The sequence below is a fragment of the Achromobacter sp. ES-001 genome (assembly GCF_019448355.1).
GTDB classification, from domain to species: Bacteria; Pseudomonadota; Gammaproteobacteria; order Burkholderiales; family Burkholderiaceae_B; genus Achromobacter; species Achromobacter spanius_B.
Window position 1 is genome coordinate 2911851 of sequence record NZ_CP079940.1, and the last position, 56934, is coordinate 2968784.

Annotated in this window: 53 protein-coding genes (2 of these 53 running past the window's edge); 31 read left to right on the forward strand and 22 right to left on the reverse strand. The window is 64.2% G+C overall.

The window, feature by feature from the left end; all coding sequences use genetic code 11:
* From KYT87_RS13235 to rlmD, 8 genes are all read left to right on the forward strand, one after another.
* Positions 1 to 150: the final stretch of a peptidoglycan DD-metalloendopeptidase family protein gene (locus KYT87_RS13235; RefSeq protein WP_046804988.1), read on the forward strand. The gene continues 711 nt to the left of window position 1, outside the view; only the last 150 of its 861 coding nucleotides appear in the window; its start codon lies off the left edge, out of view; it ends in the stop codon at positions 148 to 150.
* Entirely contained in the window at positions 147 to 926 is a 780-nt protein-coding gene (locus tag KYT87_RS13240) for a 3'-5' exonuclease (protein WP_046804987.1), read from the forward strand. The genes KYT87_RS13235 and KYT87_RS13240 overlap by 4 nt, the downstream gene beginning before the upstream one ends.
* 189 nt (positions 927 to 1115) lie before the next feature.
* A complete protein-coding gene (locus KYT87_RS13245) occupies positions 1116 to 1748 on the forward strand; it encodes a hypothetical protein (protein WP_046804986.1) in 633 nt (210 codons plus the stop codon).
* Positions 1749 to 2201: 453 nt separating this feature from the next.
* Positions 2202 to 2954 (forward strand): TorF family putative porin, encoded by a 753-nt coding sequence (locus tag KYT87_RS13250; RefSeq protein ID WP_104143884.1) that lies wholly within the window; start codon positions 2202 to 2204, stop codon positions 2952 to 2954.
* Positions 2955 to 3258: 304 nt separating this feature from the next.
* Complete coding sequence (locus KYT87_RS13255) at positions 3259 to 3606, forward strand: Imm51 family immunity protein (protein WP_240434101.1); 348 nt, start codon at positions 3259 to 3261, stop codon at positions 3604 to 3606.
* 57 nt (positions 3607 to 3663) lie between these two features.
* A complete protein-coding gene (locus KYT87_RS13260; RefSeq protein WP_219992427.1) occupies positions 3664 to 4578 on the forward strand; it encodes a LysR substrate-binding domain-containing protein in 915 nt (304 codons plus the stop codon).
* A gap of 105 nt (positions 4579 to 4683) precedes the next feature.
* Positions 4684 to 5976 (forward strand): MFS transporter, encoded by a 1293-nt coding sequence (locus KYT87_RS13265; RefSeq protein ID WP_219992428.1) that lies wholly within the window; start codon positions 4684 to 4686, stop codon positions 5974 to 5976.
* Between the two features lie 121 nt (positions 5977 to 6097).
* Complete coding sequence (rlmD, locus tag KYT87_RS13270; protein ID WP_046804982.1) at positions 6098 to 7672, forward strand: 23S rRNA (uracil(1939)-C(5))-methyltransferase RlmD; 1575 nt, start codon at positions 6098 to 6100, stop codon at positions 7670 to 7672.
* 30 nt (positions 7673 to 7702) lie between these two features.
* Here the strand turns inward: rlmD and cueR are convergent, their stop codons facing one another.
* Positions 7703 to 8095: a Cu(I)-responsive transcriptional regulator gene (gene cueR / locus KYT87_RS13275; protein ID WP_046804981.1), complete on the reverse strand. Its 393-nt coding sequence runs from the start codon at positions 8093 to 8095 to the stop codon at positions 7703 to 7705.
* A gap of 16 nt (positions 8096 to 8111) precedes the next feature.
* The gene (locus tag KYT87_RS13280; protein WP_219992429.1) at positions 8112 to 10391 is read right to left on the reverse strand and encodes a heavy metal translocating P-type ATPase; all 2280 of its coding nucleotides are present in this window, start codon (positions 10389 to 10391) and stop codon (positions 8112 to 8114) included.
* A 163-nt stretch (positions 10392 to 10554) separates the two neighbouring features.
* On the opposite strand from KYT87_RS13280, the gene KYT87_RS13285 reads away from it, so the two are divergent.
* From KYT87_RS13285 to KYT87_RS13295, 3 genes are all read left to right on the forward strand, one after another.
* Complete coding sequence (locus tag KYT87_RS13285; RefSeq protein WP_219992430.1) at positions 10555 to 10755, forward strand: heavy-metal-associated domain-containing protein; 201 nt, start codon at positions 10555 to 10557, stop codon at positions 10753 to 10755.
* Between the two features lie 180 nt (positions 10756 to 10935).
* Positions 10936 to 11664: a glutathione peroxidase gene (locus KYT87_RS13290; RefSeq protein WP_219992431.1), complete on the forward strand. Its 729-nt coding sequence runs from the start codon at positions 10936 to 10938 to the stop codon at positions 11662 to 11664.
* A gap of 246 nt (positions 11665 to 11910) precedes the next feature.
* Positions 11911 to 13347, forward strand: coding sequence for a dihydrolipoyl dehydrogenase (locus KYT87_RS13295; protein ID WP_046804977.1), 1437 nt, complete (start codon positions 11911 to 11913; stop codon positions 13345 to 13347).
* A gap of 126 nt (positions 13348 to 13473) precedes the next feature.
* On the opposite strand, the gene KYT87_RS13300 is transcribed toward KYT87_RS13295, so the two are convergent.
* The 3 genes from KYT87_RS13300 to KYT87_RS13310 form a co-directional block, all read right to left on the reverse strand.
* Positions 13474 to 14364 carry a 23S rRNA (adenine(2030)-N(6))-methyltransferase RlmJ gene (locus KYT87_RS13300; protein ID WP_046804976.1) on the reverse strand — a complete coding sequence of 297 codons (891 nt, stop codon included), beginning with the start codon at positions 14362 to 14364 and terminating at the stop codon, positions 13474 to 13476.
* 13 nt (positions 14365 to 14377) lie between these two features.
* A complete protein-coding gene (gene ugpQ / locus KYT87_RS13305; RefSeq protein ID WP_046804975.1) occupies positions 14378 to 15127 on the reverse strand; it encodes a glycerophosphodiester phosphodiesterase in 750 nt (249 codons plus the stop codon).
* Positions 15128 to 15247: 120 nt separating this feature from the next.
* Positions 15248 to 16540, reverse strand: a complete 1293-nt coding sequence (locus KYT87_RS13310; RefSeq protein WP_219992432.1) for a M20/M25/M40 family metallo-hydrolase — start codon at positions 16538 to 16540, stop codon at positions 15248 to 15250.
* Between the two features lie 366 nt (positions 16541 to 16906).
* On the opposite strand from KYT87_RS13310, the gene KYT87_RS13315 reads away from it, so the two are divergent.
* Positions 16907 to 18871, forward strand: coding sequence for a SurA N-terminal domain-containing protein (locus KYT87_RS13315; protein WP_219992433.1), 1965 nt, complete (start codon positions 16907 to 16909; stop codon positions 18869 to 18871).
* A 48-nt stretch (positions 18872 to 18919) separates the two neighbouring features.
* Here KYT87_RS13315 and KYT87_RS13320 read toward each other — a convergent pair whose 3' ends face one another.
* Complete coding sequence (locus tag KYT87_RS13320) at positions 18920 to 19570, reverse strand: arylesterase (protein WP_304505154.1); 651 nt, start codon at positions 19568 to 19570, stop codon at positions 18920 to 18922.
* On the opposite strand from KYT87_RS13320, the gene KYT87_RS13325 reads away from it, so the two are divergent.
* On the forward strand, positions 19569 to 20246 hold the full coding sequence (locus KYT87_RS13325) for an ABC transporter ATP-binding protein (RefSeq protein WP_046804971.1): 678 nt from the start codon (positions 19569 to 19571) through the stop codon (positions 20244 to 20246). The two genes, KYT87_RS13320 and KYT87_RS13325, sit on opposite strands and share 2 nt — an antisense overlap.
* A gap of 32 nt (positions 20247 to 20278) precedes the next feature.
* Here the strand turns inward: KYT87_RS13325 and KYT87_RS13330 are convergent, their stop codons facing one another.
* From KYT87_RS13330 to KYT87_RS13340, 3 genes are read right to left on the reverse strand one after another with little or no spacing between them, the layout of a single operon-like run.
* Positions 20279 to 21262 (reverse strand): ABC transporter substrate-binding protein, encoded by a 984-nt coding sequence (locus KYT87_RS13330; protein WP_120155411.1) that lies wholly within the window; start codon positions 21260 to 21262, stop codon positions 20279 to 20281.
* A 25-nt stretch (positions 21263 to 21287) separates the two neighbouring features.
* Complete coding sequence (locus KYT87_RS13335; RefSeq protein ID WP_120155413.1) at positions 21288 to 22934, reverse strand: iron ABC transporter permease; 1647 nt, start codon at positions 22932 to 22934, stop codon at positions 21288 to 21290.
* Positions 22935 to 22947: 13 nt separating this feature from the next.
* On the reverse strand, positions 22948 to 24024 hold the full coding sequence (locus KYT87_RS13340) for an ABC transporter ATP-binding protein (RefSeq protein WP_219992435.1): 1077 nt from the start codon (positions 24022 to 24024) through the stop codon (positions 22948 to 22950).
* Positions 24025 to 24269: 245 nt separating this feature from the next.
* Here KYT87_RS13340 and KYT87_RS13345 point away from each other — a divergent pair, with 245 nt between their 5' ends.
* The 3 genes from KYT87_RS13345 to KYT87_RS13355 all read left to right on the forward strand — a co-directional run bounded on the left by KYT87_RS13345 (position 24270) and on the right by KYT87_RS13355 (position 26415).
* On the forward strand, positions 24270 to 25178 hold the full coding sequence (locus KYT87_RS13345; RefSeq protein ID WP_219992436.1) for a LysR substrate-binding domain-containing protein: 909 nt from the start codon (positions 24270 to 24272) through the stop codon (positions 25176 to 25178).
* Between the two features lie 12 nt (positions 25179 to 25190).
* Positions 25191 to 25913: a phosphoserine phosphatase SerB gene (serB, locus tag KYT87_RS13350; RefSeq protein ID WP_219992437.1), complete on the forward strand. Its 723-nt coding sequence runs from the start codon at positions 25191 to 25193 to the stop codon at positions 25911 to 25913.
* Positions 25914 to 26109: 196 nt separating this feature from the next.
* The gene (locus KYT87_RS13355; RefSeq protein ID WP_219992438.1) at positions 26110 to 26415 is read left to right on the forward strand and encodes a hypothetical protein; all 306 of its coding nucleotides are present in this window, start codon (positions 26110 to 26112) and stop codon (positions 26413 to 26415) included.
* 51 nt (positions 26416 to 26466) lie between these two features.
* Here the strand turns inward: KYT87_RS13355 and fabV are convergent, their stop codons facing one another.
* Positions 26467 to 27657: an enoyl-ACP reductase FabV gene (gene fabV, locus KYT87_RS13360; RefSeq protein WP_219992439.1), complete on the reverse strand. Its 1191-nt coding sequence runs from the start codon at positions 27655 to 27657 to the stop codon at positions 26467 to 26469.
* 132 nt (positions 27658 to 27789) lie between these two features.
* Positions 27790 to 28749 (reverse strand): DMT family transporter, encoded by a 960-nt coding sequence (locus KYT87_RS13365; protein WP_219992440.1) that lies wholly within the window; start codon positions 28747 to 28749, stop codon positions 27790 to 27792.
* A gap of 67 nt (positions 28750 to 28816) precedes the next feature.
* Here KYT87_RS13365 and KYT87_RS13370 point away from each other — a divergent pair, with 67 nt between their 5' ends.
* From KYT87_RS13370 to KYT87_RS13400, 7 genes are all read left to right on the forward strand, one after another.
* Positions 28817 to 29722 carry a LysR family transcriptional regulator gene (locus KYT87_RS13370; RefSeq protein WP_046804968.1) on the forward strand — a complete coding sequence of 302 codons (906 nt, stop codon included), beginning with the start codon at positions 28817 to 28819 and terminating at the stop codon, positions 29720 to 29722.
* A gap of 412 nt (positions 29723 to 30134) precedes the next feature.
* Complete coding sequence (locus KYT87_RS13375; protein WP_046804967.1) at positions 30135 to 31181, forward strand: TRAP transporter substrate-binding protein; 1047 nt, start codon at positions 30135 to 30137, stop codon at positions 31179 to 31181.
* Positions 31182 to 31263: 82 nt separating this feature from the next.
* Complete coding sequence (locus tag KYT87_RS13380) at positions 31264 to 31884, forward strand: TRAP transporter small permease subunit (RefSeq protein ID WP_046804966.1); 621 nt, start codon at positions 31264 to 31266, stop codon at positions 31882 to 31884.
* The gene (locus KYT87_RS13385; protein ID WP_219992441.1) at positions 31881 to 33164 is read left to right on the forward strand and encodes a TRAP transporter large permease; all 1284 of its coding nucleotides are present in this window, start codon (positions 31881 to 31883) and stop codon (positions 33162 to 33164) included. Before KYT87_RS13380 ends, KYT87_RS13385 begins: the two co-directional genes overlap by 4 nt.
* A 124-nt stretch (positions 33165 to 33288) precedes the next feature.
* Positions 33289 to 33972, forward strand: coding sequence for a DUF2848 domain-containing protein (locus tag KYT87_RS13390; RefSeq protein WP_219992442.1), 684 nt, complete (start codon positions 33289 to 33291; stop codon positions 33970 to 33972).
* 91 nt (positions 33973 to 34063) lie between these two features.
* Positions 34064 to 35413, forward strand: coding sequence for an amidase (locus KYT87_RS13395; protein ID WP_219992661.1), 1350 nt, complete (start codon positions 34064 to 34066; stop codon positions 35411 to 35413).
* A 38-nt stretch (positions 35414 to 35451) separates the two neighbouring features.
* Positions 35452 to 36258 carry a putative hydro-lyase gene (locus KYT87_RS13400; protein WP_104143903.1) on the forward strand — a complete coding sequence of 269 codons (807 nt, stop codon included), beginning with the start codon at positions 35452 to 35454 and terminating at the stop codon, positions 36256 to 36258.
* 100 nt (positions 36259 to 36358) lie between these two features.
* Here the strand turns inward: KYT87_RS13400 and KYT87_RS13405 are convergent, their stop codons facing one another.
* The 4 genes from KYT87_RS13405 to KYT87_RS13420 form a co-directional block, all read right to left on the reverse strand.
* Positions 36359 to 37429: a porin gene (locus KYT87_RS13405; RefSeq protein WP_104143904.1), complete on the reverse strand. Its 1071-nt coding sequence runs from the start codon at positions 37427 to 37429 to the stop codon at positions 36359 to 36361.
* 390 nt (positions 37430 to 37819) lie between these two features.
* Positions 37820 to 39121, reverse strand: coding sequence for a TRAP transporter large permease (locus KYT87_RS13410; RefSeq protein ID WP_046804961.1), 1302 nt, complete (start codon positions 39119 to 39121; stop codon positions 37820 to 37822).
* Complete coding sequence (locus tag KYT87_RS13415; RefSeq protein ID WP_046804960.1) at positions 39114 to 39614, reverse strand: TRAP transporter small permease; 501 nt, start codon at positions 39612 to 39614, stop codon at positions 39114 to 39116. Before KYT87_RS13415 ends, KYT87_RS13410 begins: the two co-directional genes overlap by 8 nt.
* Positions 39615 to 39621: 7 nt before the next feature.
* Positions 39622 to 40596 (reverse strand): TRAP transporter substrate-binding protein, encoded by a 975-nt coding sequence (locus KYT87_RS13420; protein WP_046804959.1) that lies wholly within the window; start codon positions 40594 to 40596, stop codon positions 39622 to 39624.
* 278 nt (positions 40597 to 40874) lie between these two features.
* Between KYT87_RS13420 and nudC the strand changes: the two genes are divergently transcribed.
* The 3 genes from nudC (at position 40875) to KYT87_RS13435 (ending at position 46086) form a co-directional block, all read left to right on the forward strand.
* Positions 40875 to 41645 (forward strand): NAD(+) diphosphatase, encoded by a 771-nt coding sequence (gene nudC / locus KYT87_RS13425; protein WP_046804958.1) that lies wholly within the window; start codon positions 40875 to 40877, stop codon positions 41643 to 41645.
* Between the two features lie 224 nt (positions 41646 to 41869).
* Positions 41870 to 42379: a winged helix DNA-binding protein gene (locus tag KYT87_RS13430; protein WP_046804957.1), complete on the forward strand. Its 510-nt coding sequence runs from the start codon at positions 41870 to 41872 to the stop codon at positions 42377 to 42379.
* Between the two features lie 80 nt (positions 42380 to 42459).
* Entirely contained in the window at positions 42460 to 46086 is a 3627-nt protein-coding gene (locus KYT87_RS13435) for a hydantoinase B/oxoprolinase family protein (protein ID WP_219992443.1), read from the forward strand.
* 37 nt (positions 46087 to 46123) lie between these two features.
* Here the strand turns inward: KYT87_RS13435 and KYT87_RS13440 are convergent, their stop codons facing one another.
* Entirely contained in the window at positions 46124 to 47158 is a 1035-nt protein-coding gene (locus tag KYT87_RS13440) for a C45 family peptidase (protein ID WP_219992444.1), read from the reverse strand.
* A 167-nt stretch (positions 47159 to 47325) separates the two neighbouring features.
* Between KYT87_RS13440 and glnH the strand changes: the two genes are divergently transcribed.
* The 3 genes from glnH to glnQ all read left to right on the forward strand — a co-directional run bounded on the left by glnH (position 47326) and on the right by glnQ (position 49551).
* On the forward strand, positions 47326 to 48078 hold the full coding sequence (gene glnH / locus KYT87_RS13445) for a glutamine ABC transporter substrate-binding protein GlnH (RefSeq protein WP_046804954.1): 753 nt from the start codon (positions 47326 to 47328) through the stop codon (positions 48076 to 48078).
* 91 nt (positions 48079 to 48169) lie between these two features.
* The gene (gene glnP, locus KYT87_RS13450; RefSeq protein ID WP_046804953.1) at positions 48170 to 48826 is read left to right on the forward strand and encodes a glutamine ABC transporter permease GlnP; all 657 of its coding nucleotides are present in this window, start codon (positions 48170 to 48172) and stop codon (positions 48824 to 48826) included.
* A complete protein-coding gene (gene glnQ, locus KYT87_RS13455) occupies positions 48823 to 49551 on the forward strand; it encodes a glutamine ABC transporter ATP-binding protein GlnQ (RefSeq protein ID WP_219992445.1) in 729 nt (242 codons plus the stop codon). Before glnP ends, glnQ begins: the two co-directional genes overlap by 4 nt.
* Before the next feature lie 183 nt (positions 49552 to 49734).
* On the opposite strand, the gene KYT87_RS13460 is transcribed toward glnQ, so the two are convergent.
* The 5 genes from KYT87_RS13460 to KYT87_RS13480 form a co-directional block, all read right to left on the reverse strand.
* Entirely contained in the window at positions 49735 to 52029 is a 2295-nt protein-coding gene (locus KYT87_RS13460; RefSeq protein ID WP_046804951.1) for a bifunctional (p)ppGpp synthetase/guanosine-3',5'-bis(diphosphate) 3'-pyrophosphohydrolase, read from the reverse strand.
* A gap of 21 nt (positions 52030 to 52050) precedes the next feature.
* Complete coding sequence (gene rpoZ, locus KYT87_RS13465) at positions 52051 to 52254, reverse strand: DNA-directed RNA polymerase subunit omega (RefSeq protein ID WP_006219679.1); 204 nt, start codon at positions 52252 to 52254, stop codon at positions 52051 to 52053.
* Positions 52255 to 52298: 44 nt separating this feature from the next.
* On the reverse strand, positions 52299 to 52931 hold the full coding sequence (gene gmk / locus KYT87_RS13470; protein ID WP_082134487.1) for a guanylate kinase: 633 nt from the start codon (positions 52929 to 52931) through the stop codon (positions 52299 to 52301).
* 115 nt (positions 52932 to 53046) lie between these two features.
* Positions 53047 to 54066: a c-type cytochrome gene (locus KYT87_RS13475; protein WP_370638763.1), complete on the reverse strand. Its 1020-nt coding sequence runs from the start codon at positions 54064 to 54066 to the stop codon at positions 53047 to 53049.
* Positions 54063 to 54773, reverse strand: a complete 711-nt coding sequence (locus tag KYT87_RS13480) for a c-type cytochrome (protein ID WP_104143910.1) — start codon at positions 54771 to 54773, stop codon at positions 54063 to 54065. The genes KYT87_RS13475 and KYT87_RS13480 overlap by 4 nt, the downstream gene beginning before the upstream one ends.
* Before the next feature lie 227 nt (positions 54774 to 55000).
* Here KYT87_RS13480 and KYT87_RS13485 point away from each other — a divergent pair, with 227 nt between their 5' ends.
* Entirely contained in the window at positions 55001 to 55771 is a 771-nt protein-coding gene (locus KYT87_RS13485) for an SDR family oxidoreductase (RefSeq protein ID WP_046804948.1), read from the forward strand.
* Positions 55772 to 55873: 102 nt separating this feature from the next.
* Here KYT87_RS13485 and KYT87_RS13490 read toward each other — a convergent pair whose 3' ends face one another.
* Entirely contained in the window at positions 55874 to 56470 is a 597-nt protein-coding gene (locus tag KYT87_RS13490) for a C40 family peptidase (RefSeq protein ID WP_219992446.1), read from the reverse strand.
* A 371-nt stretch (positions 56471 to 56841) separates the two neighbouring features.
* Between KYT87_RS13490 and KYT87_RS13495 the strand changes: the two genes are divergently transcribed.
* On the forward strand, positions 56842 to 56934 hold the 5' end (the start) of the coding sequence (locus tag KYT87_RS13495; protein ID WP_370512749.1) for an AMP nucleosidase. 1470 nt of this gene lie beyond the right edge of the window; 93 of the gene's 1563 nt are visible here — the first part of the coding sequence; the start codon lies at positions 56842 to 56844; the stop codon falls past the right edge of the window.

Here is a 56934-nt window from a genome sequence, read left to right on the forward strand (position 1 = left end):
GCGCTGCTCGTGAAGACGGGCCAGAACGTCAAGCGCGGCGCCAAGATCGCCGAACTTGGCCAAAGCGACACCACATCGCCGCGCCTGCACTTTGAAATCCGTCGCCAGGGCACGCCGGTCGACCCGATGCAGTACCTGCCCACGCGATGACGCCCACCCTGGTATTCGACCTTGAAACCATCCCCGATGCCGATGGGCTGCGCAAGCTCAACGGCTGGGGCCAAGAGGTCTCGGACCTGGAAGTGGTGGAACGCGCGCTGGCCGCGCGCCGCGAAGCCGTCGGGCACGATTTCCTGCCGCTGCATCTGCACAAGGTTGCGGTGGTGGGCTGTGTGTTCCGCGACGACCAAGGCTTTCGCGTCAAGACGCTGGGCCAGGCGGACGACCCTGAAGCCGCCTTGCTGGCCGGCTTCTTCAAGACGATCGAACGCTATACGCCCAAGCTCATCAGCTGGAATGGCTCGGGTTTCGACCTGCCCGTGCTGCACTACCGCAGCCTGATCCTGGGCGTGCCCGCGCCCCGCTATTGGGACATGGGCGAAGAAGACCGTGATTTCAAGTTCAACAACTACATTGCCCGTTATCACACGCGGCATCTGGATTTGATGGACGTGCTGGCCAAGTACAACGGCCGCGCCAACGCGCCGCTGGACGACCTGGCCAAGCTGTGCGGCTTTCCCGGCAAGCTGGGCATGGACGGCAGCAAGGTCTGGGAAGCATGGCATACCGGCCGCGCCGACGAGGTCCGCGCCTATTGCGAAACCGACGTCGTCAATACCTGGCTGGTGTACTGCCGCTTTCGCTTCCTGCGCGGCGAACTGGACCGCACGGCGTATGACGCCGAGATCGCCCTGGTGCGCGATACGCTGTCCGCCAGCGACGCACCGCACTGGAAGGAATACATGGCGGCGTGGGACGCTACCTGACGCCACCCCGCGCCGCCCCGAGGCGAGCTTCGGCGTGGTGGATCAGGATCAGAACGGGGCCTTCCAAGGCTCCGTTTTCACGTCTGGCACGCACGCAATCGACTGAAACATGGAACGCGACCGCGAAACCCGGTTGAAACCGGGCCGACAGCACAATGGCCTCGCTTTCTTCACTTTCAGGAGACACACATGTCCCGATTCGCTATTCGCTCCAATTTGGCCGCTCTTGCTTTTGTCGCCGCGACGGGCGGTTTGGTGGCTGGCTCCGCCATGGCTGCACCCCCGGCTCCGGCCGACGGTGGCCCGGCCGCCATGCATCACCAAGGCCCGCGTGGTGGCGAGTTCCACAAGGGCATGCGCGACGGATTGTTCATTCCGGGCCTGGGTCCGGTTTCCAAGGCGCAGGTCGACCAGCTGAAGTTGGACGACAAGCAACAAGCGCTGTTCAAGACCGCGCAGGACGGCCAGCGCAGCCTGCACGAGGCGATGCGCGCCGCCGGCGCCAAGCGCCACGATCTGCTGAAGTCGCAACTGGACAGCGGCAAGCTGGACCCGCGCGCGCTGGCGGCGCAGTCCGAGCAGTCGCACGACGCGTTCGGCCCGCAAGCCAAGCAGGTTCGTGACCAATGGCTGGCCGTGTGGGACAGCCTGAACGACACGCAGCGCGGCCAGGTGACCAAGATGGTCAAGGACCGCGAAGCCAAGATGCAGGAACGTCACGCCAAGATGGAAGGGCGCCACGGCAAGGGCAAGCCGGGTATGCCGCCGCCTCCTGCGGCCGGTGCGGATGCACCTCCGCCGCCCGCGCCCTCGGCTAACTAAGCCAGTCCCGTCCGCCGCCTTTGTGGGGTGGACGCGGCAAGACCAACCCCGACACGCCACGCGGCGTGCCGGGGTTTTTTATTGGGCTTGGATTCGACTCTGCCAGGATCGGCTCTGCTTAATTTCGACGCTGCTTGATTTCGACGCTGCTTGATTTCGACGCTACGTCCCGCGCCCCAACTTGATGCATGGCGCGCCGTTGGCATGTCGGCGCTTGCCCGCTTGTAGTGCACGCAGCGCGCCATCTTGAACCATGACGGGCGGTGCAGGACGCCCCGGGCGGGCGCACCAGCCTGTCTATCAGCTTGCAGCCAGCGGTTTGTCACCCGAATGAAACCTGGCATGGACATTGCTTGAAGGGAATAGAGCCGGCACCTACCGCAGCAAAGCCGGCCAGACGGATGCGCCAACGGCCGTCCTCCTCCTCGTTAAATCCGATCAGGACTCCGCACCATGAAGAAGACGTTGCTAGCCTTGCCTTTTGCGCTTGCCGCTTGTTTCGCCTCGACGGCCCAGGCCGAACCCACCGATCTTGGAGGCGGTTTTTCTCTTAGCGGTAACGCCACCATCGCCAGCGACTATCGCTTCCGCGGCTATTCCCAGACCGACTTTCGGCCCGCCGTGCAAGTTGGCATCGACCTGACCCATAGTTCGGGCTTCTACCTGGGCAACTGGAACTCCAACGTCTCCGACTTCGTGTTTACCGACGGCAACCTGGAAATGGATTTCTACGGCGGCTGGAAGGGCGACGTGGGCGGCGGCTTCACGCTGGACGCCGGCGTGCTGCATTACTACTACCCCGGTTCCAGCTCGCCCAAGGGCGGCAACTACAACAACACCGACCTCTACCTGGGCGCGTCTTACGGCAACTACTCGCTGAAGTATTCCTACACGCCCAGCGACTTTTTCAGCACGCCCGACAGCAAGGGTACGTGGTACCTGGACGGCACCGCCACGTTCGACCTGGGCGATGGTTGGGGCCTGCTGGGACACCTGGGCTATCAAAAGCTGAAGAACCAAACAAACATGGACGGCGATTCCATCGGCCACTACGTGGACTACAAGCTGGGCGTCACCAAGGACATCAAGGGTTGGGTGTTGGGGCTGGCGGCCGTGGGCGCCACCAAGGACAACTGGCTGCCCACCAAGTACGGCCACCCGTCCGGCCGACTGGGTGCGGTGTTCTCGGTGGCACGTACGTTCTGATCGGTAATCCGTGGCGGCGCTTTGATGGGCGCCGGCGTTTGGGGGGATTGATGGAGACTGCCTGATGGGGCAGTCCCCTTCAATTCCCCCTTTTTTTATCGTTGGCCCGCGCGCTTTTGAGCGGTTGCAGCGGGGCTGTCAGACGGGTCGGCACGCGCGCCCCAGGCCGGGGCAAAAATCGCGCGCGTTGCACACATCGCAATAATTGCCTCTAATGGGCGCGCACAAGATGCGGCGGGCACGTTCCGCGCATCAGCCCGGCCGCTATTGTTGGCGGCCGGCGATTCAAGGAGCTTTGAGCGCAGTGACTATCGATTTCGAAGAAGCAATCAAGCCTTTTTCCTGGATGGAATACGAAGGCAACTTCTCGGTAAGCCTGAATGTCGGGGAATACAAGGAAGAAGTTTTCCGCCGCAGACGGGTAGAGGGTTTCCTGGGGACGGGCTACGACTGGACCTCGCTGGCGGTCGTTTTTCTGACCGAGAAACAGCCGGACCTGGATGAGTCGATCGATTTCGATCCGGAAGCCGATACGTTCTGCGCTTATTCGTCCGATAGCGAAGCGCTTAAGGCCTTCGCCCTGGCGTTCAAGGCTGCGTGCGAAGACAAAAAGCTGATTCAAGATCTGTTTTCTCGCGCCGAGCTGGACTGATCCGCGCCCAGGATAAAAATATACTCACGGCGTCAGAACAATATCCTGGGCGTCTCGATGATCGAAACCCGTTTGTTGCGGCAATTTGTCGCCGTGGCGGAAACCCTGCACTTCAATCGCGCGGCGCAGCGCCTGCACATGGCGCAGCCGCCGCTCAGTCAGGCTATCCGCCGGCTGGAAGCGGAGATCGGCGCGGCGCTGTTTGTACGTACCAATCGCAGCGTGGCGCTGACCCCGGCCGGCGCGGCGTTCCTGCAATCGGCACGTAGCATTCTGGACGCGCTGGACGACGGCGTCGCCCACACGCGGCGCGTCGCCCAAGGCATGGACGGCCACCTGACGCTGACGTTCATCAACATTGCGCCGTATCCCACGTTATTGCGCGCGTTGCGGGACTTCCGTGGCGCGCATCCCGCCGTGGCCTTCACGCTGCAAGAGGCCACCACGCAAGAGCAGGTGCTGGCGCTTGAGGCCGGCCACGCCGATATCGGCTTCATGCGGCCGCCCGGTACCACGACGCCCAGCCTGCGATTTGAATCGCTGCTGCAAGAACCCATCCAAGTGGCCTTGCCCGCCGGGCATCCCCTGCAAGCGCGCGCGGTGGTCGAGCTGGCTGCATTGAAAGACGAGGACTTTGTGGCGTCGCCCCGACGGCTGGGCCAAGGATTTCACGATCAGTTGATCCAGCTTTGCCAGACGGCCGGCTTTGTTCCCCGGGTGGCGCAGGAAGCGCGCCAGTTGCAGACTGTGGCGGCGCTGGTCGCGGCGGGCTTCGGGGTGGCGTTGCTGCCCACATCGGTGGCTCAGGCGGGGCGCGCCGACGTGGTGTTCCGGCCACTGGCGACCGATGCGCCGGCTGCCTTGTTGCAGGTAGAACTGTTGATGGCGTGGAATCCCGCGCGGGATTCTCCGGTGCGGGATCGCCTGCTGGACGTTGTCCGTTCAGTGACGCAAGACGCGCAGCGCGAGTAAATCGGTAAGACGTACACAGTCTTATTCGTGCATGAATAAGATATTTTACGAATAGCGGGCGGCGCCCTAAGCTCGGCAACTGTCATTGTCGAGCCCGGAAGCCTCATGCCCATCGCCGTCTATCTCTTCTCTGTTTGCACCTTCGCTTTTGGCCTGTCGGAGTTTGTTGTCGCGGGCCTGGTGTCTGCGATGGCCGATAGCCTGCACGCCCGCATTGAAGCGGTGGGCACGGCGATCGCGGCCTACGCTTTTGGCGCTGCTATCGGCGCACCCCTCCTGACGGCGTGGGTGGCGCACTGGCGAGACCGCCGCATTCTGGCCTGCGCGATGGCGACATTGGCAGTGGGCAGCGGCTTGATGAGCGTGTCAGCGACGCTGCCCGTCTTGCTGGGCGTGCGTTTCGCCGTCGGCTTGGCGCATGGCGTCTTCATGGCCGTGGCGTCCGACGCGGCGACGCGGCTGGTGGAGCCGGCACGCGCGGGCCGCGCCGTCGCCGTCGTGTGGATCGGCCTGACCGTGGCGCTGGCGCTTGGCGTGCCGTTGGGCACGTTCCTGGGCAGCGTGTGGTCCTGGCGCGTGGTGTTCCTGGCGATTGGTGTGTTGGCCTTGGTTGGGCTGGGCGGGCTGCTGTGTTGCATGCCGGGTCGGTCGACTCCGCCGCAGCCGGATGCACAGTCGGGCTCACAGCCGGGCTCACAGCCGGGCTCAAAGTCGGGCTCACAGGCGGGGCAATTGGCAGGCCAGGGGCCAAGCCGACGGGGCAGCGTCCCGCCGCGACCCCAAACCGGCTCCGGCATGGCCGCAGGCTTGCGCGCCATTGCGCACCCGCGCATGTTGATGACGGCCGGCGTCGGTGCGCTGGTCAGCGTGGCGACGTTCTGCTTTTTCACCTACGTGTCGCCCTACCTGTTGCAGGTCACCGGGGCCGGCGTGCGGCAACTTAGCACGGCCATGCTGCTGTTCGGCCTGTTTTCCATCGGCGGCAATCTGCTGGGCGGGTATCTCGCGGACCGCATGGACCCCGACCGCGCCGCCATGCTGGCATTGGCGGCCCTGGTGGCAACCATGCTGGCCCTGTTCCAGTTCCGCGCGTCGTCTTGGGCCGTGCTGGCGCTGGCGGGGGTGCTGGGCTTGGTGTTCTTTTGCATCGTGACCGTGCTGACGCTGCGACTGCTCAAACAGGCCCAGCATTACGTGCCGGCGTTCACGGCGGTGGCTGCGGGTTTGAACATCGCCTCTTTCAACCTGGGCACCGCTGTGGGCGGCGGGCTGGGCAGCCTGACCATCGCCTGGGCAGGACTGCCCGTGTTGCCGCTGGCGGGAGCCGCGGCAGCATTGGCCGCCATGACGGCGTTGTGGTGGCAATCGACTTGCGCCGACATCACGCGGACGGCTTGACGGCGCACCTTGGCGCACCGGGCCGTCCGCCCCGGCCTTCCGGCCCCGTCAAAGACCATTTCCGGGAATGGGCGCAGTCCTTCTACAATCATGGGTTGCGTGTAATTCTGGACTGCGTGAGATGTCAGACGTTTTGAGTATTGAGTCCCTGGATCTGGAAGCCAGGGGAATCGCCCGCCGCGACGGCAAGGTCGTGTTCGTGGAAGGCGCGCTGCCGGGTGAACGGGTCACCACCGTAACGCTGCGCCGCAAGCCATCCTACGAAATCGCCCGCGTGGACGAGGTCATGCGCCCGTCGTCGCAACGCGTCCAGCCGCGCTGCCCGCACTTCGGGGTCTGTGGCGGCTGCGCCATGCAGCATCTGGAACCCAGCACGCAAGTGGCCATCAAGCAACGGTCGCTGGAAGATACCTTCTGGCACGTCGGCAAGCTCCGCCCCGCGCTCATCCTGCCGCCGCTGCAAGGCCCCACCTGGGGCTATCGCTACCGCGCGCGCCTGTCGGTGCGCGTCGTGCCCAAGAAGGGCGGGGTGCTGGTGGGCTTTCACGAACGTAAAAGCAGCTATGTGGCCGACATGCGCGAATGCCATGTGCTGCCGCGCCACGTCAGCGACCTGCTGTTGCCGCTGCGCGAGATGATCGGCTCAATGTCGGCGCCCGACCGCATGCCGCAAATCGAGGTGTCGTTGGGTGAAGGCGTGACGGCCCTGGTGCTGCGCCATCTGCTGCCCCTGACCGACGGCGATATCGCCATCCTGCGCGCCTTTGCCGCCAAGCACGACGTGCAGTGGTGGTTGCAGGCCAAGGGCCCGGAAACGGTGCACCCGCTAGAGCGCGAGCATGCCGACACGCTGTCGTACACCATGCCCGAATTCGGCCTGCGCATGCCGTATCGGCCCACCGATTTCACGCAGGTCAACCACGCCATCAACCGCGCGATGGTCTCGCGTGCGCTCAAGCTGCTGGACGTGCAGCCCACCGACCGCGTCGCAGACCTGTTCTGTGGCCTGGGCAACTTCACCTTGCCGCTGGCAACCCAGGGCCGCGAAGCCGTGGGCGTGGAAGGCAGCAAGGCGCTGACGGATCGTGCATTTGACGCGGCGGCGCGCCATGGCCTGGCCGAACGCACCAGCTTTGCCACCTTGAACCTGTTCGAGGTCGACGCGCATTGGCTGCGCAGCCTGGGCTATTTCGACCGCATGCTGATCGACCCGCCGCGCGAAGGCGCGCACGCGGTGTCGCAGGCGCTGGCGGAATTGTCCGTGCAAGAGCGCCCGCGCCGCATCGTCTACGTGTCCTGTAACCCGGCCACGTTGGCGCGCGACGCGGCCATTCTGGTGCACGAAGGGGGCTATGAATTGAAGAGCGCCGGCGTCATCAACATGTTCCCGCACACGGGCCATGTGGAATCGATTGCGGTGTTCGAATCGTTGGACGCCGAGGGCGTGGCCGAAGTCAAGGAACGCGCACGCCAGCGCGCCATCCAGGCCGAAGCCGACGCCATCGCGGCAGAAGAGGCCAAGGCGCTTGCCGCCGCTGAAAAAGCGGCCGCCAAGCAAGCGGCAACCGATGCCTACCACGCGCGCGTTGCCGCCGAGGCTGCCGAAGCGGGCGTTGTCGGCCAAGCCTCCGAAGCCGACGTTGCGCAAGCCGACGCCGACACCGTCGCGGAACCCGTCGCGCCAGTAAAAGACTGATAGGCGCCAGTGCGGGCAGGGGCGGCGCTGCTAGTGCGAGCGCCCCAGCGTTTCCAGGATGGGGCAATCGGGCCGGTCGTCTCCGTGGCAGTTCTGCGCCAGATGCTTGAGCGTGGCGGCCATGTCGTGCAGGGCTTCGGCCTTGCGCTCAAGCTCCTGCACATGCTCCAGCGCAATGCGCTTGACGTCCGCGCTGGCGCGGCTGCGGTCCTTCCATAGCGCCAGCAACTCGTTCATTTGCTCAACAGAGAAGCCAAGGTCACGCGCGCGGCGCACAAAGCGCAGCGTGTGCAGGTCGTGGTCGCTGTAGACCCGGTAGCCGGAATCCGTGCGCACCGCCGGCCCGATCAACCCGATGCTTTCGTAGTACCGGATCATCTTGGCCGAGATGCCCGAGCTTTTTGCGGCTTCGCCGATATTCATGGTCAGGCTCCTGGTATCAAACGTGAGCGGTGCGCGGCCGGAACGCTTTCAAGCGCAACGCGTTGCCCAGCACGAAGACGCTGGACAGGGCCATGGCACCGGCGGCAAAGATGGGCGACAGCGACAGGCCGAAGGCGGGGTACAAGGCGCCGGCAGCCAGCGGAATCAGCGCGGCGTTGTACGCAAACGCCCAGAACAGGTTCTGCCGGATATTGGCCAGCGTGGCGCGGCTGAGCGCGATGGCGTTGGGCACGCCGTGCAGGTCGTCGGCCATCAACACGACCGAGGCCGCCTCGATGGCCACGTCCGTGCCCGTGCCGATGGCAATGCCGGTATCGGCGGCGGCAAGGGCCGGTGCGTCGTTGATGCCGTCGCCCACGAAGGCGACCTTGCGGCCGCCTTCGCGCAGCGTTTCAATGGCCTGCACCTTGCCGTCCGGCAGCACTTCGGCGCGCACCTCATCAATGCCCAATTGACGCGCAACGGCGGCCGCGGTGTAGCGGTTGTCGCCGGTGATCATCGCGGTCTTCAAGCCCTGCGCATGCAGCGCGGCAATGGCTGACACGGCGGACGGCTTGATCGGGTCGGTCACGGCCATCATGGCTGCGGCCTTGCCGTCGACCGCCACGTAGATCGGGGTCTTGCCTTCGTTACCCCAATCGGCGGCCTGCGCGCCAAATACGCTGACATCCACGCCGCGTTCGGCCATCAGCCGCGCCGCGCCCGCCAAAATCTTGTGGCCCGCCACGGCAGCTTCCACGCCTGCTCCGGTAATGGCGGCAAAGCCATCGGCGGGCAGCAGCGCCATCTTGCGATCCTTGGCGGCCGCCACAATGGCCAGCGCGATGGGATGCTCGGAACGCGCCTGCACCGACGCCACCCATTGCAGGACGTCGTGTTCGGCGTAACCGGCGGCCGGCGTCAATTCGGTCATCGTCGGCTTGCCCAGCGTCAGCGTGCCGGTCTTGTCAAACGCCACCACGTTGACGTCGCGCAGGGTCTGCAAGGCGTCGCCCTGGCGGAACAGCACGCCCATGTCGGCCGCGCGCCCGGTGCCCACCATGATGGACGTGGGCGTGGCCAGCCCCATCGCGCAGGGGCAGGCGATGATCAGCACCGCCACCGCGTTGACCAGCGCGTGCGACAGCGCGGGCGTGGGGCCAAGGAAGAACCAGGTCAGGAAGGTGAGCAGGGCGGCCGCCATCACGGCCGGCACGAACCACGCGGTGACCTGGTCAACCAACGCCTGGATGGGCAGACGCGCGCCCTGGGCGGCTTCAACCATGCGGATGATGCGGGCCAGCATCGTGTCGGCGCCGGTATGCGTCACGCGCAGCGTGAAGCTGCCCGACGTGTTCAAGGTGCCGCCGGTGGCTTGCATGCCTGGCTGCTTTTCGACGGGGACGGGCTCACCCGTCAGCATCGACTCATCCACATACGAATTGCCTTCGATGATGTCGCCGTCCAGCGGGATCTTTTCGCCGGGGCGCACCATGACGACGTCGCCCGTCTTGACCTTTTCGATCTCGACATCAAAGGCCTGCCCGTCACGCATGACACGCGCGGTGCGCGGCTGCAAGCCGATCAAGCGCTTGATGGCCGCGCCGGTCTTGCCCTTGGCGCGCGCTTCCAGCATGCGGCCCAGCAGAATCAGCGTGACGATGACTGCCGCCGCTTCGAAATAAACGTTGCGTGCCGACTCGGGCAGCCAGCCGGGCGCGAACGTTGCCACCACGGAATAGCCCCACGCGGCGCCGGCGCCCAACGCCACCAGCGAATTCATCTCGGGCGCCCGCCGCCACAGCGCCGTAAAGCCCTTGGTGAAGAAGTGACGGCCGGGCCAGACCAGCACGGCGGTCGTCAACGCAAACTGCAACAGCCAGCTATTTTGCTGGCCGATCGTGCCCAGCACCCAATGGTGCATGGCGGGAATCAGGTGCGATCCCATTTCCAGCAGGAAGACGGGCAACGTCAGCACCAGCGCCACGGTGAATGCCCGTTGCAGACGCTGGGCTTCGGCATCGCGCGCTTGCGATTGGCGTTCGGCATGGTCGTCCTGCGCGGCGATGGGCCGGGCTTCGTAGCCCATCTTCACAACGGCATCCACCAGCGCCTGCGGCTGCGCGGTATTGGCATCAAACGACACCAGCGCGCGCTCGGTGGCCAGGTTGACCTGCGCCTGGGCCACGCCGGGCACCTGGGTCAGGGCCTTTTCCACGCGTTTGACGCACGACGCGCACGTCATGCCTTCAATGGCAAGTTCCAACTGAGTGGAGGAGGGGCTGGCAACGCTCATGGCTGTTCTCTGATTGGAGGGGAGCTTGCAGTTTCATCCTTCCCATGGTGGGAAGGTCAAGGCGGATTTTACGCTTGACCTTGCCATGATGGGAATGTTTAAGCTGCGAAGCATGGCGTGCGAAATCTGTTGCGCGCCGCCCCTGACTTTACGGAGAACCACCATGAGCATCGAATTCCAAGTCCCGGATATGACCTGCGGCCACTGCGTCAAGACGATCACCGGCGCGGTGACGCAAGCGGCACCTGGGGCCACCGTTACCGTCGACCTGCCGACGCACCGCGTCACGGTGTCCGGCACGGACCAGGCCGACAAGGTAGAAGCCGCCATCCGCGAGGCCGGCTACGAGCCTGCCCGGGTCTAAGCCACTGAGCCAACGAAGGGCGGTTATGATAGGAACCGCTTTTCGATTTTCAATGTCTGATTGCAGAAAACTATCGATCAATTAAGTTTATTAAATTTGATTAATTGATAGCCGGCATTTATCATTCTTTCCATGGTGGTTAAACAAACCCCGCTACCCGCTACCCAAGGAGAGATTTGAATGCTGCAAAACCGCGAAGGCCAACGTGTCCCGAACGTAACGTTCCCCGTCCGCGAGGACAACACGTGGAAGAAGGTCACGACCGACGATCTGTTCAAGAACAAGACGGTTGTCGTCTTCTCGCTTCCCGGCGCTTTCACGCCGACCTGCTCGTCCACCCACTTGCCGCGCTACAACGAGCTGGCCCCCGCGTTCTTCAACGCCGGCGTCGACAGCATTGTGTGCGTGTCGGTCAACGACACCTTCGTGATGAACGAATGGGCCAAGGACCAGGAATCGGCCAACATCACCTTGCTGCCTGACGGCAACGGCGCTTTCACCGAAGGCATGGGCATGCTGGTCGACAAGAGCGACCTGGGCTTCGGCAAGCGCAGCTGGCGCTATTCGATGCTGGTCAAGGACGGCGTCGTGCAAAAGATGTTCATCGAACCGGAAAAGGAAGGCGACCCGTTTGAAGTGTCGGACGCCGACACCATGCTGGCGCACGTTGCTCCGACGGCCAAGAAGCCTGACCAGGTGGTCGTGTTCTCCAAGCCGGGCTGCCCGTTCTGCGTGGAAGCCAAGGCACTGCTGGACGAAAAGGGCTACGCCCCGATCGAGATCCCGCTGGAAAACAAGGTGCGCGGTCGTGTGATCGGCGCCGTGGCCGGCAAGGGCACCGCACCCCAGGTGTTCATCAACGGCACGCTGATCGGCGGCCTGGAAGACCTGAAGGCGCACTTCGCCTAAGGGCTTCCGGCAACCGCCCAAAGCAGCCGGGCAGGGGCAGCCCCCCGTGCCCGGCCGGTGAGGGCAGGCGGTAGCCGAAAGACCGCCTGGCCCGCACCGGCCCGAGCTTCCCTTTTTACGCACCCTTACTGCATTCCTTTTGCGACCCCGAAGCGGCGTCGCCGGACGGTGTTCGTCCCAAGGATGCGCAACAAGGCGGAACTCGCCTTTAGAAACCTTGCTACCCGCAACAGGGGAACCACAGTCATGAAAACTCTGCATACCGATATCGCCATCATTGGGGCCGGCACGGCTGGCCTGGCCGCTTATCGCGCCGCAAAGGCGGCGGGCAAGCGCGCCCTGCTGATCGAAGGCGGCCCCTACGGCACGACTTGCGCCCGCGTGGGCTGCATGCCTTCCAAGCTGTTGATCGCCGCCGCCGAAGCGGCGCACAACGCCGCGCACACCGACGCCTTTGGCGTGCACGTGGGCGGTGAAATCACGGTGGACGGCGCGGAAGTCATGGATCGCGTCAAACGCGAACGGGGCCGCTTCGTGGGCTTTGTGCTGGATGGCGTCGAGAACATTCCTGCTGAAGACAAGCTGCGTGGCTATGCCCGCTTTGTCTCGGATACCGTGCTGCGGATCGACGATCACACCGAGGTGCATGCATCCCGCGTGGTGATCGCCACGGGTTCGCGGCCGTCGGTTCCGCCGCCTTTCCGCGCGCTGGGCGACCGCCTGGTGGTGAACGACGACGTCTTTGCGTGGGACGACCTGCCGCGCCGCGTGGCGGTGTTTGGCCCCGGCGTGATCGGGCTGGAACTGGGCCAGGCGCTGGCGCGGCTGGGTGTCGATGTACGCGTGTTCGGTGTCAGCGGCAGCCTGGGTGGCATCAGCGATCCGCAGGTCCGCCAAAGCGCCCGCAAGATCTTCCAACGCGAGTTCTATCTGGACCCGGATGCCCGGGTGCTGGAGACCACGCGGGTGGGCGACGAAGTGGAAGTGCGCTACGTCACGCTGGATAACGCCGAACGCATCGAACGCTTTGACTACGCGCTGGTCGCTACCGGCCGCCGCGCCAACGTGGACGGTCTGGGCCTGGAGAACACGTCGTTGGAACTGAACGTGCACGGCGTGCCGGTGTTCAACCGCGAAACGATGCAGGCAGGTGATTCCGCCATCTTCATCGCGGGTGACGCCAACGCCGACGCGCCGTTGCTGCACGAAGCCGCGGACGAAGGCCGCATCGCTGGCGAAAACGCCGCGCGCTTCCCCGATCTGCAAAACGGGCTGCGCCGCGCGCCGCTGGCGGTGGTGTTCTCGGACCCGCAGATTGCGTTGGCGGGGCAGGGTTATGGCCGTCTTATCCCCGGCACGTTCGTGGTCGGCGAGGTGGACTTCAGCGACCAGGGCCGTTCGCGCGTCATGCTCAAGAACAGGGGCCTGCTGCACGTGTACGCCGACATCGCCACGGGCCGTTTCCTGGGCGCTGAAATGGTCGGCCCCAGCGCCGAGCACATTGGCCACCTGCTTGCCTGGGCGGTGCAGCAGGAATTGACGGTGGCGCGCATGCTGGAAATGCCGTTCTACCACCCCGTCATTGAAGAGGGCCTGCGCACTGCGCTGCGCGACGCGGCCGCCAAGCTGGCTGCCGCCCGTGAGTCCGTGTGCAGCGAAACGCAGGAACAAGAAACGGTTTAACTGTGCGAAGCGGGGGTGGCGGCCCCTGAATGAGAAAGGCCCGATCCATCAGGGTCGGGCCTTTTTTTTCAGGTCGCCAAAGACCGGGTCGACGTAGCCGACTTGGTCTTGGTCGCCTTGGTCGACTTAGTCGTCCGATTGCTTCTTCGGCACCGGGAACGGGTTTTCGCGGTACTGCAAGGTGAAGCCCGCGCGTTCGTCCTGGCCCAGTTCGCGGGCAAGGTAGGGCATGGCTTGCTTCAGGCCTTCGTGCAGCGTCCACGGCGGGTTGATCAGGAACATGCCGCTGCCATGCAGGCCATAGCCGTCGATGGTGGCCTTCTTGACCGTCAGCGTGGCATGCAGCCAGCTCTTGACCTTCAAGTTTTCAAAGTGACGCGCCATTTCGCTGGCTTCGCGACGCTGCACCAGCGGGTACCAGACAGCGATGGTGCCGGTGGCGAAGCGCTTGATGCATTCCTTCACGGTGATCAGGGTGCGGCGATAGTCGTGCTTGTCTTCGTACGACGGGTCGATCAGCACCATGCCGCGCCGCGTGGGCGGGGGCAGCAAGGCCTTCACGCCTTCGAAGCCGTCATCGCCATAAATCGTGGTCTGGCGTTGCGCCGTGCGGCCCTGGTGTTCCAGGTTGACGACCAGCGTGTCGATTTCGGTCGGGTGCATTTCAAACAGGCGCAGGCGGTCGGACGGGCGCATCACATCCAGCGCCAGCCACGGCGAGCCGGGATAGCGCTTCAAGCGGCCATTGGTGTTGTAGTCGCGAATGCGGGCGACGTAGTCGGCCAGCAGCGGCGGCAGGTCCTTGGCTTCCCACAGGCGGCCAATGCCTTCCTCGAATTCCGAGGTCTTGTTTGCCCAGTCGCTTTCCAGGTTGTACAGGCCGGCGCCGGCGTGGGTGTCCACGACCCAGTAGGGCGCGTCTTTTTTGTTGAAGTAGTCCAGGGTGTGGACCAGGATGGCGTGCTTGAGCACGTCGGCGTGGTTGCCGGCGTGAAAGGCGTGGCGATAACTGAACACGGGGCGTTCTGCCTCAGTCGGCCGGCCGGATCGCGGCCAGCTCGTCGGTGAAAATGCCGTCGATGCCCCAGTCCAGCAGCAAGCGGGCGCGTTCGGGGTCATTGACGGTCCAGGCCGCGATTCGATAGCCGGCGGCGTGCACGGCGTCGATCAATTCGCGGGTTGCGTCTTTTTGGTTGATGTTCAGCGCAACGCACTTGTATTTGGCAAGGCGTTCGCGCCAGTCGGCGGGCACCTTTTCCACCAGCAGGGCGCGCGGCAGTTCGGGGGCGGCTTCCAGCGCCGCTTGCAGTGCTTCTTCAGCAAACGAAGACAGCAGCGGGGGCACGCTTGCGCCTTGCCACAGCTGCTTGCAGGCCAGTGCCACGGCGGCGCCGGTTTCGGCTTCGCGACCCGGGCAGGGTTTGATCTCGACGTTGCTGGCAATGCCGTTGGCCACGGTGTAGCGGGCCACGGCGGCGAAGGTGGGCAGGGGCTCGCCCGCGTAAGCGGCCGAGTGCCAGCTGCCGAAATCCAGTTGCGCCAGTTCGCTGTAGGTCTTGGCGGCGGCCGGGCCGGTGCCGTTCGAGGTGCGGTCGACGTCGTCGTCGTGCATCAGCACCAGCACGTTGTCGCGGCTCAGTTTGACGTCGTATTCGAACATCGTGAAACCGTGCTCGGCGCCCACGCGCATGGCGGCCAAGGTGTTCTCCGGCGCCAGACGACCGCCGCCGCGATGCGCGATGTAACGGGAATAGGGCCAGGAGGGTAGATTTGCGGTCATGTTGGTGATGCTTGGGGTTCTTGGGGACAGGGTTGCAAGGATACTCCTTCTTGGGGGGCGATTCGGCGCTGGGCCCCGCCGCTGGGCGCCAGCCAGGCGCTGCGGCGGGGTGGCCCCGTTTTACTTGGACGCCACTTTGCCCTGGGACACATCCATGATCATCCGGCTGGCCAGGTACAGGCGCGGCACGATGCTGTTGATCTGAATGTATTCCGCGTCATTCGAGTGCGCACCGAAGCCGCTCAAGCCCATGCCTTCAACGACCGGGCCGCGCGCCTTCAACGCCGCGAACGCCGCGTCCGTGCCGCCGCCGCTGGCCCGGTCCACCACCTTCAAAGGCAGGTCCAGTTCCTGGTAGACCTTGACGCCATGCTGAGCCAAAGCGCGCGATGCGTCGGTGGCTTCCAGCGGCGGGCGGCGTACTTCGAACTTCACACTGACCTTCGATTCGGGCAGCAGTTTTTTCTGTACGCGTTCTTCCAGCGTTTTCGCCAGGGCGTCAAAGTCGGACACGCGCAAGGCGCGCGCATCGGCCTGCGCGGTGGCCTGGCCCGGGATCACATTGCGATTGGTGCCGGCCTGCGCCACCGTCCAATTCAGCTTCAAGCCTTCTTCGGGTTTGGACAGCTTGTCCAGTTGCAGCAGTTGGTGCGCCAATTCATAGAGCGCGTTGACGCCGCCCTCGGGCCGCGCGCCCGCGTGCGAGGTCTTGCCTTGCACCGTCAGGTATGCCGCGCCGATACCACTGGTGGCCAGGGTCAGGCGGGGCTCGGTGCCGCCGCCTTCAAACGAAAACACCGCGTCCTGGTCCGCACCCAGCCGCGTGATGGTGCTGCGCGCGCCCGGCGAGCTGATCTCTTCGTCGCCGTTGATCAGCACGGTCAGCGTGCCGAAATCTTTAAATCCCAGCTTTTGCAGCATCGTCAGCGTGTGGATGATCGTCGCCACGCCGTGCTTGTCGTCGGCAATGCCCAGCCCGTAGGCCTTGTCGCCGTCAACGCGGAACGGCTGGTCTTTCAGCATGCCGTTGCGGTAGACGGTGTCCATGTGGGCGATCAGCATGATCTTCTTGGTGCCGCTGCCCTTGAACTCGGCATGCACCATCGGGCCGACCTTCTCCGGCGTGTCGTCCAGGCGGAACACATCGGTGGCGGGAATGATCGCTACCGTGCCGCCCAGCGCCTTCAGGCGGTCGCGGATCAATTCGGCGATGCGTTCGACGCCTTCCACGTCCTTGCTGCCCGATTCAATGTTGACCAGGTCGCGCATGGTGTCCAGCATGGCTTGTTGCTGGGCTTTGGCAGCGTCGTGCACGGCGGCCACCGGCGCGGCCAGCGCCCCGTGCGCCCCGCCCAGGAAGGCGAGAGCCAGGCAGGCGGGCAGGACGTGCTGGCGGAAAGAGGTAAGCGGCATTGATGGAACCCTTTATAAAGTTGCACAGGAAAGGGCGTCGGCGAACGGCCGGCGTCGGGGCGCGTCACGGTTTTCGGCCGGCCCCACAGGGCAAGATACGGGTGGCTACGGGGGGCGGAAACGGGAATTTCCCGGGTTGACGGTGCGGAGCTTCGGTGGGAAGCGGCCGGTCCACGCCCTGCCGGGATAAACCTGAAGAGAATCTAAAGGCCCGATGCAAGTGAGAAATGCTAAAATCCGCCCGCTGATCCGGTAATAACCGGTATGGGAATAGGGCGAATCAAGTTCGCCCTTTTTTTTGCGTTTTCTTTTGCGTTTTCGTGCGGCTTTGGGTGGACACCCCCGAAGCGCGGCAACAGGGATTCCATGTTCGAATTTATTCGCAGCCATCGGCGCTGGATGCAGCTCATCCTGCTGCTTCTGATTGTGCCGTCCTTCTTCCTGGTCGGAATTCAAGGCTATGACAGCTTCATGCGCAAAGAGCCGGAGCTGGCCACGGTCGCTGGCCAGCCGATTTCTCGCGCCGAGTTTGATCAGGCGCACCGCAACCAGCTTGAGCAGATGCGTCAGCGTCAGGGTGCCCGCTTTGACCCGGCCGTCTCCGACACGCCCGCCTTGCGCGAAGGCCTGCTGAACCAGCTGATCAATCAGCGTTTGCTGGCCAACGTTGCCGTGGACAACCGCTTTAACGTGTCGGACGAAACGCTGCGCAACACCATCGCCGCGATTCCCGAAGTCCAGGACAACGGCCGCTTCTCGCCCGAGCGTTATCGCCAGGTGCTGGCCGCGCAGGGCATGTCGCCGACCTCGTTCGAAGCCGGTCTGCGCCGCGATCTGGCCGTGGGCCGCGTGCTGGACCCGGTGGGCCAATCGGCCCGCGCACCCGCCGAAGTGGTCGCCTCGCTGGAATCGGCGTTGACGCAACAGCGCACCGTGCAATTGCGCCGCTTCGCCGCCGAAGACTATCGCTCGCAAGTGACCGTGACGCCGGCCGATATCCAGGCCTGGTACGACGCCAACAAGCAGCAGCTGCAAATTCCGGAACAGGTGCAGGTGCAATATCTGGTGCTGGACGAAGCCGCCGCCACGCAGGGCATCCAGGTCAAGGACGAAGACCTGACGGCCTATTACGAGCAAAACAAGAACCGCTTCGGCCAGCCGGAACGCCGTCGCGCCAGCCACATCATGATCGAGCTGGCTCCTGGCGCCTCGGAAGACGCTCGCAAGGCTGCACGCGCCAAGGCCGAAGATCTGGCCAAGCAAGCCGCCGCCGATCCGGCCAAGTTCGCCGAACTGGCCACCAAGAATTCGCAGGATGCGGGCTCTGCCGCCAAGGGCGGCGACCTGGGCTGGTTAGCGCCGGGCATGTTGTCCGGCCCGCTGGAAAAGGCCATTTTCAGCCAAACCAAGGACCAGGTGTCCGGCGTGGTTGAGAGCCCGGCCGGCCTGCACATCGTCAAGGTCACCGAGATCCAGCCCGCCGCCATCAAGCCGCTGGCCGAGGTCAAGGACCAGATCACCGGCGAAGTGCGCAAGCAACTGGCCGCCGTGCACTTTTCGGAAATGGCCAGCCAGCTGAACAAGCAGGTCTACGACCAGCGCGACAGCCTGCAACCGGCCGCCGACGCGGTGGGCCTGAAGCTGCGCACCGCCTCGGGCGTCACCCGCGAAGGCCTGCTGCCCGCCGACAAGGCCGGCCCCGGCTCCGCCGCGGACAGCCCGGATGCCGAACTGCTGGACAACCCGCGCGTTCGCCAAGCGCTGTTCTCGGCCGAAGTGCTGCGTGAAAAGCAGAACTCGGGTGTGATCGAACTGTCGCCCGCCGTCATGATGGCGGTGCGCGTGGCCAACATCGAACCGGCCCACGTGCCTGTGTTGGACAAGGTCAGCGATTCCATCCGCGCCCGCCTGCTGCAAGAGCGTTCGGCCGAAGCCGCCAAGAAAGCCGGCGAAGCCGCGCTGGCGGCCGACGAGGCCAACCCGGCCGCCGCGCCGGAAGGCTTCTCGCCCGCCGTGACAATTTCGCGCCAGGACCCCAAGGACTTGCCGCAGCCGGTGGTGGATGCCGCGATGCGTCTGCCGTCCACGCCGCTGCCGGGTTACACCGGTGTGCAATCGGGCGCTGACTACACGCTGGTTCGCCTGGAAAAGGTTGAAGCCGGTTCGGTCGACGCTACCGCCAAGGACCGTCTGGCGCAGCAGTTGTCGGGCGGCCTGGGTCAGGCCGAAATCGAAGCGCTGCTCAAGATGCTGCGCGAACAGTACAAGGTGCAGGTGCTGCCCAGCGCCGCCGACGTCATTCGCGGCGATCAGCCGCAGGCAGCGGGCTGATCCGTCAGCACCCGGGGCCTTGTCGGTAAGGCCCCGGCCCTTAGGTTTTTAGTTCAAGAGTGGCTGTAACGTCGGCCACACGTTGTCCAGCAATTGGGCCTGGGCATCCTCGTTAGGGTGGATGCCGTCAGCCTGGAACATCGCCCGGTTTGTTGCCATTCCCTCCATCAGGAATGGCACCAGCCGGGCGTTTTCATTTTTGGCAACCGTGGAAAACAACTGCGCAAAGCGTTGCGAGTAGTCCCGGCCGTAGTTCGGCGGGATCTGCATGCCCACGATCACGACCTTGGCCTCGGCTTGCTTGGCAGCCTGCGCCATGGTGCGCAGGTTTTGTTCAGTCATCGTCAGCGACAAACCACGCAGCGCATCGTTCGACCCCAGTTCCAGCACCACGACGGCCGGCGCATGCTGGCGCAGCAGTGCCGGCAAGCGCGCCACGCCACCGCTGGTGGTGTCGCCGCTGATGCTGGCATTGACGACCTGGTACTTAGGGTATTGTTCGGAAACCCGCGCCGCCAGCAGCGGCACCCAGCCCGTGCCGCGCTTGATACCGTATTCGGCGGCCAGGCTGTCGCCCACCACCAGTACCGTGCGAGGCGCGGAACCCTGGGCTGCCACGGCGGTCTGAGCGTGGGCGGGAAGCGCCATGACGGCGAGACTCAGGGCGGACGTAAGACGCAGAAGGGAAAATAGGCGCATGGATAGCAAGAATTCGATCGAGGTGAAAGGGCTGGGCAAGCGGGTCGCCGATGCCGGCGGGACGCTTTCTATCCTGGAAGGCATTGATTTTACGGTCCAGGCGGGCAGCGCCGTGGCAATCACCGGAAGTTCCGGCTCGGGCAAGTCTACGTTGCTGGGACTGTTGGCCGGGCTGGATGTTCCCAGCGTGGGCAGCGTCCATCTGGCCGGGCAGGACCTGTTCGCGCTGGACGAAGACGGCCGCGCGCGCTTGCGGGCGAACCATGTGGGCTTTGTCTTTCAGTCATTCCAGCTGTTGCCCAACCTGACGGCGCTGGAAAACGTGATGCTGCCGCTGGAGTTGGCCGGCCAACCCGCCCGCGAACCGGCCCAGGCCATGCTGGAACGCGTGGGCCTGGGTGCGCGCTTGCACCATTACCCGCGCACGCTGTCGGGCGGCGAGCAACAGCGCGTGTCGCTGGCGCGCGCCTTCGTGGTTGAGCCCGACCTGCTGTTTGCCGACGAGCCCACCGGCAGCCTGGACGCCGCCACGGGCGTCACCGTCATCGATTTGATGTTCGACCTGCACCGCGAACACGGCACCACGCTGGTGCTGGTCACGCACGACCCGCAATTGGCCGCGCGCTGTGCACGCCAGCTGGTGTTGGCGGCCGGCCGGATGGTGCAGGGCGACTGACGCGCCCGGGCGGCCCCGGCCCCGGCCTTGCCTTACTTGGCCTTCGACACCGCCTGGTTCCACGCTGCAACCACCGCTTCGTACTCGGTGGCGGCCGCTTCCTGGCTCACTGGGAAGATCTTGATCGACGCCAGGTCGGGCAGGGTGGTCAGGCTGGCCACGGCCACGTCCGTGCGGGTCGGGCGGCGAAAGTTCTTCACCAGCTGCGCTTCCTGCGATTCCTTGCTGAGCAAGCCGTCGTACAGCGCCTTGGCCGCGTCCAGGTTCTTGGCGCCCTTGATGATGAACATGCCTTCGGGCGCCAGGTAGCTGCCCTCGGTCGGGTAGACCAGCTTGATCTCTTTTTGCCCGCCCGCCACGTATTCCTGCGCCGCGTATTCCAGCGTCATGCCTACCGCATATTCGCCCGCCGCCACTCCCTTGTAGGTGGTTCCTGACGACGCGGTAACGACGGCATTGGCGGCGATCTTGTCCAGCCCGGGCTGACCGAATTGCTTGTACAGCCCGTACACCAGCATGTACGCCGTGCCGCTTTTCGACGGATCGGTAATCGCAAACTTGTTCTTCCACTGTGGCTGCATCAGGTCCGACCAGGTGGCCGGCGCGGGCAGGCCTTTCAACTGGCGTTCGTTGACCATCATCACCATCACGTGCACGTTCGTGCCCACCCACAGGTCGTCCGGGCCACGGAACTCGGCCGGAATCTTGTCCAGGTCCGCCGAACGGTACGGCTGCAACTGCTGGCGATACGCGCCCAGCGTGCCAAAACCGCCGCTCCAGAAAAGGTCACCGCGCGGGTTCTGCGATTCGGCTTCGATACGCTTCATCATCGTGCCGGTGCCGCCGGTGACGGGCTGCACGTTCAGCTTGGGGCTCTTCTTTTTGACCGCGTCCAAGGCGGTCTCGATGGTTTCCGTATTGTTCGACGAATACAGCACGACGTTCTGAGCGTGCGCCGCGCCGGCGGCCAGGGTGGCCGCCAACAGGCTGGTCTGGATCAAGTGCTTGATTTGCATGGGTAACCTTTAGAGCTTTAGGGGGTTATTTGCCGGAGAACAGCTTGATGCGAAACGCCTTGACCGACACGATGATGGGCAGCACGATCACCGTGACCAGCGCCGCGCCATAGGCCGACGCCATGCCCAGCCTGCCGCCGTCAACCTGGCGGAAGATGGCGATCGGCATGGTTTCCAGGCCGCCGCTATAGGCCACGATGGACGCGGACAGTTCCGAGATGGTCGTCAGCCACATCAGGATGGCGGCGGAAATGATCGATGCCTTCATGGCGGGCAGGATCACCTTGAAAAACGTCATCAGCGGCGACACGCCCAGGCTGATCGACGCCTCTTCGATGGAATCTGGAATGTTGAACAGCACGGACGACGCGTTGCGTACCGCGAACGGCAGGCGTCGCACCGTGTAGCACAGCACCATGATGCCGGCGGTACCCGCCAGCACCAGCCAGCCCGTGTTGAACGTCTGCACCAGCGCAATGCCCAGCACCGTGCCCGAAATCGTCAGCGGCAGCACCACGATGTAGTCCAGCACCTGCGTGAAGGCGCTGCGTTTCTTGATCGTCAGGTAGCTGACCAGCACCGCGAACGCCACGCCCAACACCGTCGCCAGGGACGCGAACTTCAGCGAATTCAGGATCGGTTCGGGCGCCCCGTGCAGCGCGCGCTGCATGCTGGCCAGCGACCACTGGCCCCATTGCATGACCGGCCCGCTGGTCTTGGTGAACGCGGCGATGAACACGATGATCAGCGGCAACATCGACACCAGGATCACCAGGCCCACGCCACCCGCGTACAGCACCGCCGTCCAGGAACGCACCCGCACGGCGGCCGGCGCGCGGCCCTGCGTCATGGTGTAGACCTTGCGTTCCACCACGCGCTTCTGAAAAAACAGCACGATGGCCACGATGGCAATCGACACGACCGACATGGCGCTTTGCAGCGTGGGGCTGCCGCCCATTTCGCTGACGAAGGTGTTGTACGTCATGACGGACAACAGCGGCACGCGGCTGCCCAACAGCATCGCCAACGCAAAGTTGCCCACCACCAGCGTGAACACCACCAGCGCGTTGACCAGCACGGCGGGCAGCAGCACCGGCACCAGTACGCGCAAGCGCGTCAACAACGGCGGCGTGCCCAGGCTGAGGCCCGCTTCTTCAAGCTGTCCGTCAAAGCCGCGCAACGCGGCCAGCACGCCCAGGTAAATGTAGGTGTAGTAGACGAGCGTCATGGAAAACACCATGCCCGTCCAGCCGTAGAACGATGGCAGCGAAATACCCACGTCGCCCAGCAGATTGGTCAACAAGCCGTTATTGCCCAACAGCAGCAACCAGGACTGGCCCACGATGATCTCGGGAATCACGATGGTCAGCACCGGCAGGATCGCCACCAGGTTCTTCAACGGAAAGTCGTAGCGCGCCACCAGGTACGCGAACGGCACGCCCACCAGCACGGTGCAGGTGGTGACGGCCAGGCCCAGGATCAGCGTGTTGCCGAACGCCTCCAGGTATTGCGAATCGGCCAGCAACGCCTTGAAGCCGTCCAGCGTGAAGCCGCCATCCTGCCCCGTGATGCTGTTGCCGAACAGCACTCCCAGCGGATACAGCACAAAGAAAAGAAGCAGGACCAGGCTGATCGCGGTCAGGATGCCCCAGGGCCACCATTTGATTTTCATGGCGCGCGCGTCCTCAGGCGTTGACGACGCGGCTGTCGGCGGGGATCAGCACCTGCACCGACTCGCCGGGCTGGAACTGCGCCACCATGTTGCCGGCGTGCAGCTCGACGCGGATCTCCGTGCCGTTGTCCAGCGCGATGCGGTAGGCGGTCTTGAAGCCCAGGTATTGGCGGCGCAGCACCTTGCCGGGCAGCGTATTGGGCACGTAGGGCGTGGGGGCCATCAGCGCCAGCTCTTCGGGGCGCGCGATCAGCACGCCGTTGGCATCCAGCCGCGCGCTGCCTTGCATCCCATCAAAGCCCAGCCCGCACAGTTCATAGCGCACATGCCCTTGCGGGGCGCCGGCCAGCCCGGTTTGCGCGGGCACCGGGATGACGTTGGCCGACCCGATGAAGTCGGCCACGTACGCGTTGACCGGCGTGCCGTACAGGTCTTCCGGCGTGCCCAGTTGTGCAATGTTGCCGTGGTCCATGATGGCGATGCGGTCCGACATGGCCAGCGCTTCTTCCTGGTCATGCGTGACAAATACGGTGGTGATGCCCGCTTCCCGCACCAGGTCCAGGATGACGTCGCGCATCTGCAAACGCATCTTGGCGTCCAGGTTGGACAGCGGTTCATCCATTAGCAGCACGCGCGGCCGGATCACCAGCGCGCGTGCCAGCGCCACGCGCTGGCGTTGGCCGCCGCTCATCTGGGCGGGGTAGCGGTCAGCCAGTGCCAGCAGGCCGACGTTGTCCAACGCCTGGTTCGCGCGCCGCGTGATCTCGGCGCGGGCAACGCCCCGGGCGCGTAGCCCATAGGCCACGTTGTCGAACGCGGTCTTGTCCGGGAATAGCGCATAGTCCTGGAACACCATGCCGATGTCGCGGCGGTGCGCGGACACGTGTGTCACATCGTCCTGGTCGAACAGCAGGCGGCCGCCATCGGGCGCATAAAAGCCCGCAATGCAGCGCAGCAAGGTGGTTTTGCCGCAGCCGCTGGGTCCCAGCAGCGTGTAGAGCGCGCCGTCGGGTATGTGCAGTGACAAATTGCTCAACACTTGCTGTCCGCCAAATGTCTTGGCGATGCCGTCTACCGTAATCGATGCCATGTCAGTTCCTGCTTGGGTTCCCGGCATCATAGGAACGCGCCCCGGCCGCGACCAGCAGTGTTTTTTAAGGCATGGCGTTAGATTTTCTAAGAGGTCGGCCACGCCGCTATCCCATAGAATGCGGCAGAACAGAACAGGACAGGTGTGGCCCGGCCACGCCGCCAATAATTAGACGACAAGGGAAATCGTGGGAAAGAGCAGCACACACTGGCGCCCGGCGGGCGTGCGGGCGGGCGGCCGCTGAAATGGCGGGGCAAATCCTGCCGCCGCTCAAAGCCCTGCGCGTGTTCGAAGCCGCGGCGCGGCTGCGCAGCTTTACGGCCGCTGCCGACGAACTCAGCATTACGCACAGCGCGGTCAGCCAGCAGATACGCGTGCTTGAAGACTATCTGGGGCAGCCGCTGTTCGCCCGCGAGGCGCGTGGCGTGGCGTTGCTGCCGGGCGCGCAGGCATATTTTCCTGAAGTGCAGGCCAGCCTGGAACGCATCGCCGCCGCCACGGCCAAATTCAAGGCGCCCGCCTATGGTGGCGTGCTGCGCGTGTGCGCCACGCCGTCGCTGACCATGAAGTGGCTGATCCCGCGCCTGTCCACCTTCCAGGGCCAGCACCCCGGCATCGATGTACAGCTGACGACACAGGCCCGTCCTTATCTGGACCGGGGTGGCGACACGGGCAGCGACGTGTTGATCCGGCACGGCTTCATGGCGCATTCCGAGCTGGCATGCGTGCACTGCCTGGACGACTTTCACGTGCCCGTGGCCTCGCCGCGCTTTATCGAGCGCAACCGCTTGCGGGCGCCCGCCGATTGCCTGGGCCATCCGCTGCTGAAGATATCGGGCGGCATGGACCACTGGCCCCGCTGGTTCGCGCTGGCCAAGGTGGATGTGCCGCCGCAATTGCCCGGGCCTGTGTTCGACCACCAATTCCTGTGCATGCAGGCGGCCATGAACGACCTGGGCATCGCGCTGGCGCCGTGGTGCCTGCTTGAAGACGATATACGCGCCGACCGATTGCGCCCCTTGTTCGAGCAGCCCCATCTGCCCAACGCCGGCATCCACGCGCTGTACCGTCAGGACGGCCCGGCCGCCGCCGCCGCGCAGCTGTTCATCGCGTGGCTGTGCGCGCAATCGCCCAGCCTGCCCACCTCCACCTGAACCGAGGCACCCATGTTTGAATCGTCCGCCGTACCCGGCTTGCATTGGCGCGGCATCACGCCGCCGTTGTCCCTGTCCGACTACCAGGTCATTGCGTTTGACATGGACTCCACGCTGATTTCCATCGAAACGCTGGATGAAATGGCGGACCTGATGGGCAAGAAGGCCGAGGTGGCGGCGCTGACCGAAGCCGCCATGCGCGGAGACCTGGTGGACTACAAGCAAAGCCTGCGCGATCGCGTCGCCTTGCTGGCCGGGATGCCGCAAGCCTGGCTGGATAAGGTCTACGACGAACGCGTACGCATCAATCCCGGCGTTGAAACCTTGATCGCGGCCTGCAAGGCGGCGGGCTTGACCTGCCTGCTGGTCACCGGCGGCTTCACCTGTTTCACCGACCGGCTGCGCGCCCGGCTGGGGTTGGACGACGTGCGCGCCAATGTGCTGGAGGTGGTCGACGGGAAACTGACCGGCAGGCTGCTTGCGCAGCCGTGGGGCGATATCTGCGACGGCGAGGAAAAGCGCCGCAAACTGGAGCAGGTGTGCGCGCAGCGCGGGGTAGGGGTGGACCGCGCGATCGCGGTGGGAGACGGCGCGAATGACCTGCCGATGATGCGCGCCGCCGGGCTGTCCGTCGGTTATCGGGCCAAGCCCGCCGTGCGCCAGGTCGTCAATGTGGCCATCGACGAGGGCGGATTGGACCGCTTATTAGAGATCCTGACGAAAAAGGCGAAGTAAGCGGCGTTTTTAGACTTAATCCAAATTGATACGAAAAAATCTTCAGAGTAGTCTGATTGACAACCGAGACATGGAATTGAAAACGGCGCATTGCGATACGCGCCGCGATGCCAAGGGGATACCAAGGTGATGTCTGGGGAGTGCCCTCTGGCGGGCAAACGCGCTTGCCAGACGTTGCCAACGCCCTGGAGCCGCCATGATGATTCGTTGTTCAGCGTTTGTTGTGTTTGTCGCCGCCATGCTTGCCCCCATGGCGGTCAGCGCCGCGGGGGGCATCATCCGGTTCTCCGGCATGATTGTCGAACCCACCCGTTGCCAGGCCAGCCCGTCGCGCGAAGCTGCGCGGACCACGCCGCGCATCGTCTGTGCGGCTGCCGCCGGCCGCGCGGCCACCGCGACCGACAGCGTCGTCAAGGTCAGCACGAAGGCATTGCAGCCCTTGCCTGGCAGGGGCGGTGCGCGCGATGTGCCGCACCGGCTGGTCACACTGGAGTATCTGTGATGCGATGCGCGCGGCCGTAGCACGGCCGGCGCGCGCACTGAACGCCCCTGATCAGATCAGGCCGCGTATTTCCACGGCGGGGTCAACGTCGGCCTCGTAGTCCACGCCATCGATCTCGAAACCGAACAGGCGCAGGAATTCCTGCTTGTAGCCGGCAAAGTCGGTCAGCTGATAGATGTTGTCGCTGGTGACCTGGTGCCAAAGCGCCTGCACGGCTTCTTGAACCTTCGGATCAAGTTCCTTGTAGTCGGCGCGCAGGCGGCCCTGGGCGTCCAGGATCGGCGTGTCGCTGCACAGGCTGTCGCGGTACAGGCCATACACCTGTTCGATGCAGCCTTCGTGCGTGCCTTGCTCTTTCATGGTCTTGAACAACAGCGACAGGTACAGCGGCATCATCGGGATGGCCGAGCTGGCCTGCGTGACCACCGCTTTCAGCACCGACACCCGGGCGTCGCCGCCGCGCGCGGCCAGCTTGGCGCGGATATCCAGCACCTTGTCGTCCAGGTCTTTCTTGGCGGCGCCGATCGAGCCGTTCCAATAGATGTCGTGGGTGATCTTTTCGCCCAGGTAGGTGAACGCGGTGGTCGTGGCCCCTTCGGCCAGCACGCCCGCTTCAAGCAATGCGTCGATCCACATCTGCCAGTCTTCACCGCCCATCACGGCCACGGTGGCGTCGATCTCGGCTTGAGTGGCCGGCTCCAGCACGGACTCCTTGACGACTTCGCGGTCGGTGTCCAGGCCGCGCAAGTTCACGGCGTGGCCAATGGGTTTGAGCGTGGAGTTGAACACCTGGCCCGTCTTGGGGTGCGTGCGGCGCGGGGCGGCCAGGCTGTAGATGACCTGGTCAACCTGGCCCATGCCTGCCTTGATGGCGGCAATGGTCTTTTGCTTGATCTCGTCCGAGAACGCGTCGCCATTGATGCTTTGCGCCGCCAGGCCGTGCGCCTGGGCCGCCTTGTGGAAAGCGGCGGTGTTGTACCAGCCCGGCGTGCCGGCCTTGGCGGCGTCTGCCGGGCGTTCGAAAAAAACGCCCAGCGTTTCCGCGCCACAGCCGAAGGCCGCGCTGATGCGCGCCGCCAGTCCATAGCCGGTGGACGCGCCCAGCACCAGCACGCGCTTGGGGCCCCCGGCGATGGGTCCTTGCGCCCGGACGTAGTCGATCTGCTTGTTGACGTTGGCCTCGCAGCCAACGGGGTGGGTGGTAACGCAGATAAAGCCGCGCACGCGGGGCTTGATGATCATGAAGACCTCGTTCGGGGAAATGCCGGATGCCGGGAAAGCCGATGCGCCAAAGCGCAAAAAGAGTCGAGCATTGTACGGGAGCGGCTTCGCGCGCGCTGGCGGGCGGGGCGGGTGGGCAGGAAAGGCCCGCGCTTAGCGGGCGCCCACGCGGGCCGCCGCGGCGCTGATCGCCATGCTGCGCCGCCATTCGATCAGGCCGATGCCGATGCCGCTGGCGCAGATGATCGCGATACCCAACCACGTAAGCGGGTCGGGAAAGTGTCCCCAGACCAGCCAGCCCACCGACGTGGCGCTGATGATTTGCAGGTAGATGAAGGGCGCAAGCGTGGATGCCGGCGCGCGGCGGTAGGCGGCGATCTGGAATAGATGTCCAACCCCGCCCGTCAGGCCGGTCGAAATCAGCAAGAACCAATCGAATGTGGACAACGATTGCAGAACGGGCAGGGCGGCCGGCAACACGAAAGGCAGGGTCAGCGTGAGGCAGGCGGTGCCCACCGCGCCGCTCCAGATCAAGGACGTGAACGGGTCATCGCCCGCCACGCGCCGCGTGGCGATGAACTGAGCGGCAAAGCAGCACGCGGTCAGCAGGCCAAAAATGGTGCCGATGGGATGCAGCCCGCCGCCGGGACGGATCACGATGATGACGCCGATAAACGCGATGCCCGCCGCCACGAAGCGCGACAGGCGGGCGGGCTCTTTCAGAATCCAGGGTGCCAGGGACAGCACCAGCAGGGGCGCCAGGAAGTTGATGGCCGTGGCCTCGGCCTGCGGAATGTAGCTGAGCGTCGTGAAGAACATCAGCGTGGCCAGGAACATGGAGCCGCCGCGTATCAGTTGTTCGCGCGGCTTGTTGCTGCGCAGCACACGCAGCCCGCGCGCCGGCAACACCAGCGCCAGCACCAGGATCAGGTGCACCACGTAACGAAACCACGACAGCACCAGCAGCGGCACGCCCGCGTTCATGACCCACTTTCCGCTGGCGTCCAGACAGGACAGCGTCCACATCGATAGCACCAGCAGCAAGATCCCGACGAGCGGGCCGCGCGAGGCGGGCGCGGGGGCTTGTGGGCGACCTGGATCGGCCGGGGGCATGGACGGGCTCCTGATGGGGAAATGGGCGGCTGCCATGATACGCTCATCGCGCCGGGGGAACAGGCCAATGATCGAACTACGTAACGTCGAAACTTTTTTTTGGGTCGCCACGCTGGGCAGCTTTCGCGCCGCGTCCGACAAGCTCAACACCACGCAACCCGCGGTGTCGCAACGCATCGCCTCGCTGGAAGCAGACCTGGGCGTGCGGCTGTTCGAGCGCGACGCGCGCGGCGTCAAGCTGACCGCCAAGGGCCACGAACTGCTGTCGCACGCCGAACGCATGCTGCAAGTGCGGCGCGATATGTTTGAGGCGGCGCGCGAGCAAAACGTCATGACCGGCACGGTGCGCATCGGCGTGGCGGAAACCATCGTGCAGACGTGGCTGCCCACGCTGATCGAACTGATCCATTCCACCTATCCCGCGCTGGTGCTCGAGATCGAAGTGGATACCACCCACGTGTTGCGCCCGCACCTGATGTCGCGCCAGATCGACCTGGCGTTCCTGATGGGGCCGGTGCTTGAGGCCCGTGTCGAAAACCTGCCGCTGTGCAGCTACCCGCTGGCCTGGGTGGCCAGCCCCACGCTGGACCTCGGCCCCGAGCCGCTGACGCTGGAACGCATCGGCAAGCTGCCCATCATCACGTATCCGTCCAACAGCTCGCCGTACCGGGTCGTGCGCGACATGCTGACGCGCGCGGGCGTGGCCTCGCCGCGTATGTATGGCAGTGCGTCCATGTCCATGGTGGTCCGAATGACGCAGGACGGCATCGGCACCAGCGTGATCGCGCCGGTGTTCCTGGGCAAGGAACTGGCGCGGGGCGAACTGCGCATTCTGCGTGTGCAGGCCGACCCCTTGCCTGAACTGAGCTTTACCGCAACCTGGGTGCAGGGGCCGGATAGCCACGCGGTCAGGGTGATTGCGCAGATGGCGCAAAAGGTCGCGGCGCAGGCCGGAGACGGCATTCCCGCCTAGGTGTTTTCCCCCAGAGGAGGCGCGTAGTCATCCCGCATTCCGGGCAGCCGGACACCCGTCCCCGCCTGCCCAACCGCCTGAAAAGCCGCGCCAGGCCGTCGTTTGCGAAAACGGCCCGACAACGATCCGGCGAGACCCAAGAAATATTTATACCCCCACATCGCAACATACGATTGGACGCTTGCCGCCCCGGACGATGCAATGGCGAAACAGCAAAAATGCAACGCCTGGATACACAGTGCGGGGGAAAAGCATGAACCATCTTTCGAGCCTATTCCGGACCTTGGCGCCCAGCCCTCGGCCGCGCCTCGCACGCGATCTTCGCGCCTGATTACCTGAACCAAACCGCGCGCGACACGGGTAACGGGATCCCGCGCGCGACAGACCATCCCGCCAGCCAGGAGTTTTGTCCATGAAGAAGTCTCTTGTTTTTGCAGCCGTCGCCGCCAGCATGCTTGCCGGCGCCGTCCACGCACAGGACCTGCCCAAAACCCAGTTGAAGGTCGTGGGAGGCCTGTCCAACCTGACCGCCTATAACGACTACGAAAAGCCGTTCTGGACGAAGACCATTCCCGAGCTGTCCAAGGGCCAGGTCACGGCGGAAATCAAGGGCTTCAACGAAATGGGCCTGAAGGGCCCCGAGTTGCTGCGCCTGATGTCGCAAGGCGTGATTGAATTCGGCACCGCCACGCTGTCGTATTTCGCCAGCGACAACCCCATCAACGAAGCCATCGACCTGGCCGGCCTGGCGCCCGACGTCAAGACCGCGCGCGCCGTGACCGACGCGTTCGAACCCGTCTACGCCAAGCTCTACGGCGAAGGCAACAACGTCAAGCTGCTGGGCATCTCGACCTATCCCGCCCAGGTGCTGTTCTGCAACGCGGACATCAAGGGCCTGGCCGACATCAAGGGCAAGAAGGTTCGCACCAGCAGCCGCACCACGGCCGAATTCGTTGAAGCGCTGGGCGGTTCCAGCGTGACGATGGCCTTCGGTGAAGTGGTGCCGGCGCTGCAAAACAAGGTGGTCGATTGCGCCATCACCGGTTCGTTGTCGGGCTACTCGGCCAAGTGGTACGAAGTGTCCACCCACCTGGTGGCGCTGCCGATCAACTGGAACCAGCAGATCCACGCCGTCAACCAAAAGGCCTGGGACAAGCTGGACCCCGCCGTGCGCACGTTCCTGCAAGCCAACGTGAAGACGCTGGTGGACAACATCTGGGAAGCCGCTGCCCGCCAGACGCAGGAAGGCTATGACTGCAACACCGGCGCCGCCGCTTGCCCGTTCCCGGTCAAGGGCAAGATGGTTTTGGTGCAACCGTCGGATGCCGACCGCGCGCTGCTCAAGAAGGTTGCGCAAGAAGCCGTGTTGCCCAAGTGGGCCGCCCGTTGCTCGGCACAGTGCGTGAAGGACTTCAACGCCACCATCGGCAAGACGCTGGGCCTGACCGCCAGCAAGTAAGCGCTGGACAGCGCCGCCGCATCGCGCGGCGGCGCGCTTTTCCGCAAGTCATACCGGGCGCTAGCCCGCAGAGGTTCTATCCATGACCCAAACCGAACACTTCCGCCTGCTGGGCGGCCTGTTGCGGCGCGCCGAGAGTTTTTCGCGCGTGGCCGTATGGGCCGGCGGCGCGTTGACGGTGGCCAGCGTGCTGCTGATCTCGTTCGACGTGCTGGCCCGCAAATTCCTGGGTTTCACCACCGGTGGCGCCGACGAGTTGTCCAGCTACGCATTTGCCATCAGCACGTCCTGGGCGCTGGCGTTCGCCACGTTGCAACGCGCCAACGTGCGTGTCGACGTGCTTTATCAATACCTGCCGGTGCGCCTGTCGGCCGTGCTCGACTGGATTTCCATGGTGTCGCTGGCCGTCTTCATGGTGTTCCTGACGTACTACGCCTACGACGTGGTGCAGACCTCATGGGCCCAGAAGTCCGCCGCCAACACCCCGCTGGCCACGCCGCTGTGGGTGCCCCAAGGTTTGTGGCTGTTGGGCCTGGCCTGGATGTGCATCACGGTGGCCTTGATGCTGGCGCGCGCCTCCGCCGCGCTGGTCACGGGCGACATCGAACTGGTCAAGCAGATCTGCGGCGTGCGTTCCGCGCAAGAAGAAGCTGAAGAAGAAGCCGCCGCCGGCGAGCGCATGGTCAAGGGAGACGCAGCATGATTTCCACCGCATTGACGTTGTTGCTGGTGCTGATCGGGCTGTCCATTCCCGTGGGCGCCGCGCTTGGCGTGTTGGGTCTGATCCTGGACCCGCTCTTTTCGATGTTGCCGCTGTCGCGCGCCATCGGTGAAATTTCCTGGAGCTCCAACAACGAGTTCCTGCTGGTGGCGATTCCGCTGTTCATCATGCTGGGCGAAGTGCTGCTGCGCGCGGGCTTTGCCGAACGCATGTACAGCGCGATGAGCCTGTGGCTGTCGTGGTTGCCGGGCGGCTTGATGCACGCGAACATCGGCGCGTCCACCTTGTTCTCGGCAACCTCGGGTTCCAGCGTGGCAACCGCCGCCACCGTCGGCACCGTGGCCATTCCGCAGATCCGCAAGTATGGCTACAACGAGCCGCTGTTCCTGGGCAGCCTGGCTGCGGGCGGTACGTTGGGCATCCTGATTCCGCCGTCCATCAACCTGGTCATCTATGGCGTGCTGACCAATTCGTCCGTGCCCAAGCTGTACCTGGCCGGGATCATCCCCGGCTTCGCGATGGCGGCGTTGTTCATGCTGACGGTGGTCGTGGCTTGCGTGGCCAAGCCGTCCTGGGGCGGCAAGAAGATCCATGCAACCTGGGGCCAGCGTCTTGCCAGCCTGGTGCACCTGGCGCCGCCCATGGGCATCTTCTTCCTGGTGGTCGGTTCCATCTACGCGGGCCTTGCCACGCCGACGGAAGCCGCCGCGCTGGGCGTGCTGGGCGCCTTCATCCTGGCCGCCTGGTTCGGCCGGCTGTCCTGGAAGATGCTGCGCGAAGTGATGGAAGGCACGATGCGGTCCACGGCGATGATCATGCTGATCGTCATCGCGGCCAGCTTCCTGAACTTCATCATGTCGGCCACGGGCCTGACGGATGCGCTGACCAAGTCGATCACCGGCCTGGGCTTGTCGCCGGGGTGGATGCTGCTGATCGTGGTGATCTTCTACCTGGTGCTGGGCTGCTTCATGGAAACGCTGTCCATGATGATCACGACGATTCCCATCGTGGCGCCCATCATGATCGCGCTGGGCTACGACCCGATCTGGCTGGGCATCGTCATCATCATCCTGGTTGAAGCCGCGTTGATCACGCCGCCCGTGGGCCTGAACCTTTTCGTAGTGCAAAGCCTGCGCAAGAGCGGCTCGATGAGCGCCGTCATCATCGGCAGCCTGCCGTTCGTGGCCGCCATGTTCGTGATGCTGGGGTTGCTGGCGTTCTGGCCCGACATCGCGCTGTGGTTGCCGCGCGCGTTTGGTTGATGGATTGATCAATTGATCGATGGATTGATCAATTGATTGATCGATTGAAAAGACTTTTTGTTTGAACCGGGTGCGGCCCACCGCGGCCGCACCGTTTCCCACCCGTTATTTCCGCAGGACTGATATGAAAGCCGTATTCAAGATCGACGACGCCAATCCCCGCCAGGTGGAAGTGGACTTCAACACCCTGATCGTGGCCGGCTGGGCCGGACGCGACATGGCCGCCATCGAGCACCACATCGAAGAGCTCGCCGCCATCGGCGTGCCGCGCCCGACCAGCGTGCCGCTGTACTACCGCATTGCCGACAACCAGCTGACCCAGGCCACGCAAGTGCAGGCCGTGGGCGAGGATTCGTCGGGCGAAGTCGAAACGTTCGTGTTCGCCGTGGACGGCGAGATGTACGTCAGCATCGCGTCGGACCATACCGACCGCAAGCTGGAAACCGTCAGCGTCGCCATGTCCAAGCAGGTCTGCGTGAAGCCGGTGGCAAGCGAAGCCTGGCGCCTGGCCGACGTGGCCGACTACTGGGACGAATTGGTCATCCGCTCGTACATCGTCGAAAACGGTGAAAAGGTGCTGTACCAGGAAGGCCCGCTGTCCACGCTGCGCACGCCGCAGGACCTGATTGCCGGCTACACCGGCGGCGCCGCCGTGCTGCCGCAAGGCGCGGGCATGACCTGCGGCACCGTGGGCGCCATCGGCGGCATCCGCGCCGCGGCGGACTTCACCATGGAATTGTTCGATCCGCGCCGCCAACGCACGATCAGCCATCGCTATCATGTCGAATCGCTGCCCATGGTGGCCTGATTCCGTTTCTGCATGGCATTGAACGCCGGGCGCGCCTATTCAGGCTGCGCCTGTCGGCACTTTTACGCCGCTAGGCGGCACGAGGACAATGATGGTTTCGACCTTGAATGATCTGACCTTGGCCCTGAACGAGGGCCGTACCAGCTCGGTCGCGCTGACCGAACTGGCGCTGGCGCGCGCGCAGGATGCGGCGGGCGAGGGCGCCCGCGTTTTCACCAAGCTGTATGCCGAGTCGGCATTGGCGCAGGCGCGCGCCTCCGACACCCTGCGGGCGGCGGGCATCGTGCGTTCGGCGGTGGAAGGGCTGCCGATCAGCATCAAGGACCTGTTCGACATCGAAGGCGAAACCACCATGGCCGGCTCGGTCGCGCGCGAAGGCGAACCGGCGGCTGACGCCAACGCCGACGTCGTGCAGCGCCTGATCGCGGCCGGCGCCGTCATCATCGGCCGCACCAACATGACCGAATTCGCGTATTCGGGCCTGGGCATCAACCCGCACCACGGCACGCCGCTGAACCCGTACGACCGCGCCACCGGCCGCATTCCGGGCGGCTCGTCCTCGGGCGCGGCGGTGTCCGTGGCCGACGGCATGGTCGTGGCCGGCATTGGTTCCGACACCGGTGGCTCGGTGCGCATTCCGGCCGCGCTGTGCGGCCTGACGGGCTTCAAGCCCAGCGCCTGGCGCGTGTCGATGCAGGGCGTGCTGCCCTTGTCGGCCAACCTGGATTCCATCGGCCCCATCGCCGCCAGCGTGCGTTGCTGCGCCGAGCTGGACGCCATTCTGTCAGGCGACGGCGGCCCCGTGCCCGAAGCCATGGCGCTGCGCGGCCTGCGCCTGGCCGTGCCCACCACGCTGGCGCTGGACGCCATGGACAAGCACGTGGCCGACAGTTTCGCCGCGGCCGTGGCCCGGCTGAAGGAAGCCGGCGCGCTGGTCGACGAAATCTCCATTCCGGAGTTCGCCGAGGTTGGCGGCATCAACAGCAAGGGCGGCTTCACGGCGGCCGAAGCCTGGGCCTGGCACCGCGACCTGATCGCGCGCGCCGGCAAGCGCTACGACCCGCGCGTGGTCTCGCGCATCATGCGTGGCCAGGACATGAGCGCCGCGGATTACATCGATTTGCTGGATGCGCGCGAAGCGTGGGTGGCGGCGGTGGATCGCCGCATTGCCGGCTACGACGCGCTCATCATGCCGACCACGCCTATCGTGGCGCCGGCGGTGGCCGACCTGGTCGCTTCCGACGAAGCCTATTACGCGGCCAATGGCCTGATTCTGCGCAACCCCACGCTGATCAACTTCCTGGATGGCTGCGCGCTGTCGCTGCCTTGCCATGCGCCGGATACGGCCCCCGTGGGCTTGATGATCGCCGGCAGCAACGGCGCCGACCGCCGCATCCTGGCCGTCGGCCTGGCCATCGAGGCGCTGCTTGCCGGGCACTGATCGCCCGGTGCTTCACAACCGCATCAAGAGGATTTTTCATGTCGCCCGTCGACGTCGTACGCAATAGTGTCCAACTGGCCCGCCAGGCGCGTCTGGACGCGCGCAGCGGGCGCCTGACCGGCCCCACGGCCAATCTGGCGCCGGGCCACGTCCAGGCCAACCTGGCCATCCTGCCGCGCGCGCTGGCAGCGGACTTCCTGCATTTCTGCCAGCGCAACCCCAAGCCTTGCCCGTTGCTGGCCATGTCCGAACCCGGTAACCCGGCCCTGCCGGAACTGGGTGCAGACATCGATATCCGCACCGACATCCCGCGCTACCGCGTCTGGAAGAACGGCGAGCTGGTGGCCGAACCCACCGACGTGCGCGATATCTGGCGCGACGATCTGGTGTCGTTCCTGATTGGATGCTCGTTTTCGTTCGAAGAGGCCATGCTGGATAACGGCTTGCCGGTGCGTCATATCGAGCAAGGCTGCAACGTGCCGATGTACCGCACCAACATCCCGACGCATCCGGCTGGCGCCTTCAGCGGGCCTCTGGTGGTGTCCATGCGCCCCTTGAAGGCGGCGGATGCCATCCGCGCCATTCAGGTCACGTCGCGCTTTCCGTCGGTGCACGGCGCACCCGTGCATATTGGCGACCCGGCGCTGATCGGCATTGCCGACATCAACCAGCCCGACTACGGCGACGCGGTCGAAATCCGGCCGGGCGAAATGCCCGTGTTCTGGGCCTGCGGCGTCACGCCGCAATCGGTGGTGTCGTCGGTGCGTCCGGAGTTCTGCATTACGCATGCGCCGGGGCACATGCTGGTGACCGATCTGGTCAACAGCCGGATGGCGATGCTGTAAACAAAAACCCCATCGCAGCCTGTGTGCTGCGATGGGGTTTTTGGGTTTGTGGTCTGATTTGTGCATCGGGCGTTTCGAAAACGCCCGACCTGCGTGCCGCTTAGAAAATGTGGCGGAAGCCCACGGCGGCGCCGATCTGGTGGTTCTTGCCGGCGATTTCGTCGCTGGCGGCGCTGCTGACCTTGTTCCAGTCCACCGTGCCGTACACCTGCGAGCGCTTGGACAGCGAATATTCGGCCACCGCGACCAGGGCGTAACGCTTGCCCTTGTCGCCGTCTTCGACCACGTTCTTGCTTTGGTCGTAGTAGCCCGCGCCGGTAATGGCCCAGCGCGGCGTGGCTTGCCACGTGGCGCCCACGAAATAGCCGTTGTCCTTGCGGTCCAGGTTGGCGGTGGTGGTGCCGCCCATGACGGCGTTGACCCAGCCCGTTTCGTCGCGGCCATTGAAGTAGCCGGCGAACACCTTGGTGGTTTCAAACTGGTAGGACGCGTTCAGGTTCCACACGCGCTGGCGCAGGTCGGAATCCAGGCCGTCGTAGGTCTGCTGGTAGGCCGCGCCCAGACCCAGCTTGCCGATCATGTAGCGCAGGCTGGCGCCGTACTGCTGGCCGGCCTTGTGGTCTTCCCAGCTTTCGCCGTTGGCCCACGACAACGCCAACGACAGGTCGCCGATGGTGTTGGAATACTTGGTCATGTTGTTGGTGCGCACGCGCGACATCGCGGCGGGCAACCAGGCGTTCTGATCGTAGTTACCCACGGTCAGCGGATCGAAGTAGTCGGCCAGCAGATCGAACATCGGCGTGTTTTGCAGACCCAGCGTCAGCTGGCCGATGTTGCCGCCGTCCAGGCCCACGTAGGCCAGGCGGCCGAACGTCTTGCCCGTAGCCGACGAATTGCCGTTCTGCATGTTGAAGCCGTTTTCCAGGCGGAAGAAGGCACGGTTGCCGTTGCCCAGGTCTTCCGAGCCGCGCAGGCCCCAGCGGCTGTTCGAGATGGCGCCGTTTTCCATCGACACACGGCTGCCGTCTTCGCCCACGCTGCCGGCGCTGGTGCTCAGGTAGCGGATGCTGACGTCGGCGATGCCGTACAGGGTGACGCTGGTTTCCGCCGATGCGGCGCCCGCGGCCAGGCCCAGGCCTGCGGCGGCGAGCGTAAGAGTGATGCGTTTCACTGAGGACTCCTCCTGTGTAGCTGTTTTGTAGTGTGTGACCTGGCTTGTGGCCGGGTTGACCGCGCCGGGCGGATCGTCCGACGTTGGGCCGTTGCACCGACGCTGCTTGATGGCAGTGCGGGTCCGGAGCATTGGCCCAAAAGGTTGGCTGCCACGGCATTGCGCCAAACTGGTGCAAGGGGGCAGCGCCTGGGGATTCTAAAAAAGTTACGGGATGTGCAGGGCCAAATTGTTTTTGGCGTTTTCCCTGGTTTACAGATCAAAAAAATAGTCGGGCGCCGGGACAATGGCGCGATTGTTCCAAAAAAAACCCCAGTCCAGGACCGGGGTTCTTGAAGGTCGTGCCCGGGTGTCCAGGCGGCGACATCACGGCATTACAGCGTCATAGCGTTACAGCGTCATGTGCAAGGGCAGCCATGTGGCAATGCCCGGAATGAAATACAGCAGCAGCACCGCCACAATCATCAGGAAGAACATGGGCAATGACGCCCGCGCGATGTAAGGCAATTCACGCCCGCTCATGCCGGACAGCACGAACAGGTTGAAGCCCACCGGCGGCGTGATTTGTGCCATTTCCACCACGAAAACGATGAAGATGCCGAACCAGATCAGGTCGATGCCGGCAGCTTGCACCGTCGGCAACAGCACGCCCATGGTCAGCACCACGATGGAAATGCCGTCCAGGAAGCAGCCCAGCACCACAAAGAAGACCATCAGCGCCATGATCAGGCCGAACTGCGACAAGCCCAGTCCGCCGATCCATTCCGCCAACGCGCGCGGCAGGCCGATATAGCCCATTGCCAGCGTCAGGAACTGTGCGCCCGCCAGGATCAGCGCGATCATGCAGTACAGCCGGGTGGCGCCCAGCAGCGATTGCATGAAGGTCGAGCGGTTCAGCGAGCCTTGCAGCGCCGACAACAGCAGTGCGCCCACCACGCCCACCGCCGCCGCTTCCGTGGCGGTGGCGATGCCGCTGTAGATGGAGCCGAGCACCGCGCCGATCAGCACCATGACCGGAATCAGGTGGCGCGATTGCGACAGCTTCTGCATGAACGACATGCCGGGGTCCGCCGCCGGCACCTGCCCGGGGTTGCGGATGGCCCACCAGCCGATATAGCCCATGAACAACAGCGCAAGCACGATGCCGGGGAAGATGCCCGCGATGAACAGCTTGGCGATCGACACGTCGGCCGCCACGCCGTACACGATCATGATGATCGAAGGCGGAATCAACAGGCCCAGTGTGCCCGCGCCCGACAGCGTGCCCAGGATCTTGTCTTCGGGGTAGCCACGGCGCGTCAGTTCCGGAATGGTCATCTTGCCGACCGTCGCGCAGGTCGCCGCGCTGGAGCCCGACACCGCCGCGAAAATCGCGCAACCGATCACATTGGTGTGCAGCAGCCGACCCGGCAAACGGTTCAGCCACGGCGCCAGACCCTTGAACAGGTCTTCGGACAAGCGCGTGCGAAACAGGATTTCGCCCATCCACAGGAACAAGGGCAGGGCGGTCAGCGTCCAGCTGGACGAAGCGCCCCAGATGGTGACGGCCATGGCGTCGCCGGCCGGACGGCTGGAGAAAATCTCCATGCCGATCCACGCCGTGCCTGCCAGCGTCAGGCCGACCCAGACCCCGCAACCCAACAGCGCGAAGATCGAAACGACCAATAGGGTGATGACAAGAAGTTCATTCATGGGTTTGCTGCGAAGTAGCGGCGGCCACGCCGCGTGAACGACGGATCAATTCGTCGACAAGGGCGACCAGGAACAACACCGTGCCCACCGCCATGCTGATCTGCGGAATCCAGAGCGGCGTGGCGTCGTTGGACGTGGAGATGTCGTTGTACAGCCAGGAGTCGTACGTCAGCTTGATGCTGAAAAAGGCAAAGGCCGAGGCCAGCAGCGAGCCCACGGCCAGCGCAAAAATGTCCAGGCGGCGGCTGCCCGCCGGTGCCAACGAATTGAGCAACAGCGTGACCCGGATGTGTTCGCCGTGCTTGAACGTGCTGGATAACGCCAGGAAACCCGCCGCGGCCATGAAGTAGCCTGCGTACGCATCGGTGCCAGGAATGTTCAGGCTGAGCTGGCGGGCGATGATCGCCGCCAGCACCGAGACCAGAACGCCGATCGTGCACAAGCCGGCCAACAGGCCGGCCGCGCCGTAAAGACCATCTAGAAAGCGGCGCATAAAAAGATCACTGCTTCTTGTAGGCGTCGATCATGGCCTGGCCGTCGGCGCCTGCCTTCTTCAGCCAATCATCCAGCATGCGCTTGCCGATCACCGACAGGCCTTCCTTCAGTTCCACGGTCGGCTTGATGGTTTCCATGCCGTTCTTGGCCAGCTCTTCCTGATACCACTTGTTCTTTTCCTGCGACAGCTTCCAGCCGCGTTCCTCGGCTTGCGCGGCGGCCTTCTTCAAGGCGTCTTGCGTAGCCGGGTCCAGCGCGTCAAACGCCTTCTTGTTGACGATGATGGCGTTCTTGGGCAGCCAGGCCTGCGTGTCGTAGAACTTCTTGATGTACTCGTACGTCTTGGTGTCGTAGCCGGTCGAGGCCGACGACATGTACGAATCGATCACGCCGGTAGCCAGCGCCTGAGCCAGTTCCGCCTGCTGCACCGTGACCGGCTGCGCGCCGACCAGTTCGGCGATCTTGGCGGTGACGGGGCTGTAGGCGCGCCACTTCAGGCCCTTCATGTCGTTGATCTGCTTGATGTCCTTGTTGGCGAAGATGCCTTGGGGCGGCCACGCCACGGCGTACAGCAGCGTCATGCCTTGCGAGGCCAGCTTCTTTTCCAGGAAGGGTTTTTGCGCCTGGTACAGCTTGAACGAGGCTTCGTAGCCGGTGGCCAGGAAGGGCAGGCCGTCCAGTTCGTAGATCGGGTCTTCGTTGGCGAAGTTGGTCAGCAGGATTTCGCCGATCTGTGCCTGGTTGCCTTGCACCGCGCGCTTGATTTCCGGCGCCTTGTACAGCGAAGCGTTGTTGTGCAGCTGGATCTTCAGCTTGCCTTGCGACAGCGTGTCCACGTCCTTGATGAACGTGGTCAGGTTTTCAACGTGGAAGTTGCTGGCGGGGTAGGCGCTGGGCAGGTCCCATTTGGTTTGGGCCTGTGCGCCCGCGCTGAACGCCAGGACGATGCTGCCGGCCAGCAATGAGATTTTCTTGTACATGGAAGGTCCTTCTGTGCGAATGGTGAAGACGGGTTTTGCCCGATAGGCATTCTTGAAAGAGACTGCTGCGCGGATGACGCGCGGCCTAAAAGCCGTGCCATTCTATGGTGCTGCGCGGCAACAACGCGCACAAAAAATGGGGTTTTACGGGTTAATCCTAGGCCCGGACGCGACACATCGTTGAAGGCTAAAACTTTGCGCGCGCACCGTCCGCGACACCTTTACGCACCGATTTTTCTTCTAAGATTGCGGGATCGAAGCGTGCTGCAGAGGCTCTAGTGAATTTCGTTTTCCGCCGTGATGAATTGCTGGTCGAAGAAGCGTCCAGCGTGTTGCCGGATTTGGCGTTGTGCGAACGCATCGGTCTGGCGTCGCCGGCCTTGCAAGCCATCTGGTCCGTACCCGATTCGCCGTATCGCACGGCGCACGTGGACCCCACGCTTGAAGCGCCCGAGGGTTACGCGTTCAAGAAGCTGCGTTCGCTGTTCGGCGTGCTGGACGATGAACGCATGGCCCTGGCCGGCCGGGCGTATCAAATCGCCGAATGGGCTCGCACGCACCGGTTCTGCGGCGCCTGCGGCACGCCCGCCGAGCGCGTGCCGCACGAGTTCTGCCTGCGCTGCCCCGCCTGCGGCTTTTCCGCGTACCCGCGCATTTCGCCCGCCATGATGGTGCTGATCCGTAAAGGCGACAGCATCCTGCTGGCGCGGCACACCACGACCGCGACCTCGCGCTATACGGCGCTGGCCGGTTTTGTCGAACCCGGCGAGAGCATCGAAGAGACCGTGCACCGCGAAGTCTTCGAGGAAGTCGGCCTGAAGGTCGGCAACCTGCAGTACTTCGGCAGCCAGCCCTGGCCCTTTCCGCATTCGCTGATGGTGGCGTTCACCGCCGACTACGTGTCGGGTGACATCCGCGTGCAGGAAGACGAGATTGCCGATGCGCGCTGGTTCGGCCCCGGCGACCCCATGCCGGACATCGCGCCGCGCATTTCGATTGCCGGCTGGCTGATCCGGGCCAATCTGCCGCAGGGCTGGACGGCGCCATAACGGTGTCATAGCGGCGTCATAACGGTGTCATAGCGGCGTCATAACGGCGTTATAGCGGCGGCCCAGTGCCCACGTTCCCCCCGCTGGAACGTTCGAACCGCTAGGGGATTTCCCTTGAAATGGCCGTTTACGGCCGTTTTTGGCCGTCCAGGTCATATTTTTTATGGATGAAATACACATAAATTATTAGTATTTCATCCATATAAACTTGGCTTGAGCGTTCCATGAGCCCCACGTTGATCGCCTCGTCAGCCCACTTGGCTGGCGGCAGCGCGCCCGATTTGTCCGAGGTCGAATTCGGCCTGATGATCGCCAGCCACGCCTTTGACCGCTGGACGGTGCGCTGCATGGCAGCCGCCGGCCTGCCGGACCTGACGCCCACCGACGTCATGGTGTTTCACCACGTCTACCATCGCCAGCGCGCCAAGAAGCTGGCGGACATCTGCTTCACGCTCAATGTCGAAGACACGCACATCGTCAGCTATGCGTTGAAAAAGCTGGAGCGGCTGGGCGTGGTCAAGGGCGAACGCAACAGCAAGGAAGTTTTCTACAGCGTTACGCCCGACGGCGCGGACATCCTCAAGCGCTACGGCGACATCCGCGAACAATGCCTGACGTCCGGCCTGGATGGGCCGGGCGGGGGCGGGCTGGATTTCAGCCGCCAATTGGCCCACGCCTTGCGCTCGCTGTCCGGCCTGTACGACCAGGCCGCAAGGGCGGCAACCTCACTCTGAACCTGATCGGGCCTGGCCCGGCACACCGCAACCCGACCGCGGCGGCACCCGCCGTGGCCGTTTGTTTTCAAGGATTACGCATGAAGAAGTGGCAATTCTGGATCGATCGTGGGGGCACCTTCACCGATATCGTGGCGCGCCGCCCCGACGGCACCACCACCACGGCAAAGATGCTGTCGGAAAACCCCGAGCAGTATCGCGACGCGGCCGTGGCCGGCATCCGCAAGCTGCTGGGCGTGGCGCCCGGACAGCCGGTGCCCGTGGACCAGGTTGAATGCGTGAAGATGGGCACGACGGTGGCCACCAACGCCTTGCTGGAACGCAAGGGCGAACGCACGCTGCTGGTGACCACGCGCGGGTTCCGCGATGCGCTGCGCATTGCGTATCAGAACCGGCCCCGCCTGTTCGACCGCAACGTCGTGCTGCCCGAAATGCTTTACGAATCCGTCGTGGAAGCCGATGAGCGCGTGGCCGCGGACGGCGAAGTCATTCGCGATCTGGACGAAGCCGGCTTGCGGGCCGGCATGCAAGCCGCCTATGACAGCGGCATCCGCGCCGTGGCCATCGTGTTCATGCACGCCTGGCACGCCACGGACCACGAGCAGCGCGCGGCGCGCATCGCCCGCGAAGTGGGCTTCACCCAGGTGTCGGCCTCGCACGAGGTCAGCCCGCTGATCAAGTTCGTGTCGCGCGGCGACACGACGGTGGTCGACGCGTATCTGTCGCCCATCTTGAAGCGGTATGTGGATCAGGTGGCGGGCGAACTGCCCGGCATCCGCCTGATGTTCATGCAATCGAGCGGCGGCCTGACGGACGCGCACCGTTTCCGCGGCAAGGACGCCATTTTGTCCGGCCCGGCCGGCGGCATCGTCGGCATGGTGCGCACCAGCGAGATCGCCGGGTTTCCCAAGGTCATCGGCTTTGACATGGGTGGCACGTCGACCGACGTGTCGCACTACGCGGGCGAATTCGAACGCGAATTCGAAACCCAGGTCGCCGGCGTGCGCATGCGCGCGCCCATGATGAGCATCCACACGGTGGCGGCAGGCGGCGGGTCCATCCTGCATTTCGACGGCGCGCGCCTGCGCGTCGGCCCGGATTCGGCGGGCGCCAACCCCGGCCCCGCCTGCTATCGCCGTGGCGGCCCCTTGGCCGTGACGGACTGCAACGTGCTGTTGGGCAAGATCCAGCCCGACTTCTTTCCCAATGTGTTCGGCCCCGACGCGAATGAAGCGCTGGACCGCGACGCGGTGGTCGAGCGCTTCACCGCGATGGCCGATGAAGTGCGCGCGGCCACTGGCCGCGAGATGACGCCGGAGCAATTGGCGGAAGGCTTCCTGGAAATTGCCGTGGGCAACATGGCGGAAGCCATCAAGCGCATTTCGGTGCAGCGCGGCCACGACGTAACGGAGTACGCCTTGACGGTGTTCGGCGGCGCCGGCGGCCAGCACGCCTGCCTGGTGGCCGACGCCTTGGGCATGACGACGGTGTTTGCGCATCCGCTGGGCGGCGTGTTGTCTGCCTACGGCATGGGCTTGGCCGACCAGACCGACATGCGCCAAAAGACCGTTGAAAAGGTGCTGGACGCCGGCCTGATGGGCGAGCTTCAGGACGAACTGGATGTGCTGGCCGGACAAGCCGTGGGCGAACTGCGCCGCCAGCATGTGCCCGACGGCGATATCTCCGTGCAACGCCGTCTGCATCTGAAATATCGCGGCACCGACACCGCGCTGGAAGTGGCGTTTTCCACGCTGGAGCAGGCACGCAGCGACTTCGAGGCCGCCTATCGCCAGCGCTATTCCTTCTTGATGCCCAACCGCGAACTGGTCGTGGAGACCATTTCGGTGGAAGCCACGGGCGGCGGCGAACGAGTCAGCGAGGCGGCCGTGCCGCGTACCCGCGACGGCGCCTTGGCGGCCCGCCGAGTCGTCAGCATGTACAGCGCGGGCGAGTGGCGCGACACGCCGCTGTACGTGCGCGAAGACATGGCGGGCGGTGACGTGGTGACGGGCCCCGCCATCATCTCCGAGCCCAACCAGACCACGGTGGTGGAACCGGGCTGGCAAGCGGAATTGACGTCGCAAGACCATTTCGTGATCCGCCGCATCGAAGCGCGCGCGGATCGTCGCAGCATCGGCACGCAAGCGGATCCGGTCATGCTGGAGGTGTTCAACAACCTGTTCATGTCGATTGCCGAGCAGATGGGCTACCGCCTGCAGAACACGGCGTACTCGGTGAACATCAAGGAGCGGCTGGACTTTTCCTGCGCCATTTTCGATTCGCAGGCCCGCCTGATCGCCAACGCGCCGCACATGCCGGTGCACCTGGGGTCGATGGGCGAGTCGGTGCGCACGGTGATGAACGCCAACGCCGGGCGCATGATGCCGGGCGATGCCTATGTGGTGAACGATCCTTACCACGGCGGCACGCACTTGCCCGACGTGACGGTCATCACGCCGGTGTTCGATCACGCCGGCCGCGAGATCCTGTTCTACGTCGGTTCGCGTGGTCACCACGCGGATATCGGCGGCACCACGCCGGGCTCCATGCCGCCGGACTCCAAGACGGTGGAAGACGAGGGCGTGCTGTTCACCAATTTCCAATTGGTCAAGAACGGCGAATTCCGTGATCAGGCCGCGCGCGACATCCTGGGCTCGGGCCGTTGGCCCGCGCGCAATCCGGATCAGAACATCGCCGACATGCACGCGCAGATCGCCGCCAATGAAAAGGGCGTGCAAGAGCTGCTGCGCATGTGCGACCACTTCGGGCTGGACGTTGTGCGCGCCTACATGGGCCACGTGCAGGACAACGCCGAAGAAGCGGTGCGCCGGGTGATTTCGGTGCTGAAAGATGGCAGCTACGAATACCCGCTGGACAACGGCGCGGTGATCCGCGTGGCCGTCAAGGTGGACACGCAGGCACGCAGCGCGGTGGTCGATTTCACCGGCACGTCGCCGCAGCTGGACAATAACTTCAACGCACCCGGCGCGATTGCCGTGGCGGCGGTGCTGTATGTGTTCCGCACGATGGTCAACGACGACATCCCGCTGAACGACGGGTGCCTTGCCCCGCTGTCGATCATCTTGCCGGAAGGCTCGATGCTGCGTCCGAACCCGCCGGCCTCGGTGGTGGCGGGCAACGTGGAAACGTCGATGTGCATCGTGAACGCGCTGTATGGTGCGTTGGGCGTGCTGGCGGCCAGCCAGGGCACCATGAACAACTTCACCTTCGGCAACGCGCGCCATCAGTATTACGAGACCATCTCGGGCGGTACGGGTGCGGGACCGGTTCGCATCGACGCGGCGGGCCCGCACGACGAAGGCTTCGCCGGCACGTCGGTGGTCCAGGCGCACATGACCAATTCGCGCCTGACGGACCCCGAAGTGCTGGAATTCCGGTTCCCGGTGCGGCTTGAGTCTTACGAAATCCGCAAGGGTTCGGGCGGTGCGGGGCGCTATCCGGGCGGCGAGGGCGGCGTGCGCCGGATCCGTTTCCTGGAAGACATGACGGCGGCCATCCTGTCCAACAACCGCCGCTACGCGCCGTTTGGTCTGGCGGGTGGGCAACCGGGCGCGATGGGCCGTAACTTGATCGAACGGGTGGACGGCACGATTCAAGAGCTTGGCCCGCAAGACAGCGCCCAGCTGCATCCGGGCGACATCTTCGTTGTCGAAACCCCCGGGGGCGGAGGCTACGGCGCGGTGTGATGGCGGGGGGTGTGATGGCGCCGACTACAGAGCCGGGTCATTCCGGCTCTGACATCACATCCAACGCAATGTCCGCCATCGTGCGACGGTCATAGACGCGCAGTGTCACGTCATCGTCGCGGATTTCGAACACGGCGGTGGCCAGTGTGTTTTCGCCGTCCGGATCCGAGGCGTCCGTGCGCAGGATGGGCAGGGCGCCCAGCGTATCGTGCAGCGCGGCCAACAGGTCCGCGCTGCCGGTCTGCGGCGACCAGCCGTCCACGATGCCTTCGATTCTGTTCTGCCGGTCGCGCGATGACTCGGTCACCACCTGGGGTTGCGCCCGGGTCTTGGCGTGAATCATATGGTTGGCATGGCCGTAGCGCGTGCCGATGTCCAGCACCGACACCGCGCCCGGGGTCACTTCGGCGCTGATCAGTCGCGGGTCGGTTGCGCTGCCCAGCGTGTGGTGAAAGCCGCCGGAATGGGGCAGGTCGCGCAGCAGCGCAAGGGCCTCGTCCAATGTGGCGCAGTCCAGCACCGCGCGCGCCAGGAACATGCGCGGCACGCCGGGATGGCGTTGGCGGGTGCGCAGGTTGTTGATGGTCTGGACGAGCCCCGCGCGGTTGGCGCCGAAGGTGTGGCCGGGCAACGACCCCGGGTAATAGAAGCTGACGTAGCCGGGCGCGTCGTCCAGCGCCACGTCGACCAGATGGCAACGTCCATACAGATAAGGGTCGCCGTCTTCGTTGTGGCCGATCCACCGGGCGCCGTCCGCGCCGTTTAACGCGACGGTCGTGCAACCGTCGTTCGTGCTGTGCAAAAGATCGCCACGGCAGTTCCAGAGCAGCACGTCCTGGACCGGCATGCGCAGCCCTTCCGCCATGCCTTCCAGTTCTTCCCATATTGCCGGCAGCGCCGTCTGCGCATGCTGGGCCAATTCTTCCACGTATCGATGATCGCGCCAGCGCCGCAGCGCTTCCCAGGTGCTGCTTTGCGCCAGGTAGACCGACATCAGCGGGCGGGCCAACTTGCCCAGCGCCAGGCCGACCTGACGCCGGTTTCCGGCAATGCGTACATATTTGTAGGGCATGGGGATTCTCCGGGGTGTCATGCGGATTGTAATTTTTCTAAGCTCTGCCGGGTGGGGACGGATGCGTTAAGATCGCCGATAAGCCGCGCCGGAGACCCCGGCGCCGCCCAGGAATCATGCCCCTACAACAACCCCGGGGTGCCGACGGTCCCCAAGAGGAGAGTTTCATGATCAAACGTAAAGTCGCCGCCGCCTTGGTCGGCCTGTCCGTGGCCATGTTCGGCGCTGCCTCCGGCGCGCAAGCCCAAGGCAAGGAATTGGTGGTGGCCACCGATACCGCTTTCGTGCCGTTCGAGTTCAAGCAGGGCAATACCTACGTAGGCTTTGACGTAGACCTGTGGGCCGCGATCGCCAAGGAACTCAAGCTGAAGTACAAGCTTCAGCCGATGGACTTCAACGGCATCATCCCGGGCCTGCAAACCAAGAATATCGACGCTGCGCTGGCGGGCATCACGATCCGCGACGACCGCAAGAAAGTCATCGACTTCTCGGACCCCTACTATGAAAGCGGCCTGGCCATTCTGGTCAGCGAAAAGAACACCGACATCAAGGACGCCAAGTCCCTGGCCGGCAAGACCGTCGCCGTCAAGACCGGCACCGCCACCGTCGACTTCCTGAAAGCGCAGGTGCCGGACGCCAAGTTGAAGCTGTTCCCCAACATCGACAACGCCTACCTTGAACTGGCCACCGGCCGGGTCGATGCCGCCGTGCACGACACCCCCAACGTGCAGTACTACGCCAACTCGGCCGGCAAGGGCCGCGTGAAGGTCGTGGGCTCGGTCAAGAGCGGCGACTTCTACGGTATCGCCTTCCCCAAGGGCAGCGAACTGGTGCCGCAGGTGAACAAGGCGCTGGCCGCACTGAAGGCCAACGGCCAGTACGACGCCATCTACGAAAAGTGGTTCGGCAAGAAGCCGTAAGCAGATAGGTGTTTTTGGCGCCGCCCGTGGGAATTGCCCGCGCGCGGCGCCGCCATGATGCGGCGCCCGTCGGTGCCTTGGGGGGAAGATCGTGGAGTTTGACTGGACTGTAATCGAGGGCGCGTTACCCAATCTGCTTGAGGGTACGCTGATGACCATCAAGATCACGTTCTGGGGTTTGTTTGGTGGTTTTCTGCTGGGCGCGCTGTCGGGCGTGACGCGGGCCTACGGCAATATCGTCCTGTCGGTCATCGCGCAGGTTTATGTGGCGGTCATTCGCGGCACGCCGATTGTCGTGCAGGTGATGTTCATCTACTTTGCCTTGCCGTTGCTTGCCGATATCCGGGTGGATGCGGAATGGGCGGCCATCGTCACATTGATCATCAACTCGGGTGCCTATATTTCTGAAATCGTGCGCGGCGCGCTGTTGTCGGTGCACAAGGGGCTGAAGGAAGCCGGGCAGGCAATGGGCCTGCCGTTTCACAAGATCTTGTTCCACATCATCGGACCGGTGGCGTTTCGCCGCATGATCCCGCCGCTGGGCAACCAGTGCATCATCAGCTTGAAGGATTCCTCGCTGTTCATCGTGATCGGCGTGGCTGAACTGACGCGCCAGGGCCAGGAAATCATGGCCAGCAACTTCCGCGCCGTCGAAATCTGGTCCGCCGTGGCGATCGTCTACCTGATCCTGACCGGCCTGATGGCGCTGACGCTGCACATGGTGGAAAGAAGGATGCGCATATTATGAGCATGGTTGAATTTCATAACGTCACCAAGAACTTCGGCGAATCGATGGTGCTGAACGGCATCTCGCTGAACATCGATGCGGGCGAGGTCGTGGTGGTGGTGGGGCCGTCGGGTTCGGGCAAGTCCACCTTCCTGCGGTGCATCAACGTACTGGAAACCATCAACGATGGCGATCTTCTGGTCGATGGCCTGAGCGTCAAGGGCGACGCCGCGCAGGTGCGCGAAATTCGCCGTGAAGCGGGCATGGTGTTTCAGCAGTTCAACCTTTTCCCGCAAATGACCGCGCTGCAAAACGTGATGTTCGGCCCCGTGCACACGCGTGGCCAAAGTCGCGACGAAGCGCGCGAGCTGGCGATAGGCTTGCTGGACAAGGTGGGCTTGGCCGAACGCATGAACCACTTTCCGTCCGAGCTATCCGGTGGGCAGCAGCAACGCGTGGCCATCGCGCGCGCATTGGCCATCAAACCCAAGCTGATGCTGTTCGACGAACCCACCTCGGCGTTGGACCCGGAACTGCGCCACGAAGTGCTGAAAGTGATGCGCGACCTGGCGGAAGAGGGCATGACGATGGTGGTCGTCACGCACGAGATGGAATTTGCGCGCAAGGTGGGCAGCCGTTTGATCTTCATCGACGCCGGCAAAATCGCGCACGACGGCCCGCCGGCTGAACTGCTCAGCAACCCGCCCAGCCAGCGGTTAAAGGACTTACTGCAACACGTGGCTTGATGGCGGTTGCGGTGGGACGGCGCGGGAATTGCGAATTCAGCATGGCGAATGGCTGCCCAGGCGCCGCCTGAAAGTTCGAATGCCGGAGTTGCTACGCGAGAGCCATTCAGCATTCAGCATTCAGCGCACATAAAAAAACCGGCATCTGCCGGTTTTTTTATGTCGTGCGGTGTGGGTCCGGCTTCAACCCTTTACCCGGACGATCTTCTGCACTTGCGGCACATGCCGGATGGCGCGGATGACCTGCGCCAGATGCTTGCGGCTGTCGACCTGGATGGTCAGGTGCAGAGACACCGTGGACACCGCGTCATCGTGCATGGTTACGTGCATGATGTTGGCGTCGGCGGCGGTGACTTCCGCCGCCAGCCGGCCAAGCACGCCGCGTTCGTTGCGGGTGATGATGTCCAGGCGGGTGGCCAGGTGCTTGGCCGTGTGCGCGTCCCAGGCCACATTGATCCAGCGTTCGGGTTCGCGCAGGCGCTGGCGCATGGCGACCGGGCAGTCGGCGGTATGCACCACCAGCCCGTGACCCATGCGCATGCCGGCCACGATGGGGTCGCCGGGCAGCGGGCCGCAGCAAGGCGCCAACTGCACCGCCTGGCCTTCGTTGCCCTGGATCAGGATGGGCGCGCTGCGCGCCGAGGTCAGTTCGTCAACTGCCGCCGCCGTGGTGGCAACCAATTGATGTTCAGGCGCGAAGCGGCGGGCCACCACGGCGGCGAGTCGCTTGCCCAGCCCGATATCGGCCAGGATCTCTTCGCGCGAGCTTGCGCCCGTGCTGCGCGCGAGCTTTTGCCAGGCCGGGTCGTCGGTCGCCGGCATCGGCATGTGCAGTTCTTGCAGCGCCTGGCTTAGCAGCCGTTCGCCGAATGCCACGGATTCCTCGTACTTGACGGTACGCAGGTAATGGCGGATTTCGGAACGGGCGCGGCCGGTGCGCACGTAATTGAGCCACTGCGCGTTGGGGCGCGAGGCCGGCGACGTCACGATTTCCACCGTGTCGCCGCTATTGAGTTCAGTGCGCAGCGGCACGAATTCGCCGTTGACCTTGGCCGCCACGGCCTGGTTGCCGATGTCCGTGTGGATGGCGTAGGCAAAGTCCACCGGCGTTGCGCCACGGGGCAGCGAAATGATCTTGCCGCGCGGCGTGAACACATAGACCGCGTCCGGGAACAGGTCGACCTTGACGTGCTCAAGGAATTCGCCGGAATCGCCCGTCTGGCTTTGAATGTCCAGCAGCGATTGCAGCCATTGGTGCGTGCGCTTTTGCAGGTCGTTCAGCGTCAGGTCGGCACCCTTGTACAGCCAGTGCGACGCCACGCCTTCTTCGGCCACATGATGCATGTCGCGCGTGCGGAACTGGAATTCCACCGGCGTGCCGTACGGGCCAACCAGCGTGGTGTGCAGCGACTGATAGCCGTTCACCTTCGGGATGGCGATGTAGTCCTTGAACTTGCCGGGCACCGGGCGATACAGCTGATGCAGTGTGCCTAGTGCCAGATAGCACTCGGGCAGCGTGTGCACGATGACGCGAAAGCCATAGATATCCAGCACGTCGGAAAACGATTTTTTCTGGTCCACCATTTTGCGGTAGATGCCATAAAGCGTTTTCTCGCGGCCGGTGACTTCGGCTTCGATGCCGGCGGCGGGCAACGACGCCCGCACCGAATCGGCAATTTTGGTGATGACTTCGCGCCGGTTGCCCCGCGCGGCTAGCACGGCCTTGTACAGCACCTGATAGCGGTTCGGGTACATCGCCGCGAAACACAGGTCCTGCAATTCCCGGAACAGCAGGTTCAGGCCGAGGCGATGGGCAATGGGCGCGTAAATATCCAGCGTTTCGCGTGCAATGCGCCGGCGCTTTTCGGGGTTGACCGCGTCCAGCGTGCGCATGTTGTGCAGGCGGTCGGCCAGCTTGATGAGGATGACGCGCACATCGCGCGCCATCGCCAGCAGCATCTTGCGAAAGCTCTCGGCCTGCTGCTCGGCCTTGGTGGCAAAGTCCAGGCGGTCCAACTTGGACAGCCCATCAACCAGCTCGGCAACTTCAGGGCCGAATTTTTCGGCAAGCTCGTGCTTGGCGATGCCCTGATCTTCCATCACGTCATGCAGCAGGGCGGCCGACAACGCGTTGACGTCGAGTTTCCAGCCTGCGCAGATTTCCGTGACGGCGATGGGATGCGAGATGTAGGGCGAACCGCTGGCGCGGAACTGGCCCAGGTGTGCCTGGTCCGCGAAGCGATAGGCTTCGCGCACGCGCTCTACATCTTTGGGATCGAGATAGCTGCCGATGATTTCGGTCAGCGGTGCCAGCGAAGCGACCGGCGAGGCGGTCGCGTCCGCCGCTTCTTGCGCGGCGACGGACGGTGGCGTAGCGGGGTTTTTGCCTTTCTTACCCGTGCGGCGCCCAAGACGGGAGCCGGCACGTAGCGCGGCAAGCAGACCAGATGAAGCGTACTTCAGCCCGGGAAAAGCCATACTTGCCGCCCCCCGGGACTATCAGGTGGGAACTTTACGCAGCATTTCCACGCCGGTTAGGCCGCCCGCGATTTCGCGCAGTGCAGTGACCGTGGGCTTGTCTTTGCTGTCCAGGCGCGGGGCATGGCCTTGCGCCAACTCGCGGGCGCGATACGTCGCGGCCAGCGTGAGCTTGAAACGATTGGGGATTTGATTCAGACAGTCTTCGACAGTGATGCGAGCCATTAGGACACCTGGTGCTGATGGATGATAGGGAGAATGCAGTCGGCTCAATGCTCGGCAGGGATGCCAAGTTGCGAGAACAACTGAGCGTGCCGGGCGGCCTGAGACGAAAAGCGCAGCCTTGCGGCACTGACGATTTGTATCAGCTCCGACAAGGCTACGCTAAATTCTTGATTAATAATAACATATTCGCATTCAGGCGCGTGGGCGATTTCGCCGCCCGCCGCCATGAGCCGGCGCGCAATCACTTGCGGCGCATCCTGGCCCCGCGCCTTCAGGCGGCTTTCCAATTCTTCGATCGACGGCGGCAGCACGAAAATGCCGATTGCGCCCGGAAAACGCTGCTTTACCTGACGCGCGCCTTGCCAATCGATTTCCAGCAGCACATCGCGGCCTTCGCGCGTTGCGGTGTCGATACGGTCGCGCGGCGTACCGTAAAAATTACCATGTACTTCGGCCCATTCCAGCAGGTTTTGCCCGTCGCGCATCTCTTTGAAATCGTCCGTCGAGACAAAGCGATATTCGCGGCCGTCTTCTTCGCCGGGGCGAGGCGCGCGCGTGGTGCACGAGATGGAAAGTTCGATGGAAGGGTCTTGCGCTAGCAAGGCCTTCACCAGGCTGGATTTGCCCGCGCCGCTGGGGGCGACGACCATGAAGACGTTTCCGGGATTGGCGTACATGAATAAAGACCGGCGTGTGATGCTAAGACCGGAAGTCTAGCAAATCAGACGGCAGGGCAGGGGAAAACCCGCTGTCACGCCGCCTGATCGCCGTTGCGGTGGCGCCTGGACCAGCCTAGCTGGCCGGTTTGGTCGCCGCCTGGATCAACTTGCCGCCCGGTGCCGGGGAATCGCTACCCAGCAGGTGCCCGTTGACTTCAATGCCGTACAGCGAGTCGTCGGAGTCATGGTATTTGGCCCGGGTTGCCGCAACCGAATCCTTGTAACGCGGGTCTTGCGGCCGTTCGTGCGCATTCATGAAGTAGGCCACGTCCCAGGCTTCCTGGTCGCTCAGCATGCCGGCTTGCCCCAGCGGCATGTTGGCCTTGATGAAGCCGGCCGCGTTGCCGATCTGGTGCATGCCGGCGCCCCAGTTAAACGAATCGGCGCCCCACAACGCCGGAAAGACCCAGTGCTTGCCGTTCTTTTGGCCCTGGCCTTCTGCGCCATGGCAAACCGCACAGTACTGCCCATAGACCTCGCTGCCGCGCACGTAGTCGGCCTTCTGCGCCGGCGCGGGCAGTTTGCGATATCCCTGGCCTTGCAGGACGACGCCCGTGGGCGCTTTGCTGGCCAGCCAGAACATGTAGCTTTGCAACGCGACCAGCGTGGAATCGTCCGCCGCCGGGGCCTTGCCGTTCATGCTGAAACGAAAGCAGCCCTGCAGGCGTTCCGCGAGGGTGTTGACGTGTTCGTTCTTGGCGCGATAGGCCGGATACAGCACGTACGCGGCCCACATCGGCGCCGAGTCCGGGCGGCGGCCGGCATCCAGATGGCAGCTGGCGCAGGTCAGGTCGTTGCCCACGAATTTGCCTGCCATTTGCGGGGTGTGCAGGAAAATCTGCTCGCCCTGGCGCACGATCTTGCCGAATTCGGTGTCGGGCAGCGACGATGCCGAGGGCGGTGTGAAGGCCGGGCGCGGTTCGGCGGCCGGCGCATTCGCGGCGGCAAGCAGCCCTAGCGCGGCGGCGCCCGCAAGCACGGCGCGGCGAATTGCGCCCGACGTGATGGCGCCGGACGTGATGGCCGACTCGGCGTTGATGGCGGGTTCGCGCACGTTGTCGGACGTGGCAGTCCGGGTGGATACAGGCGTCATGGGCGGGCTCCCGGCGCGGCCGGTGCTTGCGCGGCCAGTAAATCAGCGGCCTTGGGCAGGCCGGCGTAGTAGGCCGAAACGGCATCGATTTCGGCATCGGTCAGCCGTGTTGCCACCGCCGGCATCAAGGCAAGCGGTCCGGGCGGGCGTTGACCTTGGCGCCAGGCCCGCAATTGACCCGCGATGTACGCGGCCGGCTGGCCGGCCAGACCAGGGAAATTCTCGCCCACGCCGATGCCGCCGGGGCCGTGGCACTGATTACAGGCCGGGACGTTTTTGTCCCACGCCCCACGCGTCGCCAACCAGGCTCCCGTGTCGGCCGGCGTGACGGGATTCATCGCCGTGGCCGCCAAACGGTCGATGTTCAAAGGCGAGGGCAATGACGCGTAATAGCGCGCCACCGCCGCCTGCTGCTCGGCGTTCAGCGCCTTGGCGGTTGCCGCCATGACCGGGCTTACTCGCGACCCGTTGGCCATGGCTTGCAGTTGTTCGGTCAGATACTTGGCGCCGATGCCCGCCAACTGCGGGAACCCCGCAGCGGGGTTGCCTTCACCGCGTGCGCCGTGACAGGTCACACAGGCAGGCGCGCCGTTCGCGCCTTGCATACTGATCTGCTTGCCGTCGGGACCAGCCGCGCCCTGCGCCTGTGCGGCAGCAACGCCCGCCAGACTCAAGAGCAACGCGGCGGGTAAAGACCGTGGGGTCATGGTTGCCTGCTCCGATATTGTTATTGACTATGGGTAATAAGCTAATTGCCACAGATTATATAAAGACTTGTGACAGATCTGCGCATTTGTCTGATTTCGCGCGCGTGTTCCGCTCGCTTCCTCTCGCAGGAACCGAGCCAGAACTGTGTCTGGTTTGGAAACTTTGCTTGCAGCATCGCGCTAATGATTGCGGTAGCATCTCGCCGATTGATAACAAGGAGAATCCGATGCACGCAAACGAGATCGAACCACCACGCGTGGCCCTGGTAACCGGTGCAGGGACGGGAATTGGCCGCGCCGTGGCGCTGGAATTCCTGGCGCAGGGCTATCGCGTCGTGCTGGCGGGACGCCGCCGCGACCCGCTGGAAGCTACCCGCACGGCTGCGGGCGAAGACGGCGTGCGAGCGCTGGTGGTGCCGACCGACGTCTCGGACGAGCATGCGGTGCGTGATCTTTTCGACACGACGCAGCGTGAATATGGCCGGCTGGATGTGTTGTTTAACAATGCCGGCCGCGGCGCGCCCGCCATGCCCATCGAAGAACTGCCCGTGTCGGTGTGGCGCGAAGTCGTCGACACCAATCTGACCGGCATGTTCCTGTGCGCGCAAGCGGCTATCCGCGTGATGAAGGGGCAAACGCCGCAGGGCGGTCGCATTATTAACAACGGGTCGATTTCGGCGCATGCGCCGCGTCCGTTCTCGATTGCCTACACGGCAACCAAGCACGCCGTGACCGGCCTGACCAAATCGATTTCGCTGGATTGCCGGCCGTATGGCATCGCCTGCGGGCAGATCGACATCGGCAATGCGGCCACCGACATGACCGAGCGCATGGCCAACGGCATCTTGCAGGCCGACGGCAGCACCAAGGTCGAACCGCGCATGGACGTCGCGCACGTGGCGCAGGCCGTTGCCGCCATGGCGCGCCTGCCGCTGGACGCGAATGTGCAGTTCATGACCATCATGGCCACCAACATGCCGTTCGTGGGCCGGGGCTGAATGCGGAACAGCCTGTCGGGAAATTCCCGACGGGCTGCTTGCTTACCCCTGATCGTCAGGCGCCCGGCAGGCGCCTTTTTTTCGTCCGCGGTTTGGCGAGATTTATCGCGACGCCTGGGCCAGCATCTGGCCCTGCGTGGTGTCCAGATAACGGCGGGCGCCAACGTAGCGCTTCGTCCAGTACGGGTTCTTCATCTCGTCAACGCGCACTTTCGTGCCACGGCGGGGAGCATGAACGAATTTGTTCTGGCCAATATAGATGCCGACGTGCGAGGTGACGCCCCGACCGCGCGTGGCAAAAAATACCAGGTCGCCAGGACGCAGTTCTTTTTTGTTTGGCACGGATTTGCCCTCGCTGCGCTGGGCACGCGCCGTGCGGGGCAGTTCAAGACCGGCGATTTCGCGGAATACGTACAGCACCAGGCCGCTGCAATCGAAACCTTCGGCGTCATCGCCACCCCAGCTGTACGGGGTGCCGATGGCGTCCAGGCCCGCCTGCACGACGCGTTCACTCAGGGTGGGAACGGTGGGCTCTTGCGCCAGGCGCAGGCCGCTAAGCGTCGGGCGGGCTTGTTCGGTGGGCAGTGACGCCTGGGCGGCGTTGGGCAGCCACGAAACGGTCAGTGCAAAGAGGGGGGCTGACAGGAAAACGGGAATGCGGAAACGGGCAAATCGGACTTTTCGCGTGGGCGGAGTCATTACGTCACTTCAAAAATCGGAGTAGGCGGCATGGCTTTGCCTAACGGGGGCAAGCCGGCGGAAAGGGGGCGTCCCGGGCCACGCAAGCCACGGAAGCCGTTGAATTATAATGGAATAAAGTTTCATTACATTTGTAGTGCAATGCAGCATTATCGGTGCCTTGTCGTTACTTTCCGCCCGGGAACCGATGTAACGGGCGCAGCAATTTCGGCTGGACGCGGTGACCGGCCCGCCCGAACGGGGCAGTGGCAAATATGACGCTTCATGCGCGAACGCCTCGGGCATAATCGACCGCATCGGCGCTGGCGGGCCTGACAGACCCCGGGCGCCGAGCAAACCGATAAGACAGATAAGAAGCGGAGCAGAGCTCAATGATGAATGCAGTACACCCCGTGTCTTCGATGAACCGGCCCGATGCCTTGCCCTTTGAACCCTTTCAGGACGCCCGCGCCGCCGTCGCCCGG

Coding starts and splice junctions, on each gene's coding strand:
- KYT87_RS13265 (WP_219992428.1), top strand. CDS start 4,684: ATGCCCATCGCCGTCTATCTCTTCTCTGTTTGCACCTTCGCTTTTGGC.
- KYT87_RS13245 (WP_046804986.1), top strand. CDS start 1,116: ATGTCCCGATTCGCTATTCGCTCCAATTTGGCCGCTCTTGCTTTTGTC.
- KYT87_RS13335 (WP_120155413.1), bottom strand. CDS start 22,934: ATGAAAATCAAATGGTGGCCCTGGGGCATCCTGACCGCGATCAGCCTG.
- KYT87_RS13285 (WP_219992430.1), top strand. CDS start 10,555: ATGAGCATCGAATTCCAAGTCCCGGATATGACCTGCGGCCACTGCGTC.
- KYT87_RS13475 (WP_370638763.1), bottom strand. CDS start 54,066: ATGACGCCTGTATCCACCCGGACTGCCACGTCCGACAACGTGCGCGAA.
- KYT87_RS13385 (WP_219992441.1), top strand. CDS start 31,881: ATGATTTCCACCGCATTGACGTTGTTGCTGGTGCTGATCGGGCTGTCC.
- KYT87_RS13355 (WP_219992438.1), top strand. CDS start 26,110: ATGATGATTCGTTGTTCAGCGTTTGTTGTGTTTGTCGCCGCCATGCTT.
- rpoZ (WP_006219679.1), bottom strand. CDS start 52,254: ATGGCTCGCATCACTGTCGAAGACTGTCTGAATCAAATCCCCAATCGT.
- KYT87_RS13280 (WP_219992429.1), bottom strand. CDS start 10,391: ATGAGCGTTGCCAGCCCCTCCTCCACTCAGTTGGAACTTGCCATTGAA.
- KYT87_RS13250 (WP_104143884.1), top strand. CDS start 2,202: ATGAAGAAGACGTTGCTAGCCTTGCCTTTTGCGCTTGCCGCTTGTTTC.
- KYT87_RS13435 (WP_219992443.1), top strand. CDS start 42,460: ATGAAGAAGTGGCAATTCTGGATCGATCGTGGGGGCACCTTCACCGAT.
- cueR (WP_046804981.1), bottom strand. CDS start 8,095: ATGAATATCGGCGAAGCCGCAAAAAGCTCGGGCATCTCGGCCAAGATG.
- glnH (WP_046804954.1), top strand. CDS start 47,326: ATGATCAAACGTAAAGTCGCCGCCGCCTTGGTCGGCCTGTCCGTGGCC.
- KYT87_RS13430 (WP_046804957.1), top strand. CDS start 41,870: ATGAGCCCCACGTTGATCGCCTCGTCAGCCCACTTGGCTGGCGGCAGC.
- ugpQ (WP_046804975.1), bottom strand. CDS start 15,127: ATGACCGCAAATCTACCCTCCTGGCCCTATTCCCGTTACATCGCGCAT.
- serB (WP_219992437.1), top strand. CDS start 25,191: ATGTTTGAATCGTCCGCCGTACCCGGCTTGCATTGGCGCGGCATCACG.
- KYT87_RS13485 (WP_046804948.1), top strand. CDS start 55,001: ATGCACGCAAACGAGATCGAACCACCACGCGTGGCCCTGGTAACCGGT.
- KYT87_RS13295 (WP_046804977.1), top strand. CDS start 11,911: ATGAAAACTCTGCATACCGATATCGCCATCATTGGGGCCGGCACGGCT.
- KYT87_RS13325 (WP_046804971.1), top strand. CDS start 19,569: ATGGATAGCAAGAATTCGATCGAGGTGAAAGGGCTGGGCAAGCGGGTC.
- KYT87_RS13420 (WP_046804959.1), bottom strand. CDS start 40,596: ATGTACAAGAAAATCTCATTGCTGGCCGGCAGCATCGTCCTGGCGTTC.
- KYT87_RS13440 (WP_219992444.1), bottom strand. CDS start 47,158: ATGCCCTACAAATATGTACGCATTGCCGGAAACCGGCGTCAGGTCGGC.
- KYT87_RS13310 (WP_219992432.1), bottom strand. CDS start 16,540: ATGCCGCTTACCTCTTTCCGCCAGCACGTCCTGCCCGCCTGCCTGGCT.
- gmk (WP_082134487.1), bottom strand. CDS start 52,931: ATGTACGCCAATCCCGGAAACGTCTTCATGGTCGTCGCCCCCAGCGGC.
- KYT87_RS13345 (WP_219992436.1), top strand. CDS start 24,270: ATGGCGGGGCAAATCCTGCCGCCGCTCAAAGCCCTGCGCGTGTTCGAA.
- KYT87_RS13375 (WP_046804967.1), top strand. CDS start 30,135: ATGAAGAAGTCTCTTGTTTTTGCAGCCGTCGCCGCCAGCATGCTTGCC.
- KYT87_RS13410 (WP_046804961.1), bottom strand. CDS start 39,121: ATGAATGAACTTCTTGTCATCACCCTATTGGTCGTTTCGATCTTCGCG.
- KYT87_RS13370 (WP_046804968.1), top strand. CDS start 28,817: ATGATCGAACTACGTAACGTCGAAACTTTTTTTTGGGTCGCCACGCTG.
- KYT87_RS13380 (WP_046804966.1), top strand. CDS start 31,264: ATGACCCAAACCGAACACTTCCGCCTGCTGGGCGGCCTGTTGCGGCGC.
- KYT87_RS13415 (WP_046804960.1), bottom strand. CDS start 39,614: ATGCGCCGCTTTCTAGATGGTCTTTACGGCGCGGCCGGCCTGTTGGCC.
- KYT87_RS13395 (WP_219992661.1), top strand. CDS start 34,064: ATGGTTTCGACCTTGAATGATCTGACCTTGGCCCTGAACGAGGGCCGT.
- glnQ (WP_219992445.1), top strand. CDS start 48,823: ATGAGCATGGTTGAATTTCATAACGTCACCAAGAACTTCGGCGAATCG.
- KYT87_RS13330 (WP_120155411.1), bottom strand. CDS start 21,262: ATGCAAATCAAGCACTTGATCCAGACCAGCCTGTTGGCGGCCACCCTG.
- KYT87_RS13460 (WP_046804951.1), bottom strand. CDS start 52,029: ATGGCTTTTCCCGGGCTGAAGTACGCTTCATCTGGTCTGCTTGCCGCG.
- rlmD (WP_046804982.1), top strand. CDS start 6,098: ATGTCAGACGTTTTGAGTATTGAGTCCCTGGATCTGGAAGCCAGGGGA.
- KYT87_RS13240 (WP_046804987.1), top strand. CDS start 147: ATGACGCCCACCCTGGTATTCGACCTTGAAACCATCCCCGATGCCGAT.
- KYT87_RS13315 (WP_219992433.1), top strand. CDS start 16,907: ATGTTCGAATTTATTCGCAGCCATCGGCGCTGGATGCAGCTCATCCTG.
- fabV (WP_219992439.1), bottom strand. CDS start 27,657: ATGATCATCAAGCCCCGCGTGCGCGGCTTTATCTGCGTTACCACCCAC.
- KYT87_RS13480 (WP_104143910.1), bottom strand. CDS start 54,773: ATGACCCCACGGTCTTTACCCGCCGCGTTGCTCTTGAGTCTGGCGGGC.
- KYT87_RS13490 (WP_219992446.1), bottom strand. CDS start 56,470: ATGACTCCGCCCACGCGAAAAGTCCGATTTGCCCGTTTCCGCATTCCC.
- KYT87_RS13365 (WP_219992440.1), bottom strand. CDS start 28,749: ATGCCCCCGGCCGATCCAGGTCGCCCACAAGCCCCCGCGCCCGCCTCG.
- KYT87_RS13290 (WP_219992431.1), top strand. CDS start 10,936: ATGCTGCAAAACCGCGAAGGCCAACGTGTCCCGAACGTAACGTTCCCC.
- KYT87_RS13320 (WP_304505154.1), bottom strand. CDS start 19,570: ATGCGCCTATTTTCCCTTCTGCGTCTTACGTCCGCCCTGAGTCTCGCC.
- KYT87_RS13260 (WP_219992427.1), top strand. CDS start 3,664: ATGATCGAAACCCGTTTGTTGCGGCAATTTGTCGCCGTGGCGGAAACC.
- KYT87_RS13340 (WP_219992435.1), bottom strand. CDS start 24,024: ATGGCATCGATTACGGTAGACGGCATCGCCAAGACATTTGGCGGACAG.
- KYT87_RS13400 (WP_104143903.1), top strand. CDS start 35,452: ATGTCGCCCGTCGACGTCGTACGCAATAGTGTCCAACTGGCCCGCCAG.
- KYT87_RS13390 (WP_219992442.1), top strand. CDS start 33,289: ATGAAAGCCGTATTCAAGATCGACGACGCCAATCCCCGCCAGGTGGAA.